49 protein-coding genes (1 of these 49 only partly in view) are annotated in these 57,671 nt (G+C 38.0%); 32 read left to right on the forward strand and 17 right to left on the reverse strand.

The features are described 5' to 3' along the window. From ACM40_RS10755 to ACM40_RS10775, 5 genes are all read right to left on the reverse strand, one after another. Window positions 1–92 carry the beginning of an ExbD/TolR family protein gene (locus tag ACM40_RS10755; RefSeq protein ID WP_040997546.1) on the reverse strand. The gene continues 481 nt to the left of window position 1, outside the view, so 92 of the gene's 573 nt are visible here — the first part of the coding sequence; its start codon is at window positions 90–92; the stop codon falls past the left edge of the window. A 15-nt stretch (window positions 93–107) separates the two neighbouring features. Then, window positions 108–710: an ExbD/TolR family protein gene (locus ACM40_RS10760; RefSeq protein ID WP_048502766.1), complete on the reverse strand. Its 603-nt coding sequence runs from the start codon at window positions 708–710 to the stop codon at window positions 108–110. A gap of 64 nt (window positions 711–774) precedes the next feature. Beyond that, a complete protein-coding gene (locus tag ACM40_RS10765) occupies window positions 775–1,638 on the reverse strand; it encodes a MotA/TolQ/ExbB proton channel family protein (RefSeq protein WP_048502767.1) in 864 nt (287 codons plus the stop codon). Window positions 1,639–1,879: 241 nt separating this feature from the next. Further along, on the reverse strand, window positions 1,880–4,693 hold the full coding sequence (leuS, locus tag ACM40_RS10770; protein WP_048502768.1) for a leucine--tRNA ligase: 2,814 nt from the start codon (window positions 4,691–4,693) through the stop codon (window positions 1,880–1,882). A 181-nt stretch (window positions 4,694–4,874) separates the two neighbouring features. Next, window positions 4,875–5,345: a lipocalin family protein gene (locus tag ACM40_RS10775; RefSeq protein WP_040997555.1), complete on the reverse strand. Its 471-nt coding sequence runs from the start codon at window positions 5,343–5,345 to the stop codon at window positions 4,875–4,877. 177 nt (window positions 5,346–5,522) lie between these two features. Between ACM40_RS10775 and ACM40_RS10780 the strand changes: the two genes are divergently transcribed. From ACM40_RS10780 to ACM40_RS10790, 3 genes are read left to right on the forward strand one after another with little or no spacing between them, the layout of a single operon-like run. Further along, the gene (locus ACM40_RS10780) at window positions 5,523–6,518 is read left to right on the forward strand and encodes an acyltransferase family protein (RefSeq protein WP_131705357.1); all 996 of its coding nucleotides are present in this window, start codon (window positions 5,523–5,525) and stop codon (window positions 6,516–6,518) included. A gap of 21 nt (window positions 6,519–6,539) precedes the next feature. Beyond that, complete coding sequence (locus ACM40_RS10785; RefSeq protein WP_048502770.1) at window positions 6,540–7,295, forward strand: glycosyltransferase family 2 protein; 756 nt, start codon at window positions 6,540–6,542, stop codon at window positions 7,293–7,295. After that, window positions 7,295–7,921: a hypothetical protein gene (locus tag ACM40_RS10790; RefSeq protein ID WP_048502771.1), complete on the forward strand. Its 627-nt coding sequence runs from the start codon at window positions 7,295–7,297 to the stop codon at window positions 7,919–7,921. The genes ACM40_RS10785 and ACM40_RS10790 overlap by 1 nt, the downstream gene beginning before the upstream one ends. Here ACM40_RS10790 and ACM40_RS10795 read toward each other — a convergent pair. The 6 genes from ACM40_RS10795 to ACM40_RS10825 form a co-directional block, all read right to left on the reverse strand. Next, a complete protein-coding gene (locus ACM40_RS10795; protein ID WP_048502772.1) occupies window positions 7,913–9,145 on the reverse strand; it encodes a 3-deoxy-D-manno-octulosonic acid transferase in 1,233 nt (410 codons plus the stop codon). The genes ACM40_RS10790 and ACM40_RS10795 overlap by 9 nt on opposite strands. A 5-nt stretch (window positions 9,146–9,150) precedes the next feature. Continuing rightward, window positions 9,151–9,495 carry a cupin domain-containing protein gene (locus ACM40_RS10800; protein ID WP_048502773.1) on the reverse strand — a complete coding sequence of 115 codons (345 nt, stop codon included), beginning with the start codon at window positions 9,493–9,495 and terminating at the stop codon, window positions 9,151–9,153. Beyond that, complete coding sequence (locus ACM40_RS10805; RefSeq protein WP_048502774.1) at window positions 9,492–9,959, reverse strand: DUF1648 domain-containing protein; 468 nt, start codon at window positions 9,957–9,959, stop codon at window positions 9,492–9,494. The genes ACM40_RS10800 and ACM40_RS10805 overlap by 4 nt, the downstream gene beginning before the upstream one ends. Before the next feature lie 16 nt (window positions 9,960–9,975). Next, entirely contained in the window at window positions 9,976–10,692 is a 717-nt protein-coding gene (locus tag ACM40_RS10810; protein ID WP_048502775.1) for a C40 family peptidase, read from the reverse strand. Between the two features lie 85 nt (window positions 10,693–10,777). After that, window positions 10,778–11,425 (reverse strand): O-methyltransferase, encoded by a 648-nt coding sequence (locus tag ACM40_RS10815; protein ID WP_048502776.1) that lies wholly within the window; start codon window positions 11,423–11,425, stop codon window positions 10,778–10,780. A gap of 401 nt (window positions 11,426–11,826) precedes the next feature. Then, window positions 11,827–12,660: an OmpA family protein gene (locus ACM40_RS10825; RefSeq protein WP_048502778.1), complete on the reverse strand. Its 834-nt coding sequence runs from the start codon at window positions 12,658–12,660 to the stop codon at window positions 11,827–11,829. A 90-nt stretch (window positions 12,661–12,750) separates the two neighbouring features. Between ACM40_RS10825 and tilS the strand changes: the two genes are divergently transcribed. The 5 genes from tilS to ACM40_RS10850 all read left to right on the forward strand — a co-directional run bounded on the left by tilS (window position 12,751) and on the right by ACM40_RS10850 (window position 18,664). Further along, window positions 12,751–14,070 (forward strand): tRNA lysidine(34) synthetase TilS, encoded by a 1,320-nt coding sequence (gene tilS / locus ACM40_RS10830; protein ID WP_048502779.1) that lies wholly within the window; start codon window positions 12,751–12,753, stop codon window positions 14,068–14,070. Continuing rightward, entirely contained in the window at window positions 14,067–16,133 is a 2,067-nt protein-coding gene (locus ACM40_RS10835) for a protein-disulfide reductase DsbD family protein (RefSeq protein WP_048502780.1), read from the forward strand. The genes tilS and ACM40_RS10835 overlap by 4 nt, the downstream gene beginning before the upstream one ends. 285 nt (window positions 16,134–16,418) lie before the next feature. Continuing rightward, window positions 16,419–16,946, forward strand: coding sequence for a biopolymer transporter ExbD (locus ACM40_RS10840; RefSeq protein WP_048502781.1), 528 nt, complete (start codon window positions 16,419–16,421; stop codon window positions 16,944–16,946). A 60-nt stretch (window positions 16,947–17,006) separates the two neighbouring features. Beyond that, on the forward strand, window positions 17,007–17,789 hold the full coding sequence (locus tag ACM40_RS10845) for an alpha/beta fold hydrolase (RefSeq protein WP_048502782.1): 783 nt from the start codon (window positions 17,007–17,009) through the stop codon (window positions 17,787–17,789). Window positions 17,790–17,860: 71 nt separating this feature from the next. Beyond that, entirely contained in the window at window positions 17,861–18,664 is an 804-nt protein-coding gene (locus ACM40_RS10850; protein WP_048502783.1) for a patatin-like phospholipase family protein, read from the forward strand. 66 nt (window positions 18,665–18,730) lie between these two features. On the opposite strand, the gene ACM40_RS10855 is transcribed toward ACM40_RS10850, so the two are convergent. Continuing rightward, window positions 18,731–19,735 (reverse strand): DHH family phosphoesterase, encoded by a 1,005-nt coding sequence (locus tag ACM40_RS10855; protein WP_048502784.1) that lies wholly within the window; start codon window positions 19,733–19,735, stop codon window positions 18,731–18,733. 234 nt (window positions 19,736–19,969) lie between these two features. Here ACM40_RS10855 and rpmH point away from each other — a divergent pair, with 234 nt between their 5' ends. Both rpmH and ACM40_RS10865 read left to right on the forward strand, forming a co-directional pair. Beyond that, window positions 19,970–20,128, forward strand: a complete 159-nt coding sequence (rpmH, locus tag ACM40_RS10860; RefSeq protein ID WP_040997588.1) for a 50S ribosomal protein L34 — start codon at window positions 19,970–19,972, stop codon at window positions 20,126–20,128. A 155-nt stretch (window positions 20,129–20,283) separates the two neighbouring features. Beyond that, window positions 20,284–20,994: a cell division ATP-binding protein FtsE gene (locus tag ACM40_RS10865; protein WP_048502785.1), complete on the forward strand. Its 711-nt coding sequence runs from the start codon at window positions 20,284–20,286 to the stop codon at window positions 20,992–20,994. Between the two features lie 39 nt (window positions 20,995–21,033). On the opposite strand, the gene ACM40_RS10870 is transcribed toward ACM40_RS10865, so the two are convergent. From ACM40_RS10870 to ACM40_RS10880, 3 genes are read right to left on the reverse strand one after another with little or no spacing between them, the layout of a single operon-like run. After that, the gene (locus tag ACM40_RS10870; RefSeq protein WP_048502786.1) at window positions 21,034–21,735 is read right to left on the reverse strand and encodes a tRNA1(Val) (adenine(37)-N6)-methyltransferase; all 702 of its coding nucleotides are present in this window, start codon (window positions 21,733–21,735) and stop codon (window positions 21,034–21,036) included. Beyond that, window positions 21,735–23,189, reverse strand: coding sequence for a sensor histidine kinase (locus tag ACM40_RS10875; RefSeq protein WP_048502787.1), 1,455 nt, complete (start codon window positions 23,187–23,189; stop codon window positions 21,735–21,737). The genes ACM40_RS10870 and ACM40_RS10875 overlap by 1 nt, the downstream gene beginning before the upstream one ends. Window position 23,190: 1 nt before the next feature. After that, a complete protein-coding gene (locus ACM40_RS10880) occupies window positions 23,191–23,775 on the reverse strand; it encodes a riboflavin synthase (RefSeq protein ID WP_048502788.1) in 585 nt (194 codons plus the stop codon). A gap of 48 nt (window positions 23,776–23,823) precedes the next feature. On the opposite strand from ACM40_RS10880, the gene pdxA reads away from it, so the two are divergent. The 9 genes from pdxA (at window position 23,824) to ACM40_RS10925 (ending at window position 31,866) form a co-directional block, all read left to right on the forward strand. After that, entirely contained in the window at window positions 23,824–24,915 is a 1,092-nt protein-coding gene (gene pdxA, locus ACM40_RS10885) for a 4-hydroxythreonine-4-phosphate dehydrogenase PdxA (protein ID WP_048502789.1), read from the forward strand. Window positions 24,916–24,999: 84 nt separating this feature from the next. Next, entirely contained in the window at window positions 25,000–25,530 is a 531-nt protein-coding gene (locus ACM40_RS10890) for a YceD family protein (protein WP_048502790.1), read from the forward strand. A gap of 66 nt (window positions 25,531–25,596) precedes the next feature. After that, the gene (gene rpmF, locus ACM40_RS10895) at window positions 25,597–25,800 is read left to right on the forward strand and encodes a 50S ribosomal protein L32 (RefSeq protein WP_007843326.1); all 204 of its coding nucleotides are present in this window, start codon (window positions 25,597–25,599) and stop codon (window positions 25,798–25,800) included. 127 nt (window positions 25,801–25,927) lie between these two features. Beyond that, on the forward strand, window positions 25,928–26,416 hold the full coding sequence (accB, locus tag ACM40_RS10900) for an acetyl-CoA carboxylase biotin carboxyl carrier protein (protein ID WP_048502791.1): 489 nt from the start codon (window positions 25,928–25,930) through the stop codon (window positions 26,414–26,416). Between the two features lie 99 nt (window positions 26,417–26,515). After that, on the forward strand, window positions 26,516–27,871 hold the full coding sequence (gene accC / locus ACM40_RS10905) for an acetyl-CoA carboxylase biotin carboxylase subunit (RefSeq protein WP_048502792.1): 1,356 nt from the start codon (window positions 26,516–26,518) through the stop codon (window positions 27,869–27,871). Window positions 27,872–28,170: 299 nt separating this feature from the next. Further along, complete coding sequence (tssD, locus tag ACM40_RS10910; protein WP_048502793.1) at window positions 28,171–28,578, forward strand: type VI secretion system tube protein TssD; 408 nt, start codon at window positions 28,171–28,173, stop codon at window positions 28,576–28,578. Between the two features lie 277 nt (window positions 28,579–28,855). Continuing rightward, window positions 28,856–30,103, forward strand: coding sequence for an ornithine--oxo-acid transaminase (gene rocD, locus ACM40_RS10915; RefSeq protein WP_048502794.1), 1,248 nt, complete (start codon window positions 28,856–28,858; stop codon window positions 30,101–30,103). Beyond that, window positions 30,103–30,858, forward strand: coding sequence for a glycosyltransferase family 2 protein (locus ACM40_RS10920; RefSeq protein ID WP_048502795.1), 756 nt, complete (start codon window positions 30,103–30,105; stop codon window positions 30,856–30,858). The genes rocD and ACM40_RS10920 overlap by 1 nt, the downstream gene beginning before the upstream one ends. Window positions 30,859–31,122: 264 nt before the next feature. Continuing rightward, window positions 31,123–31,866 (forward strand): polysaccharide deacetylase family protein, encoded by a 744-nt coding sequence (locus ACM40_RS10925; protein WP_083996833.1) that lies wholly within the window; start codon window positions 31,123–31,125, stop codon window positions 31,864–31,866. On the opposite strand, the gene ACM40_RS10930 is transcribed toward ACM40_RS10925, so the two are convergent. Further along, the gene (locus ACM40_RS10930; RefSeq protein ID WP_048502895.1) at window positions 31,863–32,942 is read right to left on the reverse strand and encodes a glycosyltransferase family 4 protein; all 1,080 of its coding nucleotides are present in this window, start codon (window positions 32,940–32,942) and stop codon (window positions 31,863–31,865) included. The genes ACM40_RS10925 and ACM40_RS10930 overlap by 4 nt on opposite strands. A 59-nt stretch (window positions 32,943–33,001) precedes the next feature. Here ACM40_RS10930 and ACM40_RS10935 point away from each other — a divergent pair, with 59 nt between their 5' ends. From ACM40_RS10935 to ACM40_RS10965, 7 genes are all read left to right on the forward strand, one after another. Continuing rightward, entirely contained in the window at window positions 33,002–33,976 is a 975-nt protein-coding gene (locus tag ACM40_RS10935; RefSeq protein ID WP_048502797.1) for a glycosyltransferase, read from the forward strand. Then, window positions 33,973–35,160 carry a glycosyltransferase family 4 protein gene (locus ACM40_RS10940; RefSeq protein WP_048502798.1) on the forward strand — a complete coding sequence of 396 codons (1,188 nt, stop codon included), beginning with the start codon at window positions 33,973–33,975 and terminating at the stop codon, window positions 35,158–35,160. The genes ACM40_RS10935 and ACM40_RS10940 overlap by 4 nt, the downstream gene beginning before the upstream one ends. A 63-nt stretch (window positions 35,161–35,223) precedes the next feature. Further along, the gene (locus tag ACM40_RS10945; RefSeq protein WP_048502799.1) at window positions 35,224–36,462 is read left to right on the forward strand and encodes a glycosyltransferase family 61 protein; all 1,239 of its coding nucleotides are present in this window, start codon (window positions 35,224–35,226) and stop codon (window positions 36,460–36,462) included. Window positions 36,463–36,481: 19 nt separating this feature from the next. Then, the gene (locus ACM40_RS10950) at window positions 36,482–37,996 is read left to right on the forward strand and encodes a hypothetical protein (protein WP_048502800.1); all 1,515 of its coding nucleotides are present in this window, start codon (window positions 36,482–36,484) and stop codon (window positions 37,994–37,996) included. Window positions 37,997–38,029: 33 nt separating this feature from the next. Continuing rightward, the gene (locus ACM40_RS10955; protein WP_048502801.1) at window positions 38,030–38,938 is read left to right on the forward strand and encodes a glycosyltransferase family 2 protein; all 909 of its coding nucleotides are present in this window, start codon (window positions 38,030–38,032) and stop codon (window positions 38,936–38,938) included. 131 nt (window positions 38,939–39,069) lie between these two features. Beyond that, window positions 39,070–40,797: a glutamate--tRNA ligase gene (gltX, locus tag ACM40_RS10960; protein ID WP_048502802.1), complete on the forward strand. Its 1,728-nt coding sequence runs from the start codon at window positions 39,070–39,072 to the stop codon at window positions 40,795–40,797. Between the two features lie 48 nt (window positions 40,798–40,845). Further along, window positions 40,846–41,802 (forward strand): acetyl-CoA carboxylase carboxyltransferase subunit alpha, encoded by a 957-nt coding sequence (locus tag ACM40_RS10965; RefSeq protein ID WP_048502803.1) that lies wholly within the window; start codon window positions 40,846–40,848, stop codon window positions 41,800–41,802. Window positions 41,803–41,864: 62 nt separating this feature from the next. On the opposite strand, the gene ACM40_RS10970 is transcribed toward ACM40_RS10965, so the two are convergent. Beyond that, entirely contained in the window at window positions 41,865–42,620 is a 756-nt protein-coding gene (locus ACM40_RS10970; RefSeq protein WP_048502804.1) for a DUF6759 domain-containing protein, read from the reverse strand. A 144-nt stretch (window positions 42,621–42,764) separates the two neighbouring features. On the opposite strand from ACM40_RS10970, the gene tsf reads away from it, so the two are divergent. The 6 genes from tsf (at window position 42,765) to ACM40_RS11000 (ending at window position 57,517) form a co-directional block, all read left to right on the forward strand. Further along, window positions 42,765–43,592 (forward strand): translation elongation factor Ts, encoded by an 828-nt coding sequence (tsf, locus tag ACM40_RS10975; RefSeq protein WP_048502805.1) that lies wholly within the window; start codon window positions 42,765–42,767, stop codon window positions 43,590–43,592. A gap of 185 nt (window positions 43,593–43,777) precedes the next feature. Then, window positions 43,778–47,134 (forward strand): T9SS C-terminal target domain-containing protein, encoded by a 3,357-nt coding sequence (locus ACM40_RS10980; protein ID WP_048502806.1) that lies wholly within the window; start codon window positions 43,778–43,780, stop codon window positions 47,132–47,134. A 77-nt stretch (window positions 47,135–47,211) separates the two neighbouring features. Continuing rightward, window positions 47,212–50,073 (forward strand): T9SS C-terminal target domain-containing protein, encoded by a 2,862-nt coding sequence (locus ACM40_RS10985; RefSeq protein WP_048502807.1) that lies wholly within the window; start codon window positions 47,212–47,214, stop codon window positions 50,071–50,073. 139 nt (window positions 50,074–50,212) lie between these two features. Next, window positions 50,213–53,056 (forward strand): T9SS type B sorting domain-containing protein, encoded by a 2,844-nt coding sequence (locus ACM40_RS10990; RefSeq protein ID WP_048502808.1) that lies wholly within the window; start codon window positions 50,213–50,215, stop codon window positions 53,054–53,056. 113 nt (window positions 53,057–53,169) lie between these two features. Beyond that, window positions 53,170–56,565 carry a T9SS type B sorting domain-containing protein gene (locus ACM40_RS10995; protein WP_048502809.1) on the forward strand — a complete coding sequence of 1,132 codons (3,396 nt, stop codon included), beginning with the start codon at window positions 53,170–53,172 and terminating at the stop codon, window positions 56,563–56,565. A 157-nt stretch (window positions 56,566–56,722) separates the two neighbouring features. Beyond that, window positions 56,723–57,517, forward strand: a complete 795-nt coding sequence (locus ACM40_RS11000; protein ID WP_083996834.1) for a hypothetical protein — start codon at window positions 56,723–56,725, stop codon at window positions 57,515–57,517. Window positions 57,518–57,671: the final 154 nt, after the last annotated feature.

Raw genomic sequence — 57,671 nt, forward strand, 5'->3', positions numbered from 1 at the left:
ACCATCGGAGTCATATCTACTCTGGTATTCTGCTTCTTGGAACGGACCTTGCCGCCCTTGCCGCCTTTTTCCTGTACTTGTACTTCTGCCATTTCTAAATGATATTATTATGGTTTACCTTCTTGTGATGTAATCAACCAGAATTTAAGAAAATCAATATCTCTTAAACCTTCAAATAGGCTTTTAACTTTTGGATACTGAGTAGTAACGTCTCCCTTGATTGCCAATTTGTAATCAGGATTTACGCTCAAACTCTGTTGTACCCAGTCTACTAACTGCTTATTTGTACTATCCATTGGAATCCCTGTAGGACTCTTGAAACTTTTCTGTTCCTCATCTGACATATCGAGATAGCCTTTCAGTTGGCTCATAGGAACCCCAATCGCTTGTACTTTCTGAAATGACGCTTTTTGCTGGTTGCTAAAAGTCATATTATACTTTTGCCCCATTTTGTCTAAAAGCTGTAATCTCTCTGATGCGTTGTCTACGGGCTGGAAATAGAATTTTCCGTCCGGAGTAGCGTTGATGGTCATCAAACTTGCATCAGGAAGTAACTTCTCTGATATTGAAGATGGCGGTTTAATCTGCTCCACGTCAGGTTTTTTAAACTGAGTGGTCAAGATAAAGAATGTAAGTAGCAGGAAGGCAACGTCGCACATTGCCGTCATATCCGTCACTACACCATGTCTTTTTGGTTTGACTCTCGCCATTGTTTTGAATTATTTAATATTAAACTTCTTTTTAATTGGAATGCAAATTCCTTGCTACAAATTCTTAGTTGAATTCAGCGAAAGACTGCTGGATGCTCATAGCGATCTCGTCGATCTTATAAGTTAACCCGTCAATTTTAGATGTAAAGAAGTTATAAAGGATAATCGCGATAGCTGAAGTACCAATACCTAATGCCGTGTTGATCAAGGCTTCGGAGATACCTGTAGAAAGTGCAGCAGCATCTGGAGTACCACCACCTGAACCTAATGCGAAGAATGCTTTGATCATCCCGATTACAGTTCCTAAAAGTGCGATAAGCGTTGCTACAGTACCTAAAGTAGAAAGAATCATCATGTTCTTTTCTAGCATTGGCATTTCAAGAGTTGTAGCTTCTTCGATCGCTTTGTTAAGAGCTACCATTTTCTGCTCTTTATTTAAAGTAGTATCATGAGAAAGTGCTTTGTAAGTAGTAAGACCTTCTTTCACTACGTTACCTACAGATCCTTGTTGTCTGTCACACTCTTCTAAAGCTTCATCAATTTTGTTTTGATTCAATAAGCTTCTTACCTGTACTACGAAGTTGTCTAGGTTTCCTTTTCCAGCAGCTTTACCAAGAACGAAATATCTTTCAAAAGAGAAAACGATTACAGTAATCATGAAAGTAATCAAGATTGGTACGATAACCCCTCCTTTGTAGATAATACCTAAAAACGATTCTGGGTGAATGTCTTTTCCTTCAACACTTGAGAAAGCTACAGATCCGCTACCTAGCTTTTCTGCGTCTTTAAAGTTTCCTGGGTTCCCAAGAACAAATAAATAAATACAAACTCCTATAACGAATAAAATAGGAATAATAACAGCCGGGTTTAAACCTCCTGCTTTTCTAGCAACTACTTGCTCATCATTTTTTGAAACATTCATTTCCATATTTAACTAAATTATATTGTTTTTAAAATTTTACAGGGTGTAAATTAAAGGCAAAATTAATTAAAATGCAAGAGTCTTAAATAAACATTTTGCATTTTTCTGATAAAGAAATTTTAATACGATTTCGATATAATAATTTTTTTTAATTATTTTATTTATTTTCCTCAAATTTAACATTTCACTTAGAAATTTAAAAAAATAAGACCCTCATTTTTTTTAATTTGCCAATGTTAACTTTTTTTTAAATTACGATATTCACAATACGGTGATGCACTACGATGATTTTTTTAGGTGTTTTACCTTCTAAAATAGGTTGCATCTTGGCATCTGAAATCACCAAATCTTCTACTTCCTTGGCCGATAACTGGGCGGAAAGTGAAATTTTGAACTTCATTTTTCCATTTACGCTTACCGGATATTCAATTTCATCTTCTACAAGATATTCCTCATTTAATACAGGGAATTTCTCAAACTCCACAGATTCCTTATTTCCTAATAAGCTCCAAAGTTCTTCACAGATGTGCGGTGCATATGGAGAGATGATAACGGCTAACGGTTCTAAAATATTGCGTTTGTTGCATTTTATTTTTTGCAGCTCGTTCACAGCGATCATAAATGAAGATACGGAAGTATTGAATGAGAAGTTCTCAATATCGTAAACCACCTTCTTTATTAAAGTATGCAAAACTTTATATTCTGATTTTGTAGGCTTCTCATCGGAGACTTCAAAAGTTTCACCGTTGAAATACAAGTTCCAGAATTTCTTAAGGAAACTGTAGACTCCACTTAACCCTTGTGTATTCCAAGGCTTGGACTGCTCCAAAGGACCTAAGAACATTTCATACAATCTTAAACCATCAGCACCGTATTCTTCACAGATGTCATCAGGGTTTACAACATTGTATTTTGACTTGGACATTTTTTCCACTTCCCGGTCTGTGATGTATTTTCCGTCTTCGAGGATAAATTCCGCATCGGCATAATCAGGTCTCCAGACTTTGAAGGCTTCAGTATCCAATTCATCAGAGGTTCCTTTTAATAAGGATACGTCAACGTGTATTTTCTGCGTTTGATAATTTCCTGCCAGATTTTTGGACACATATTGATTAGTGCCATCTATTCTGTAAACAAATGCGCTCATTCCCAAAATCATTCCCTGGTTGATCAGTTTCTGGAAAGGCTCATCGTTATTAATATATCCCCTGTCTTTTAAAAACATGTTCCAGAAACGGGAATACAGTAAGTGGCCGGTCGCATGCTCACTTCCTCCGATGTATAAATCTACCTGTCCCCAATAATCCGCCAGTTCTTTTTTAACAAAAACTTCCTGATCATTCGGATCCATATATCTAAGGAAATACCATGAGCTTCCTGCCCAACCCGGCATTGTGGATAATTCCAGCGGGAATACCGTTTGGTCATCAATAAGATCTGTAGAAACAACTTTTTGATTGGCTTCATCCCAGGCAAATACTTTTGCATTTCCTAATGGCGGATCACCGTCCTCTGTTGGTAAATATTTTTCAACTTCAGGAAGTTCCAGCGGTAGAGCAGAAACCGGAAGCGTGTAAGGCATTCCTTCCTTATAATATACAGGAACCGGCTCGCCCCAATAACGCTGTCTTGAGAAAATGGCGTCACGCTGTCTGTAGTTTGTGGTTCCGTGGCCAATTCCTTTGTTCTCGATTTCGGAAATTATTTTTGATTTCGCATCATTATAATGTAATCCGTTTAAGAAATCTGAATTCACACAAACTGAATCTTTAGAGTCGAAAGACTTTTCCTGAACATCTTCATCCGTCTCAACTACTTTTTTAATCGTAAGGTTGAATTTCTTTGCAAATCTGTGATCGCGCTCGTCATGTGCAGGAACGGCCATTACAGCACCTGTTCCGTAACCCATCAATACGTAATCTGAAATATAAACCGGCATCTTCTCGCCGCTGAAAGGATTGATGGCATAAGCTCCCGTAAAGGCACCGCTTACGTTTTTCACATCGGACATCCTGTCTCTTTCAGTTTTTTTGGAAGTTTCTTCTATATAAGTATCTACTTCTATTTTCTGAGCTGCTGTAGTAATAGTATCCACTAAAGGATTTTCAGGGGCCAATACCATAAATGTTGCTCCGAAAATAGTATCAGGTCTTGTTGTGAATACTTCAATGGTCTCGTCATGACCTTCTACCTGAAACTTTACCTGTGCACCTTGTGATTTTCCAATCCAGTATTCCTGGGCATCTTTAAGCGGCTGCGGCCAGTCAAGGGTATTCAATCCCTGCAACAGTCTTTCAGAATAAGCAGAAATTCTCATGCTCCACTGCATCATTTTCTTTTGAAATACAGGAAATCCTCCTCTTTCGGATTTTCCGTCTTTCACCTCATCATTGGCCAATACGGTTCCTAAGGCCGGGCACCAGTTTACGGTAGTCTCAGCTCTGTAAGCCAAACGGTAATTTAATAAGATATCTTCTTTATCAAGGTCAGAAGCATTTTTCCATTCTTCTGCCGTGAAGGTTAATTCGTCATTTTGATTCGCATTTAAACCTTCCGTCCCTTTTTCTTCAAAATGCTGAATTAGAGTCTGGACAGGCTCTGCCTTATCTGTATTTTTATTATACCAGGAATGATACAGCTCGATAAAGATCCACTGCGTCCATTTATAATAAGAAGCATCTGAAGTTCTCACTTCTCTGTTCCAGTCGAATGAAAACCCGATCTTTTTCAGCTGCTCTTCATATCTGTTGATATTTTCTTCGGTCGTGATAGCAGGATGCTGACCTGTCTGGATCGCATACTGTTCAGCAGGAAGTCCGAAGCTGTCATACCCTACAGGATGAAGAACATTAAAGCCCTGATGCCTTTTATATCTCGCATAAATATCTGATGCAATATATCCCAGCGGGTGCCCCACGTGAAGCCCTGCCCCGGATGGATACGGAAACATATCGAGAACATAAAATTTAGGTTTATCTGTGTTGTTGGAGGTTTTATAGGTTTGATTGTCCTCCCAGTATTTCTGCCACTTTTTTTCTATCTGCTGATGATCGTAAAACACTTTATTATAGATATTAGATGTTAGATATTAGATGTTAGATTTTTTCCAGCTCCCATTCTAATTTTCACAAAAATAATGATTTTAAAAGAAATGGAAATTTTAATTTTAATTAATTCGGGAATCCCTTACAATAAAAAATCCCATCCGGAGATGAGATCTGTATTTAGGTATGGAAGTATATTTACTGAGGAATTCTTCTCATGGTATACGTCCTTGTTTTATATACAGTCGGATCCTGCGTCTCTTCTCTTAGGGATAAGTTCAGGGTTGTATCATCGAGGGTAATTATTTTTCCGTTGGACGGTTCTACAATTCCCTGGAATTTGATCACTATTGTTTTCGCACTTCTATCATACGTATAAGTAAAATTCTGATCAGATAAAATAGTACACTGCGGGGTGGTACCGATCTCTCCATTCGTGGTTACTTTTCCTGTTGCTTCAGAATTGAATCTCCATCTGCCTTCTTTCTGGCAATCGGTATAGGTAATAAGATCTGAAACAGGGTCCTCACCGGTTTCTACGGTAGTAACCACCTCTTTCAGTGGCTGCCAAACCCCTACAAGAGGATACTCCATTTCCTTATCATCATCATTACACCCTGTAGCTACAAATAATGATAAACCTGCAAATAGTAATGCTAATTTCTTCATAGATAAAATTTTCAAGGGCTAAAATTATAATTTTTTTGATTTATATCACCATTTTTTATGAAAAATAATTTCAATAAAGTATATTTCTGAAAATTTTGGAAGGTTAACCTTTAAAACAGCCATTATTTAACAAATATTGAATTTCAGTTTCTCCTCTATCTACTAAAAAAACTATTTTTGCAGAAAGAAACAGAAATGCAGAGTATAACGAAAAATAATTTTGACTTCATCCGTGTTCTCCTTGCTTTCATTGTCTTTGTAGGACATTTGGGAGCTTTAAGCGACTCTAAACAGCTTGAATTCTTAACACACAGTCCCGTAGAAGTTGCCGTTTTTTCGTTTTTTATTGTCAGTGGATTCCTTATTGCCAGGAGCTACGAGAGGTCTTCCAGCCTGAAAAGCTACGCCAAAAAAAGATTCAACAGGATTGTTCCGGCCTATTTACTGGTTGTATTTCTCTGCACCACTCTTCTGAGCCTCGTAAGCACCCTGTCTTTTTCTGATTACTTCAGCAATATACAGGTCTATAAATATTTTTTCTGGAATTCTATTTTCATGAATTTCATGGCCCCTTCCCTTCCGGGAGTATTTGGTAACGAAGCTGTAAACGGTGCTCTTTGGACCCTTAAGATTGAAATGTGCTTTTACTTTGCAGTCCCGCTGATCTTCTTATTATTCGGAAAAAACAATAAATACAGGAATGTGAGTTTAATTGTACTGTACTTCCTTTCCCTGATATTCCTCAATTATTTTGAAATGACGGGCAGAGCAGCCATATCCAGACAATTGCCCGGATCACTTTGCTATTTCATTGGAGGAATGTTAATCTATTTTCATTTTGAGAAATTCATTCAACATAAAAATGTATTGTTCATTATTGCGATTGTTACGGTTTGGATAGATCTTATCCTTCATATCAAGCTGTTCTCCCCTATTATGATCAGTATAATTGTACTGTATATCGCTTATTCCCTGAAATTCCTGAACAACTTCGGGAAATACGGAGACTTCACCTACGGTATTTACATATTCCATTTCCCTACTATCAGGGTGTTTGCGACCCTTGGACTGTTTGCCAACTATAATCCTTTTTTTATGGGTTTTGTATGCATGTTGGTAGTGATCGGGATAGGAATTGCATCGTGGCACCTGTATGAGAAAAAATTTTTATAATTTTACCGCAGAAAAGCATAAATGAAAGACCTGGTTTCCATCATCACTCCCTGTTATAATTCCGCAGAATTCATCGAAGAGACGATACAGTCTGTTTTAAACCAAACCTATGAAAACTGGGAATGGCTGATTACCGATGATCTTTCCGGGGACAATACGGTCGAAATTATCCGAAAATACAATGATCCAAGGATAAAATTACAGGTCCTTGAGAAAAATGGCGGTGCAGGAAATGCAAGGAACAACAGCCTGGAAAGGGCTACAGGAAGGTATATTGCTTTTCTGGATTCCGATGATTTCTGGTATCCCGAATATCTGGAAACCATGACAGATTATATGGAAGAAAATAATGCCGAACTGGTCTACTGTAATTATTCGAGGTGTAATGAACAGCTGCAGCCTGTGTTAAAGGATTTCCTGGCTGACAAGGTTGTTACTTTTTCCAACCTTCTGAAAACCTGTAGACTTGCCCCGGTTTCTACCATGTACGATACCAAAAGAGTGGGAAAATTTCTGTTTCCTATAAAAAGTAAGCGTGAAGACCACGTAATGTGGCTGAATCTTTTAAAAGTGATTCCTGAAGGAATGCCTATTAACAAGACCCTGGCAAAGTACAGAATGAGGGAAAACAGTGTTTCGCGGAAGAAAAAAAACATCATCAAGGATCAGTATCTGGTATATAAAGACTTTATGGGCTTTTCTACCATTAAATCCTTTTATTATACTGCCAACTGGGCCCTTAACGGATTTCTGAAATATTCTAAGATTTTCAATTAGTGGAATACTCAAAAGAATTTAAAGCTGCATTAAGTGCTTTTTCCAGCATAGAAAAAGACCGTCTTATTTTCAGGCTCCTGAAAAAGGATAAGCTTTTGTCTAAAAAACTGTATTTCGAGCTGATCGATCAGGAAACAACCGATGACAAGAGGAATGCAATGGAAGAAAATGTTGCAGAAAAAATTCTCCTGGCCTCAAAGTACATAGGGAATGCCAAATACTTCATGAGCACCGTTCGGACTGTCAGTGCAGATATTACCGAACATGTCAAAATAACAACGGATAAGTTTGGGGAAGTTTCGCTGAATCTTTTGCTGGTGAACAGAATTCTGGATTCCAACAATGATCTAAGCAGGCAAAGGTTTGATAATGTTTATAAATTATACATTTATATCATTAATAAAATATTCAAAGCACTGGTATTAACGAGAAAGCTGGATGAAGATTACTGGATGGAAATTGATGAGCTTCTGAGAGAAACCCGGAATAAAATTTCTGAAAATCATTACCTGCAGAAACTCTGCATTAATAATGGACTGGACATCAACTGGCTTGAATCTGACAACATTCCGGAAAATATTGAACAAATTATAAAGGACATTAAAAGCCAGGGTTTTTTAAGATAAAATCTTCTGCAGGATAAGATGGGTGGCATCAGGCTTTTCTTTTATAAACTTTCTTGCATTTCCGGACATTTCCTGTAACTCTTCTTCATTATTAAGAAGGAACAATACAAAATCCGCTGCCGCATATTCTTCTGAAAAAGATTTTCCACCACCGGCTGCAATAAGATCGTCTGCCTCAGGATTCTTTTTGTAATGATCTCCAAAAATCACAGGAGTTCCGAATGTAGCTGCTTCCAGAATATTATGCAGACCGGCATCATGAAAACCTCCGCCTACCACTGCTACATCTGCATAAGAGTATAGCTTTGACAACAAACCGATGCTGTCGATGATTAAAATCTGATATTTGGGAACCGGAAGCGCCGAATTTCGTATCTCACTGTACAATAATGCTTCAGGGAAAAGATTCTTTAAATGGTCCACTCTTTTCAGGTCATGAGGAGCGATGATCAGCTTCAGATCAGCATTCATTCTGGAAACTGTGGCGGCAATTTTTTCTTCTGCATGCCATGAGCTCCCGAATACAACAGACTGATGTTTTCCTATAAAATCCGCAATGAATTCAACGTGATTATCTCTCGCCCGGAGCTGTTTTACCCTGTCGAACCTTGTATCTCCTGTTACCGAAGAATTAACCAGTCCAATACTTTTGGCTAATGCAAAAGAAAAGGTAGTCTGGTGGAAAAACCAGTCTACATCTTTTTTGAGCTGCTTTACAAACCATTTTCCATAAGATGTAAAGAAGGCTTGACTTTCATAAAACAAGGCAGAAATCACATAAATTTTAGCTCCATGCTCTTTAAGCTCTGCCAGAAGGTGATACCAGTAGTCATACTTGACCGTAAAAAATAATTGTGTATCAAATTGGGAAATGAACTCTTTTACCGTACTTTTTTTATCAAAAGGAAGATAGCAGACTACATCTGCAATATGTTTTCTTTTGACAACATTTTCATAGCCTGAAGGCGAAAAAAAAGTGATCAGAATTTTATGACCGGGAAAATTTTCTTTGAGCTTTTCCAAAACAGGAAGCCCCTGTTCATATTCGCCAAGGCTGGCTGCATGCATCCAGATTACTTTATCTGAGGGCGAAAATGCAGCTTTTACTTTGCTTAATGCCTGCTTTCTTCCCTCAACTCCTTTTTTAGCTTTATCGTTAAACAAAGAGAAAATTTTCATTCCGAAAATGAGAAGGCTGACAAATATGTTGTATAGAAAAGACATCTTAATTATTTTTCGATTTCAATACGGTCATTATAGGTAGATGGGCTGGAAATAACAAGAAACTCTATTTCATCTTCAGACTCATTGGAAATAAAATGTTTTGAACCGGGCTGAATGGAAATACTTTCCCCGGTCTTTACCTGAAATTTCTCGTTATTAATATATAGCATGGCTTCACCTTTTAAAATATAAAAGACCTGCTCTGCCCTTTCATGGAAATGAAGTTTTTCAGCAGTTCCTGCAGGCATTTTTTCCTGTTTTACGGATAAATTGCTGGAACCGTTCAGTACCCAGCTGTCACAGCCGTTTCCCCAGGTATAATGTTCCGAATTCTGTTTAGATTGTATCATTTGAATATTCCTACAAAAATTAAAGCAATGATTAAACTTCCTATTACTAATAAAATAGCCGTGGGTAATGGAACTTTCGGTTTCACATTTTCATCAAAGGCATATCTGAACGTATAATCCTGCCCATTCATGAAAATAAGCATAATCAGTGCGAACAACCACCTCAAAAATGTTTCCATAATCAGGAACTGGGCATCTTTATTGTGATCTGTGATTTCTACAGGAAAATTGGCTGTTTCTGGATGCCTTAATGTATAAGTAAACAGGAAATAGAAAAACATCCCCAGAAGCGGTGTAAAAAAAGAATAGGCTTTATGTCCAAAATTATCAGCTTTCCCGTCAAAATCAAAATGTACAGGAATCCTTTTGGGAAGAGCCTTATAATGTTTCAGGGTAAACCACCAGAAAAAAACCACTAATCCGAAATTAAAAATATCAAAAAACGTAAAAATAATATTCTCCATTCCGATAGTTTTAAAGCTAGAGTACGTTTTTAATCACTCTCAGTTTATGGGTGTGTTTATTCATTTCTTTATTAAAAATTCCGGTAGAATCAAGGGTATCTATTCTCACTTTTCCTGAAGCATGGATGATTTTTTGATTGTCCAGCATGATTCCCACATGAATAATTTTTCCTTCAGGATTTTCAAAAAAGGCTAGATCACCGGGCTGGCTTTCCTCTACAAAAGTCAAAGGTGTTCCCACTTCTGCCTGCTGATAAGTATCTCTGGGCAATTTAATATCATGAATTTTATAGATAAGCTGGGTAAAGCCAGAACAGTCTACTGCAAAAAAGCTTTTGCCACCCCATAAATAAGGCACATTAAGGAATTCTTTTGCCGCTAAAGCAATACTCTCACGAAGATCATGGCTCCTTCTTGAAGCGACTGCAGGAAATTCCACCTCAGATCCCATTGATAAGAGGGTTTTTCCATCATTCATCAGTACCGAAGAAAAATCTTCAGTCACTATGGTTACTTTTCTTTTGGCCAGCTCCTCGTCTGTTACGGGCTTCAATTGTTTGGTATCCATCCATCCTTCATAGCCGTCATAATGCATCTTTATTCTGGTCCAGTTTTTATTTACTTCCAGAATATCTGCGCTTTCCCCAAACAGTATTTCCGTAACAATTTCCGCTCTGTCAGAATTATCTGCACGAACCGGTGCTACAGTAACATTACAAATTCCTTTATTCATTTTATTAATTTAGAAATTAGGAAATTCAGAGATTTAAAAATTACATGATCTCTAAATTCCTTAATCTCTTTAATTATTTATTTAATTATTTTCTTCGCAGGAGGTTTACTCCGTCACGCAAAGGTAAAATAAGATTTTCAAAATCATCGTCTTTTGCGATCAAATCATTCAGCTCCCTGATGACCTGTGTAGATTTCTGCTTCGGATTTTCCTCCAGTACTTTTCCGTACCACAGAACGTTATCAAACAGCACTACAGAACCCGACTTTGTTCTGGGCTTGATCAGTCTGAAATATTCCGCATAGTTTTCTTTATCGGCATCGATAAAAACAAGGTCAAAAACCCCATCCGTTTCCCGTAAAAATTGTTTTGCATCCTGAAGCCTGAATTCAATCTGTTCTGCATATTCACTTTCCTCAAAATATTTTTTCGGCAGATAAGCAAGATCTTCATTCACGTCCAGCGTAGTAATCTTTCCATCTTTGGCCAGTCCTGCTGTCAGGCAAAGTGTTGCATATCCTGTAAAAGTCCCTATCTCCAGCACATTTTTAGGCTGCAGCATTTGGGAAATAATCGTTAAAAGCCTTCCCTGCTGATATCCTGATATCATGTGCGGCTGTGTGGTTTTCTGATAGGTTTCTCTTCTCAGTTTTTTCAGAATTTCAGGCTCTGAGGATGCATGGGTTTCCAGATACCTGTCCATTTCAGGATTTTTTTCTTCAAAAAAGCTCATACTGCAATTCTTTTATATGGTCCAAAAGTACTTAAATATAAAGAAAAAAATAATTACCAACCCTATTTTTCATAGTTTTCTCCGTAAAAACCCCATTTAAAATACCGTAAAAATACGGATACCTTCGTACGGAAGTTAGTGATACATTTGCAGAGAACAAAGGGTAAGAACACTAAGAAAAAAGTAATGAATGTAGGGGAAAAACTACTAATTAACACTGAGAATCAGAAGACCGCAGGGCCGAAAGGCAAGGCGGATTCTTCGTCTAAAAAAACTAAAACAGAAATATCCAATTCATTTTTTCATCGGATCATTTCATTATTGAAAAAAGAAGAGCTAATTTGATGAAAAAAATAAATCCCGAAATCATTCGGGATTTATTTTTGTATGTATATGTTCAATTACTTCTTAGGAGCAATATCCATTAATTTCATGAATTCATCCAGCTTCGGCATAATGATGATTTCTGTTCTTCTGTTCTCCGCTCTTCCCGAAACACTCATATTCGTTGCTTTAGGGTTATATTCGGAACGTCCTCCCGCTGTCATTCTTGCCGGGTCTACACCGAACTGTGTCTGAAGGACTTTAGCAATGGAAGTTCCTCTCAATGCAGAAAGATCCCAGTTGTCTCTTGGCAGATTCGGAGAGTTGAGAGGTGCATTATCCGTGTTACCTTCGATAAGCACAGAATATTTATCATAATCATTAATTACTTTAGCTACTTTTCCTAATACTTCCTGAGCAGCAGGCAGTACATTGTAGTCTCCTGTTTTGTAAAGCATTTTATCAGAAAGCGAGATCATTACCACTCCTTTCAGCACTTTTACCTGTACATCATCGTCCGCTACATTATCAAGAGATCTTTTAAGCTTGTTAGACAAAGCCAGATTCAAGCTGTCATTTTTAGCATTATTAGAGATCAGCTGCTTGATGTAAGAGTTGGAAGCATTGATTTCCCCAACCAGCTTATCAATATTGGCTGAACTTTTCCCTGTATTGGAAAGACATGCATCCAAAGACGATTTTAAAGCGTCATGCTGGCTTTTTAAAAGATTATTCTCCCCCGTCAATGCAGAGTTCTGAGATTTTAAATCCTGGATCTCTCTTTGTCTTTCCCCAATATTTTCAATACACTGCTTATAGTTTGAACTTAGTGCGTCATACTGCTTTTTACTGACACAAGAAGTTAGTCCCAACGCCATTGCAGAAATTCCTAAAATTTTAATAATCTTCATATGTAATCATTTTTAGACGAATCAAAGTTAACAAAATTGAATTGAATTTTATGGATTATCTTTGCATAAAAGAAATCTTCAACATAAGTCTTGGAAAAAATCAGTTTTAAAAATCAGCTTGAGAAGCTTGTAAAAAATCCGGAAAATCACAGCTATCTTTTGGCGGTAAGCGGAGGTGCCGATTCTATGGTTCTGGCCTCTCTTTTTCAGGGTTCAGGGCTTACTTACCAGGTTGCCCATATCAATTATAGGCTCCGGGGTGAAGATTCGGATCTGGACCAGAAAACAGTTCAGGATTTTTGTGAGAAAAATCATGTTCAGTTTCATTTGTATGAAGTTTCGGAGAAAGATAAAAAGCCGGAAAATTCCATCCAGCTTTGGGCCAGGGAAATCCGTTACCGCTTCTTCAGGGAAATCCGGGAGCAGGAAAACCTTGACTTTCTCGTTACCGCTCATCATCTGAACGATCAGCTGGAAACATTCATCATCAATCTGTCAAAAGCTTCCGGCATCAGTGGACTGAGTGGAATTCCGGCAGGCAGAAATAATATGATCCGCCCGCTTTTACCTTTTTCAAAAGAGGAAATCTATGAGTACGCTGAAAAAAATAAAATTGATTTCCGGGAAGATCTTTCGAATAAAAAAAGTGATTATCTAAGAAACAAGATCAGAAATGAAATCGTTCCCAGGCTTTTAGAAACGAATGAACATTTTCTGGAAAATTTCAAAAAAAGTTCTTCTTATTTAAACCAAACCAGGGATTTTGTAGAAAAGCAAATTGAAGAAATTGAAAATAGGCTTACTTTATTTAACCCGGAGCACAAAATTTTATCAAAGGAAAAGCTGAGCCTGGAAAGCGCTTTCGTACAATTTGAAATTTTAAAGAAATACGGATTTGACCAGGAGGAAGAAATTCCGAAAATTTTCACCGCAGAAAACGGAAGCTCTTTTTTTTCAAAAGATTATCACCTCATCATCAACCGAAATGAGTTAATTCTCGTAGATAAAAACAAGGAGCAGGAAACAAAAGATGAAATCCTCTTGATTGAAAGTTTTGATTCCCCGGAAAACCTGATGAGTCTCAGCCTTGAAAATACAATTGAGAATATTGAAGGAATCAATAACAATTTTGAATGGGATTTTGATGCCGCCAAACTTCAGTTCCCACTGCGGTTAAGGAAACATCAGGATGGTGACGAGTTCTATCCGTCCGGTTTTTCGGGCAGAAAGAAAGTTTCTAAGTTTTTTAGGGACGAAAAATTATCTATTTTAGCGAGGCCAAAAATTTGGATCCTGTGTGACAGCAAGAATTCTGTACTCGGAATTATTCCTCTCAGACAGGACAGACGATATGCAAAGGATGAGAAAACGAAAAGTGTTCTCAAAATTTTTAATGAAAAGAAAAAATGAAATTTAGAAACTGGTTTTTAGCGGTTCTGCTGTTCTTGGCGGCAGGAATTAATGCACAGATCAAAAATCCTGTAAAGTTTAAGTTCACCGTCAACGATTTGGGGAACAACCAATATGAAGCTGTTTTAGATGCTACTATGGAAAGCGGCTGGCATATTTATTCCAAAGATCTTCCTGAAGATACGGGCATTCCTACGGAATATAAAGTTTCGGGGAAAAACATCGAGCTGATCGGAAAATTTACTGAAGTCGGCAAAAAGCATGAGGAATTTTCAGAAGCTTTCGGGGGAACGATTGTTTTTTATTCCAATTCAGCCGGTTTCAAGCAGAAATTTAAATTAAAGGATCCCACAAAACCTGCGGACGTTACTTCTGAGATTACTTATCAGACCTGTGACGACAGGGTTTGTCTGGCTCCCAATACTTTAGAATTCAATCAGAAAGTAACCCCGAAAGGAGTTACCGAAGAAGTAGCAGAAGAAAAAACAGAAGCTCCGAAAGATTCGGTAAAAGCTGTAGAAACTGTTGTTGCAGACCCTGTAAAGGGAGAAGTACCAGTAGCAGAAACTTCAAAACTGGATCCGAAACAGCTAAAAATAGCCACTATTGACTTCCAGAAGCCTTTGACCGATTGCGGAACTGCTGTGGAAAAAGTAGGAGAAAATTACTGGACGTATTTATTTTTAGGATTCGTAGGTGGCTTAATTGCGCTACTGACCCCATGTGTATTCCCGATGATTCCGCTTACGGTTTCATTCTTTACCAAAGGAAATAAAAATAAGGCAAAAGGTAAGAGAGATGCATTGATCTATGGATTTTTCATTCTTCTGATCTTTGTACTTTTAAGCCTTCCTTTCCATCTGATTGACGGAATTGCCGGAAACATCTTCAATGAAATATCCACGAGTGTGTGGCTGAATATTGCCTTCTTTATCATATTCATCTTTTTCGCGGGAAGTTTCTTCGGATATTATGATATCACATTACCAAGTTCTATTGCCAATAAATCTTCCAAAGCGGAAGAAGCAGGAGGAATTATCGGTATTTTCTTCATGGCATTAACTCTTGTCATTGTATCTTTCTCATGTACGGGACCTATCCTGGGAAGTTTACTGGGAAGTGCAGTAACAGGATCTACCAACGTTCCTATGCTGCTTACCTTTGCACTGGCAGGATTCGGGCTGGCATGGGCTATCGTTTTTGGTTTGCTGGCTTTATTCCCACAGGCTTTACAGAGCCTTCCAAAATCGGGAGGATGGATGAATACCGTGAAAGTGGTGCTTGGTTTTGTAGAATTAGCTTTAGCTTTAAAATTCTTATCCAAAGCCGATTTGGTTTCGAAAACATTCCTGTTAAAAAGAGAACTGTTTATTGCCATCTGGATCATCATTGCCTTAGGACTGGCACTTTATTTATTCGGGTTGATAAGATTTCCTCATGATGACAAAAAGCCGAAAATTTCTGTTACCAGAAAAATACTGGGAGCTTTAGGAATAGGTTTTGTGATTTACCTGATCCAGGGATTAATTCCTGCTGAACGTCCGAAACTACAGTTATTAAGCGGAATCCTGCCTCCATTGAATGTAAGTTATTTTCATGATGAAAAAGACGGAATTCTGGGGATGCATCCTGAACACGATTTCTTTAAAGCTATTGAACTTGCCAAAAAGGAAAACAAACCCATTTTGATCGACTTCACAGGTTATGGTTGTGAAAACTGCCGTAAAATGGAGGAATTCGTATGGAGCGAGCCGGATATTCTTCCGATTTTACAAAATGATGTGGTATTAGCTTCTCTATATGTAGATGATAAGGAAGAGCTTCCTGAAGATCAGAAAACTAAAATCGATCTTGGAGACGGACAGGTGAAAAAGGTAAAAACGATCGGTGACCGATGGAGTTTATTCCAGCAGGTGAATTTTAATAATAATTCCCAGCCGCACTACGTTTTGATCACTCCGGATGGAAAAGTAATCAATACACCGGTATCCGGATATATGCCGAAAGAGGATTTTAAAAAGTTCCTGGAATGCGGCGTTAATTATTACAAAACCACAAAGTAATATTTAATCTAAACATAATAAAAGCCTTATCAATTTTTTTGATAAGGCTTTTTTGTGTACAATATTAAAAATCACCCGTAAGCAAATAGTAATCATCATCTTAAAAAATCATAAAGCCTTACGAATATAAAAGACTACAAGACTTTTCAGTATCAAATAATTTATAAATTTGAATTTTTATTGATATTTATTAATTTTAGGTATAAACTTTGTATAGCTTTCTTCAAATAAGTATCAACACTTTACTTTTTCACCAAAACCGTTTAACATTTAAAAATATGAATTATGGCTGAAGTAATCGCACAAGAAAAACAGGGCGGAAGCAAACAAAGAAAAAAATTAATCCGGGTGGATATGACCCCGATGGTAGACTTAGGATTTCTATTGATCACTTTCTTTATGTTCACCACCAATTTTACAAAACCCAATGTAATGGATCTGGGACTTCCGGCGAAGAATCCCAATCCACATCCAATAAACATTCCTCATATTGGAGATAAAAACCAGGTTACCTTTATCCTCGGGAAAGATAACAGGGTATTTTATCACCAAAGCAATGAGAAGGACCTGAATACATCAAACCTGAAAGAAACAGATTTCAGCGGGGTAAAAATTTCCAAGATCATTTCTGAAGCTTATCAAAATGCACCGGTACCTGAAAATTTCACCGTCATTGTAAAGCCTACCGATGATGCCAATTATAAAAATTTTGTGGACATCCTAGACAATATCGCGATCTCTAAAAAAGAAAGATATGGCATTACCGATATAAAACCATGGGAAAAGAAAATTTATACCGAATTAACCCAATAGAATCGAAGAGCATTTTTACAATGCTCTTTTTTATTTAAATTTGAAGAAACAACTAAGATTATGCTGAACTTCGAAAGAAAAGGAAACGGAAAAGAGACTTTAGTGCTTCTTCATGGCTTTATGGAAAACATTTCCATCTGGAGCGATATGGAACCTCATCTTTCTGACGATTTCTCACTCCTGAAAATAGATCTTCCCGGTCACGGACAATCTGATATCCTGGCCGAGGTCCATACTATGGAATTGATGGCTGATGAAGTGAAAAAAGTTTTGGATCATGAGAAACTGAGCAAAGTGCATCTTCTGGGACATTCCATGGGAGGATATACTTCACTGGCCTTTGCAGAGAAGTGCCCTGAAGTTCTTAAAAGCCTGACTTTATTCTTTTCAACCTATTTCCCTGATGATGAAGAGAAAAAGCAGCAGCGTATCAAGAGCTACAGGATCATTAAAGATGCGTTTGCCCATTACGTCAGGGCCGGAATTCCCAATCTTTTTAATCCCAATGAAAGAGATATCCTGGAAGGAAAAATTGAAACTGCCCTTGAAACTGCCCTTTCTACCAATAATATAGGAGCCCTTGCCTGTGTAAAGGGCATGGTGGAAAGAACGGACAAAAAGCATATCATGGAAAATCTGGAAGCTAAAATTTTAGTCCTGGCCGGAAAACATGATAATGCTGTAAAAACCGATACGACGATCAAGCATCTTCCGGACAGAACCAATATAAAATCTTACATTTTGGACTGCGGGCACAACGGACATTGGGAAAAACCTGGTATCTGTGCCGAGATTATCAATACCGAGCTTCTTCACAATCTACCCAAAAAATTAGTTCTGTAACAGACCGGAGTACCGGCCTAAGTCAGTGTGTATCAAAAATTCTTGTATCTTAGTAGGGATTAATTATTTCAATGGGTTTATTCTCGTTCAAAAAAAAGAAACCGCCGGTCATAGGCCTTACACTTTCCGGTGGGGGCATGCGTGGGATTGCTCATATCGCAGTACTGAAGGCATTGGAAGAGTACAATCTGAAACCGCATATTATTTCAGGGACCAGCGCCGGCTCTATTGTGGGGGCATTTTATTCTTTCGGAAAATCACCGGATGAGATGATGGATATTGTAAAGTATACCACCTTCTTTTCAAGATCCTATCTTAAGCTTTCCAAAAACGGTATTTTCAGCTCCAATTTCATCTTGAAACTGTTCACTGATCATTTCCCTGAAAATGATTTCAGAATCTTAAAAATTCCTGTTTACGTAACTGCCACGGAAATGACCCACGGAATTGTGGATTTCTTTTCGGAAGGAGAACTTTTCAGCCCTCTTTTAGCCTCCTCAAGCGTTCCGTTCATTTTACCGCCTGTAAGGATAGGTGAAAAAATATATGTGGACGGAGGCGTTTTAGACAACCTCCCTATAGAACCGATTATTGATAAATGTGATTTTCTGATCGCTTCTCACGTCAACTCCATAAGCTATGATGAATTAAAAAAGATGAGCCTTATGAAAGAATTCGACCGGATTCTCCACTTGGCTATTGCAAAATCGGTTTATTCCAAGGCTAAATCATGTGATATCTTTCTGGATCCTCCTAAAATGACGAAATTCAGTTTATTCAGCAAGAAAAACCTGGATGTCATGTTCCAGGAAGTTTACGAGTATACGTGTGAAGAACTCGAGAGTAAAGGCTATACCAAAGGTTTGAGTGTATAAGTGTTTTAGAGTCTGAGTGGACCAGAAATTATAAATTACCTGTTTACAATTTTGTCCTTTTGCCTTTTACAACTCTTCCTGTTCAAGTTTTTTCTTAAATGTCTCAATAGTATCTGCCAGAGATTCATTAGATTTCCCTCCCGCTGCGTTGATGTGGCCGCCACCGTTAAAATATTTTCTGGAAAACTGGTTCACATCCACATCGTCCTTGCTCCTGAAAGAAATTTTAATAAAATCTTCATACAGATCTTCCATAAAGAAAGCCGCCATTTTTACCCCGCCAATACTTAGCCCGTAATTCACAAAACCTTCCGTATCCCCCTTCTGGAACCCAAATTCCTTCAATTCGTTTCTGGTAAGAGACAGAACAGCCACCTTGCCATCATTCACAACCTCTATTCTTCCCAATACAAGGGCAAGAAGATGAAGGCGGGAAACCGTATTGGTATCCCATGTATTGGAAGTGATAACAGAAGGATCAGCCCCGTTCTCGATTAAATGGGCAATAATCCTGTGGGTAGTTGCGCTTGTGGAGCGGAAACGGAAACCGCCTGTATCCGTCATAATCCCAGTGTAAAGACATTCTGCAATGTTCTGATTGACCAGCTTTTCGTCTTCCATCGCTTCTATAAAATGGTAAATCATCTGTGAAGTGGCAGGAATTACAGTATCAGAATAAACAAAATCGAAATTTTCAGGCTGCTGATGGTGGTCGATAAGAATTTTTTTAGCCTTCGATTTTGTCAGCCATTCACCCAACAATCCTATTCTTGAAGGAGAATTAAAATCAAGACAGAAGATCACATCTGCTCCGCTGATCAGGTCAAATGCATATTTTCTTTTATATTCACCGATGATCACCTTTTTAGATTCCGGCATCCATTTCAGGAATTTCGGAAAATCGTTGGGTACAATTACTTCCGCAGGAATACCTTTTGCAGCCAAATAATGTTTCAACCCCAGGCTGGAACCTATAGCATCCCCGTCCGGATTGTAGTGAGTGAGGATAACGATCTTGTTTTCAGGTGTAAGTAATGTATTGATATCTAAAAGTTCTGCTGGTGTAAACATCGTGTGTTTATTTTTCTTTAAATTTGAGTTTTCAAAGATAGAGCTTTTAAATAAATGAGCTACATATTATTTATTTACACCGGATTTCGTTTCTAGATATAGCTTATAAAACAGGAATGAAAAACATTTCAAATAATTTCTAAAAAAAGATACGTAAAGTTTGTAACTTTTAAAAATTTCTATATCTTTGCAACCTGAAAATTAATAGATTAATTACGATTTAAATATATAGTAATGAGTAAAAGAACATTCCAGCCATCAGAAAGAAAGAAAAGAAACAAACACGGTTTCAGAGAAAGAATGTCTACGCCAAATGGAAGAAGAGTTTTGGCAGCAAGAAGAGCTAAAGGCAGAAAGAGTTTAACTGTTAGTGCATCCCGCGCTAAGAGATAATATCTCAAATTATCATATACAAATTATGCTTGAAAAGTAGTTTTTCAGGCATTTTTTGTTGTTAAAATTTCCCAAAGTTTAAGGTTTTTAAGCTTCTTTTTTCTATTTTTAAGATCTGAAAAAATAGGCTAGAAATAGCACCATAAAATTGAATTATGCCGCATACAAATATCTCCGGAGATAATATTATAAGCTTACAGCACGCAAAAATTGCGCAAAAAAACTTCACTGTTCTTTCTGATGTTAACCTTAACATTAAAAAAGGCAGGTTCTGCTACCTTATCGGAAAAACAGGTTCCGGAAAAAGTTCTCTTCTGAAGACTCTTTACGGACACATTCCTTTAGCATCAGGACACGGATCTGTAGTAGGTTTTGAACTGGCGAAGCTTAAACCTTCCGATATTCCTAACCTGAGAAGAAAACTAGGCATTGTATTCCAGGACTTCCAGCTTCTTTCTGACAGAACGGTTGAGAAAAACCTAAAATTTGTTCTTGAGGCAACCGGCTGGAGCGATAAAGTGAAAATGGAAGACCGCATCAATGAAGTACTGGGAAGCGTAAACATGAAAAGCAAAAAGCATAAGATGCCGCATGAGCTTTCCGGAGGTGAACAGCAGCGTATCGCTATTGCAAGAGCTTTATTGAACCACCCGGATCTTATCCTTGCCGATGAACCTACTGGAAATCTGGATCCTGAGACTTCCAACGAGATCATGACCCTTCTGAAGCAGGTAGCTCTTGAAAATGGAGCCGCCGTAGTAATGGCAACCCATGACTACCACATGATTCAGAACTTCCCTGGTGAAGCAATCAGATGTGAGGATGGAAAAGTATCTGTACTGGATACTGCTGAATTATTTGAATAAAAAATTAAAAGATTAAAGGATTAAAAAATCCGGAGTCTTTTAATGCTGATTTTTAAAGATATGAAACTCTTTGGTGAGTTCAAGATATGGGTCCGAGTATTGTCTCGGACTTTTTTCTATCACGAAATCAGACTCTTTAATCACTGCTTCGGTAAAGGAAAATTCAAGAACTAATCTTTTCGTTTTTGAGCCGTCTATTCCTTTAATATTGATTTTCCTTTTTAAAAACAACCGGTATTTCAAAGCCGTTTCAATAAATCCACTCCCCGCTTCTGCAGGAATAATAACCGACAAAACACCCTGTTCTGACATTAAGCTTGCAGACGCTTTGATAAGCTGCTTAAAATTCAGTTCAACAGTTTGACGGGCCAGTTTATCTTTATCAGAAGAAGATTCTTCAAAATAAGGCGGGTTTGAAACAATAAGATCAAATTTTGTTTTTGTTTCAAAAGTTTTAAGGTCCTGATGAATATTTTTCAGCCTTGAATGAAAAGGGGAATTCTCAAAGTTTGCTTTGGTAAGTAAAACCGCCTCTTCATTGATGTCAATTCCAAAAAAATGTGCGTCTGGATTTCTCTGGGCAAGCATTAACGAAATCAGGCCGGTACCGGTTCCTATTTCCAAAACTTCCGAGGCATTTTCTGCATCAGCCAGAATACCCAGTAATACTCCATCTGTTCCCACACGGAAAACATCTTTTGACTGCTGAATTTCAAAATGTTTAAATCTAAAAGGCTTCACTATAAATTGGTAGGTAGCGTGATAGTAAATGTAGATCCTTTCCCCACTTCAGATCTTACGGTGATCTCTCCTTTGTAATCTTCGATCATCTTCCTTACCATGGAAAGCCCAAGCCCCATCCCGCTGTTTTTAGAGGTAAAATTAGGCTCGAATATTCTTTCATACATATTTTCAGGAATTCCGATTCCGTTATCCTGCACAGAAATCATTACTCTTCTCTGATGCTGTTCCACATCTACATTGATGATCAGCTTACGCTCGTCACTCTGTGCCTGTTTTGCATTGGTCACAAGATTGGTAATGATCCTGGAAAGGTAAATCCTGTCCATATTGATCATAATATTCGCCTTATTGGAGTGCATAAAAATACTGTCGTCGTTGAAAACACGGAGAATATCTTCTACTTCTGTGTTCAGATTGATGACTTCATTATTTTTTTCAGGAAGCTTGGCAAATTCCGAGAAAGCAGAAGCAACAGTGGCAATCAGATCGATCTGGTCTACCATCGTTTTGCTCATCAGTTTTACCCTTTCCCTGATATTTGGATCTTCAGGATCAAATTTTCTTTCAAAGTTCTGAATGGTCAGCTTCATCGGAGTCAGAGGGTTTTTAACCTCATGAGCAACCTGTTTTGCCATTTCCCTCCAGGCTTCTTCAGATGCTTTGAAACGGAGTCTCTCCTTCTGGTCCTGGATCTGGAGAATCATTCTATTGTAGGCTCTTGCCAATGCATTAAGCTCATCGTTCTTGTAATATCTGATAGGACGCATTTCGTTTTCAAATAAAGTAATGCGGGTAATCATATCAGAAAATTTGGTGATATTTTTTGCTAAACTGTTAGACGTTACCCAGCTAATCCAGATACTGAATAATATGAGAAAAATATCTACCAGGAGAATATATTTTACATACTGGTGAAGAACATCTAGATAGGCAGATTCATTATGATATAAGGGAATATATACAATACCTATAGGTTCAAGCTCGTTGTTTTTCAAAAGAAGATAAGAAGAAGTACGCTCTGCATCTTTGGACCTGTCATATCCTTTAATATCTACCCTGGAATCAGTAGCCAGAATCTTATTGACGATATTGAGCGGAATGGTTTTCTGTTCGATAAGACTTTCATCCTTATTAGAGAGCAGGTAATTTCCCTTCAGGTTGTAGATCACAATATCATGCTTGTTGATATCCGCTATCTCAAAAATACTATTGCCCAATACCTGTGGAAGATCTTTGGTCTCCACAAGAGTTCGGCTCACTGCATAGTTAAGATAGGTCATCACAGCATTAGTCTTCTCCTGCATATCAATATTACTTTGCTGCAGGGAATTATTCCTTAGAACGAAATAGGGAACCAGCGATGTAGCGACAACACTTAAAAAACATACGAGCAGAAAACCGAAAAACACCCGGTTTCTTAAACTGTACCCTTTATATTTACTTATTGGCATCCTACTTTTTAATTAACCTAGCAATATACTTACCAATAATGTCAAATTCTAAATTAACTTTATCTCCGATTTTAAGATGTTGCATATTGGTAAACTCCCAAGTGTAAGGAATAATAGCTACAGAAAACTGTGTATCCTCGCTTTTTGCCACAGTAAGACTTATCCCGTTCACTGTAATAGAGCCTTGAGGAACCGTTACGAAACTGCCGGCATCTTCATATTTAATAGTAATAAAATAGCTTCCGTCCTTATTTTCAATTCCTGCCACTTCACCTGTTTTATCAACATGTCCCTGCACGATATGTCCGTCCAGTCTTCCATCCATCTTCATGCATCGCTCAAGATTTACCACAGTACCCACTTCCCATTTACCAAGATTGGTTTTTTCCAGCGTTTCATTGATGGCCGTTACCACATATTGGTTTTCCCTGATCTCAACAACTGTAAGACAGCATCCGTTATGGGCAAGACTTTGATCTATTTTCAGCTCGTTCGTAAAAGGGCATGTTAATGTAAAATCTATGTTGCTTCCTTTTTCTTCAATCTTTTCAATAACGCCAACTGCTTCAATAATTCCTGTGAACATATTATTTTTTGCTAAATTTGTAAATTATAATCTTCAAAGATAATCAAAATGAGCCCAAAAAACCATAAAGTACGAGTAGGAATTTCAATCGGTGATTTTAACGGCATCGGTCCGGAGATCATCATGAAATCCCTGAGTGACAAAACCATTACGGATTTTTTCACTCCGGTGATTTTTGGCTCGGGAAAGTTATTCACCTTCCAGAAAAATATTTTCAAGCTGAACCTGAACTTCAACTACATCAATGAAGCTTCGCAGGCGCAGGCAGGAAAACTCAATATGGTGAATCTCACCAAGGACAATGTGAACGTAGAACTGGGAGTTCCAACGGAAGAATCCACCAAAATGGCCATTGCTTCTCTGGAATTGGCTACAGAAGCTTTAATGAAGGGGGACATTGATGTTCTGGTTACCGCACCTATCAATAAGGATGAAATGGTAAAAATAGGCTTTAAACACGCCGGACATACAGGGTATTTCGAAGAAAAATTCAGTAAGAAAGGACTTATGTTCCTGGTTACGGATGAACTTAAAGTAGCTGTTTCTACCCACCATATTCCAATTGCGAGCGTAGCAGAAAATATTTCCAAGGAAAAAATTAAGAAGCAGATCAGAGCCCTGAATCAGACTTTGATTGAGGATTTCTGTGTACAGAAACCGAAAATCGCCGTATTGGGACTGAATCCTCATGCAGGTGACGGAGGTGTAATTGGAAAAGAAGAAATAGAAATTATAGAACCGGCAATAAAGGAGCTATCTGACAATGGAATACTGGCTTTCGGCCCTTATCCTGCGGACAGTTTTTTCCAGCCCAGCAAATATAAAAGCTTCGATGCTGTTTTAGCCATGTACCATGATCAGGGACTTGCACCGTTCAAAACCCTGGCCTATGAAGAAGGTGTGAATTACACAGCCGGGCTTCCGTTTATCAGAACTTCTCCAGACCACGGAGTGGCCTATGATATTGCAGGAAAAAACATTGCCGATGAGCAGAGTTTTACCGAAGCCATCTTCACAGCTATTAAAATTTTCAGAAACAGAAGTGAATATAACGACCTGATGAACAACCGGATGCAGCCAAGAAAGATGGCCGTTGACAACGGAGTGGATGAAGATCTGCCGGACGAAAATGAAGGATAACCGTTTAAAACAAATTTTAAATTAATTTGTTATGGATTTTATTTGTTATTATAAAAAAATTGCATATTTTTGCACACTCATTTTATGGACAAGTTAAGAAACTATGACGTAAGCTTTTCCGGACTTAAAAACGGGAAGCACGTGTTCAAATTTGAGATAGATAAAACGTTCTTTCAATTATTTGACACTGAACAGGAATTTACAAATCCTAAGATAACTGCAGATGTTTTTCTCGAAAAACATACAACATTTTTAGAATTTGAGATCAAAGTACATGGGACGGTAGTTCTTGTTTGTGATATCACAAATGACGAGTTCGACTATCCTATTGAAAACGAGATCAAAATTTTGGTGAATTTTGGTGAAGAATATGACGACAGCAATGAAGACGTCATTACAATACCGGCTTCAGATCATGCATTTAATGTAGCTCAGCTGATTTACGAAAATGTTCAGCTTTCTATTCCGATGAAAAAAATTTCACCGAATGTAAGCGATGAAGATCTGGAAATTCTTAGCAGGTTCAGTCCGAAAGACATTGAAGAATCCGAGGAGGAAGAACACGACAGCGATCCCCGATGGGACGCGTTGAGAAAATTAAAAGACAATAATTAAATAAAATAATTTAAATATGATGAGATGATGAATCTCATCGCTCATCAATTAAAAAAGTTATTCAAAATGGCACATCCTAAGAGAAGACAGTCGTCCACAAGAAGAGATAAGAGAAGAACTCATTATAAAGCAGTAGTTCCTCAATTAGCGAAAGATGCAACAACTGGTGAACTTCACCTTTATCACAGAGCTCACTGGCATGAAGGAAAACTTTACTACAGAGGTAAAGTAGTATTGGAAAAAGAAGTAGCAACTACAGAAGAAAACTAAGAGTCGCTTTTCGCTGAAAAAGCCTCATTTTAATACAAAAACCGCCCAATTTTGATAAAATTAGGCGGTTTTTTGTTGTTTTTTATGTTTTTTTGGTATCTTTGGAACAAAATCAAATATCAATTTTATGGACATTAAAGACATACAAAATCTTATTAAGTTTGTATCTAAAGCTGAAGTTTCAGAAGTAAAATACAAAACTAAAGATTTCGAAATCACCATTAAAACTCCATTAGCCGGAAGCGATGCAGTTTATGCGCAGCCAGCAGTGTACCACACAGCTCCTCAGGCTGCGGCAGCTCCAGCCCCTGCTCAGGCAGCATCTCCGGCAGCGGTTTCTGTTGAAAAAACGGAAGCAGCATCAGATGACAGCAAATATGTGGCGATCAAATCTCCAATGATCGGTACTTTCTACAGAAAACCATCTCCGGATAAAGACGTATTCGTGAATGTAGGTGACGAAATTTCTGCAGGAAAAGTAGTTTGCGTAATCGAAGCAATGAAATTATTCAACCAGATCGATTCTGAAATCAGCGGAAAAATCGTGAAGATTTTAGTAGACGATGCTACACCGGTAGAATACGATCAGCCTTTATTCTTAGTAGATCCATCTTAATTTAGAAGTTAGATGTTAGACATTAGATGTTAGACTTAATTCTGCATTCAAAATAACATTATCTAATTTTCAAATTATCTAATTTTCAAATTGAAGAAGATGTTCAAAAAAATATTAATAGCCAACCGTGGCGAAATTGCAATGCGTATTTTACGTACCTGCAAAGAAATGGGGATCAAAACTGTTGCCGTATACTCTACCGCAGACAAAGACAGTCTCCATGTAAGATTTGCTGATGAGGCAGTTTGTATAGGACCTGCTATGAGCAAAGATTCCTATCTTAAAATCCCTAATATTATAGCAGCAGCGGAAATTACCAATGCTGACGCTATTCATCCTGGTTATGGATTTTTATCTGAAAATGCCAACTTCTCAAGAATCTGTCAGAAAAATAACATCAAGTTCATTGGTGCTTCTCCTGAACAGATCGAAAGAATGGGTGATAAAGCAAATGCCAAAGCGACGATGAAGGCTGCAGGAGTACCATGTGTACCAGGTTCCGACGGATTGATCGAATCTTACGAGCATGCTGTAAAAGTAGCTGAAGAAACAGGATATCCTGTTATGATCAAAGCTACTGCTGGTGGTGGTGGAAAAGGGATGAGAGCCGTATGGAAAGCCGAAGACCTTAAAGATCACTGGGAATCTGCCATTCAGGAAGCTGTAGCAGCTTTTGGAAACGGAGGGATGTATATGGAAAAACTGATTGAAGAGCCCAGACACATTGAAATCCAGGTAGCCGGAGACCAGTACGGAAAGGCATGTCATCTTTCTGAAAGAGACTGTTCTGTACAGAGAAGAAACCAGAAACTGACTGAAGAAACTCCTTCTCCTTTCATGACTGACGAACTTCGTGAGAAAATGGGTGAAGCTGCTGTAAAAGCTGCTGAATTCATTGGATATGAAGGGGTGGGAACTATTGAATTCCTTGTAGACAAGCACAGAAATTTCTATTTCATGGAAATGAATACAAGAATCCAGGTAGAGCACCCTATTACCGAACAGGTAATTGATTATGACCTGATCAGAGAACAGATTCTTCTTGCGGCAGGAACTCCTATTTCCGGAATCAACTATTACCCGAAATTACACTCAATCGAGTGCAGAATCAACGCTGAAGATCCTTATGCTGATTTCAGACCGTCTCCGGGAAAAATCACAGGATTAAATATTCCTGGTGGACACGGAGTAAGAGTGGATACTCACGTTTATTCAGGATATACCATTCCTTCCAATTATGACTCTATGATCGCTAAGCTTATCACTACCGCTCAAACCCGTGAGGAAGCTATCGCTAAAATGAGACGTGCACTGGAAGAATTCTACATTGAAGGTGTAAAAACAACGATTCCTTTCCACAGACAATTGATGGATAATGAAGATTATCTGTCAGGAAACTATACAACAAAATTCATGGAGGATTTTGTAATGGACAAAAAATATGATAATCATTAAGATTATTTACAGATACATTTTAAACTGCCTCATTCCGGGGCAGTTTTTTTATTTCAAAATCCGGTTCAGCTTCTATAAAAACGTTGAATCTCCCTGCTTATCGGAAGTAATCATTTCTTAATATTAAATTCTATAATCCATTGATTACCAACCAATAATTTGCCTAACAATTGTTAGTCGAAGAATTACTACATTTTTTAAAATTTTTCCAAAAACTTTTTTCTGATAACATAATTACTTCTATTTTTGGTGATATAAACAACAAATCACAAAATATTAACAATTAAAATTTACTAATCATGGCAGAAAGAAATTCAAGAGGAATTTTAAAATTCAACGGCGGTGAGGGGCAAAAGTTATTAAAGCTTAACTACAGTGTATCCCGTTCTACAGATGTATCAGGAAGAGTAGCATCAGATCCTTCCAATGCACTCATCAAAATCACAGTGGAAGCTACAGAAAAATCAGATATTCTGGAAAGCCTTCTTAACGGAAAATACAAGCCTACAACCGGAGAAGTTACCTTCAATAAGTCTCACGAAGAAGGAACACTGACTACTTTGAAATGGGAAAACGGATATGTAATCCAGCATGAAGTAGACTTCGACGCAGTAGATGATAACAGCATGTACATCACTTTTGTTGTGAGTGCAGAACAAATTGATCTTGGTAATTCTTCATACAGAGGAGAATGGCCTTCATCTTAAGATCGTAATTTCTATTCAAAAAATAACAACAGGCAGAATGGTAACCCGCATTGAAGGATACTGTTCTGCTTTTTTGCTGTAATAACTATATTTATTATCTCATACAAAGGCTAACCTGAAAGATATAAAACCTATTCTACCTTATCAGGAAAAGAAATATTTTCTAAAACGTTTCAATCCGTCCCTAAAATACACTTTAAATACTTCCCCGTACCCTATTATGTTTTTGTTCATGCATCTCATTAATAATGCTTAAATTTGTCAAAAACCAAAACATATGTCAACAGCAGCAACAGCAAAAAATTCACAGTATTTTATTGACCTTGAAGACCAGTACGGAGCGCACAACTATCATCCTCTTCCAGTAGTTCTGGACCGTGGAGAAGGTGTTTTTGTATGGGATGTGGAAGGCAAAAAATATTATGATTTCCTTTCCGCTTACTCTGCTGTGAACCAGGGGCATTCTCACCCCAAAATTGTGTCAGCGTTGGTAGAACAGGCTCAGAAACTGGCCCTTACTTCACGGGCATTTTACAATTCGAAACTGGGAGAATATGAGCAGAAAATCACTACTCTTTTCGGATTTGATAAGGTACTCCCTATGAATTCCGGAGCCGAAGCCGTAGAAACTGCCGTAAAATTAGCCAGAAAATGGAGCTATGAAGTGAAAGGAATTTCAGAAAACGCAGCCAAAATTATCGTTTGCGAAAACAATTTCCACGGAAGAACCACCACTATTGTTTCTTTCTCAAATGATCCTGATGCCAATCAGAATTACGGACCTTTCACACCGGGATTTATAAAAATTCCTTACAATGATATCCAGGCACTGGAAGATGTGCTGAACAGTGAGGCAGGAAACATTGCAGCATTCCTGGTAGAACCTATTCAGGGTGAAGCCGGTGTTTATGTTCCGGACGAAGGTTTCCTTAAAAATGCATCTGAACTATGCAGAAAACATAACGTACTGTTTATTGCAGATGAAGTTCAGACCGGTATTGCGAGAACAGGACAACTGATCGCCTGCCATCATGAGAACGTGCAGCCAGATATCCTGATCTTAGGAAAAGCGCTTTCAGGAGGAATGTATCCCGTATCCGCAGTATTGGCCAATGACAACATCATGAATGTGATCAAGCCGGGACAACACGGCTCTACATTCGGAGGAAATCCTATTGCCTGTGCAGTGGCAATGGCTGCCCTGGATGTAGTTGAAGACGAAAAACTATCCGAAAGAGCAGAAGAGCTGGGTAAGCTTTTCAGAGCCGAAATTGAAAAAATCATTGACAAAAGCAATCTAATTACCAAAGTGAGAGGAAAAGGTCTTTTAAATGCTATCTTAATTAATGATACTCCGGACAGCTCTACGGCATGGGACTTATGCTTAAAGTTGAAAGAAAATGGTCTTCTTGCCAAGCCTACCCATGGAAATATCATCAGATTGGCACCTCCTTTGGTGATTACAGAAGAGCAGCTGTTAGACTGCGTCAAAATCATTGAAAAAACTATTACAGAATTTCATTAATGAAGTTATCAGTCTGTTATATTGTTTTAAATGGGGAAAGAATCATTGAGAAAAGTATCAGGAGCATCAATGAGATAGCCGATGAGATTATTGTCGTTGATTCTTTTTCCACAGACAAAACCGAAGAGATCTGTACCGGGTTTCCAAAGGTAAAATTTATTCAAAAAAAATTTCTCGGCTTCGGCTGTCAGAAAAACTATACCCTGTCTGAAGCTTCGGGAGAATGGATTCTGTTCCTGGATTCCGATGAAGTTCCGGATCTGAAGGCAGTAGATGCCATTAAGGAAATATTGAACAATCCGAGCCCTCCTTATAACGTTTATGAAATCCACTTCAACAATATCCTGTTGAAAAAAACCATCAAATATGGCGGATGGGGAGACGTATGGAGAGAAAGGTTTTTTAAAAAAGGACATGGAAAATACACTGACGACCTGGTACATGAATGCTTTATAACACAAGATAAAAAGGGAAAACTGCCCGGAAATATAGATCATTATACTTATAAAAGTATTGCCCATCATATTGAAAAAATCAACAGCTATACACAGCTGATGGCTGAGAAAAAAGTTTCCAATGGCAAGTCTGTATCTATTTTAAAGATTATTTTTTCGCCATTTTATGATTTTATGAAAACTTATTTTTTCAAGTTTGGCTTTCTTGATGGCGTTGCAGGATTCTATATTTCTATTACCGGAGCATTTTACACTTTCCTGAAATACATAAAGATCAACGAGATTCTCAAACTCAAATAATTTTTATATTGAAATACAATAGCCGGGCTGCACGCTTCCGGCTTTATTTTTATTTGCAACACAGATATATTCAGAGGCTTAAACATTATTTTAATCTTTTTTTAAGCTCAGGCATCTGATATTTAATTATTTTTGAAGGTTGTAACAGATCTCTTTTTTTGTAGACTTATCAACATAAATCAGCTATTCAATTTTAAAAACATTGGAATTATTATAAACCGTAAGATCATTATAGAACATACGTTTTATAAAATTCAGATAACCATGCTTAGATTCATTAAAAGGACGCTAGGATTTTCAAAAACAGAAAGTGTCCGTATTCTCATGTATCATAAAGTACTGCCGGAGAAAGAAATTCCGGACAGAGATCTTCTTACTGTGTCAGCAGAAAAGCTTGAGAGCCAGTTTAAATACATTAAAAGCAATTACAATACTTTATTTTTTAATGATCTGAATACCAGCAGCCAGCTGATGCATAAACTCATCCTGACATTTGATGACGGTTATCTCAATAACCTCCAATACCTGATTCCCTTACTGGAAAAGTATAAGCTGAAAGCCACGATTTTCGTTCCAACTGAGCTTATCGAGAAAAGTGAAACTGAAGAAAACCGCCAGTTGATGACCTTTGACGAGATTAAATCCCTTAATCCCGAACTGGTGGAAATAGCCCTGCACAGCCACGCCCACAAGAATTATTCGCAAATCTCTTTACAGGAAGCGGCAGACGATCTGCATAAAAACATCCGTACCCTGGAAGAAAAAGCGATACCTTTTACAAAGGTACTCGCCTATCCTTACGGTAAATTTCCCAAAAAGGGTAAGGAGAAAAAAGAATTTTTCTCTATCCTTGAAAATGCAGGAATTACTTCTGCAGTACGTATCGGTAACAATATTGCCTATTATCCGTGGAAAAATAAATTTGAAATCAAAAGGATTGATATCAAAGGAGGTGACAGTTTCAATGTATTTAAGTGGAAACTGAAGCTCGGAAAAATTAAACTTTAATTCAGCAGCTCGCTGTAAAGTTTTTCATAAGCAGCGGCCATTTCAAGATATCCGAATTTTATTGCTCTTTCTTTTAACTTTAAGGCATATTCTTCTTTTCCGGAGCCATAAAGCTGCATCCCCGATGCATAAACCTGCTGCATATCCTCTGCCGAAAAATTATCAAAATAGAAAGCCAGATCTCCTCCAATTTCAGGGAGACTCGTTAGATTACTCAGAAAAACAGGCTTTCCAAAATACATTGCTTCTACAGGAGGAATTCCAAAACCCTCTGCCAGTGAAGGATGACAGTAGGACTCACAATGCTCCAGAAGAAAGTACTTTTCATTATTATCTACATTTTCCAAAATATGCACTCTCCCCTCCAGCCCGAGTGTTCTGATTTTTTCTAAAAACTGTTCTTTATAGGCAGATTTTACAGATGAAGTGATCAATACAAGATCTCTGTCGTTTTTTGAGATAAGATCCAGGAGCACTTCCTGATTCTTTTTTGGGAAAAGGACCCCGATATTCAGAATGTATTTCTTGCCGATGAAATTATAAGGGCTGCAGGAACTGAATCCTGTAGTGTCAGGAAAGATGAGTCCGTTATAGATCACTTCAATTTTAACATTGTTTTTCAGCTTGAAAAGTCCCTTGTTTTTAAGAAAATCATCTTTCACAAACTCTGATATGCAGACTATTGCATCCGCGTTCCCGATATTCTTCTGAACGAGCTTTTTACTTTTATTCACTTTTTGTTCCGAACTGTTATCGTGTAAGAAATTAAGATCGTGAAGCGTTACCACTTTTTTCTGTTCTTTTCTTACAGTATGAAAATATTCGGAAAGCTGATGAGTGGTATGAATGAGTGAAAAAGGGCTGGTATTGATCGGAAATTTCTTTTGCCAGAACTTCCAGCCGATAATATTAAATTTTTTTTTTGTCCGTGGAATATTTTTTTTCGGACCATAAAAAGTGTAGTCAAAACCAGAGGCTTTTTCGTCCAGACCCTTTATTAATGAAACACATACGTTGGCAATTCCCGACTTCGGGTACTTTAATCTTTCGGCATCAATAAGAATTTTCTTTTGCATTCCACTCAGGGTTTTCATCAAAAATATAAATTTAATTATGAAATTTTTATTTTTGCAGTATGAAAATTTGTTTAATCAGCTTCGATTTCTGGCATTATGATGAACACATAGTGGAAAAACTGAGTGATAAAGGCATTGAGGCATGCCATATCAACATCGGAGCCTTTACCCATAAAAACACTGGTGAGCGTATAAAAAACACTTTCAGCAAAATTTTTCTGGGCAAAAACCCGAAACATCACAAAAGACAAAGTTTCATACTGGAATCTCTGGAAAAAATCGGAAAACAGGATCAGATCCTGGTCATCAATCCTGAAGCTATTGAGGAAAACATCCATCAGAAGATCAGAGAATATGCAGACCGGAATATTGCCTATCTTTATGACAGCATGGCCAGAAACCCCGCCACGCACCTTCATTATTTTGATACCATATTCTCCTTTGATGATAATGATGTGAAAAATTTCGGTTTCGAAAAGATCACCAACTACAACTACCTCGATCATATTCCTGCCGAAAAGCAGCATCCCAAGCTTGATCTGTTCTACATTACATCCTATGATAAAAAAAGACTCTCTGCTTTAAATACGTTAATCAACAGATTGCTTCCTCTTAAAATAAAATTTGAGGTATATATGGTAGGCAAAAAAGGCTGGAAAAACAAACTGAACCAGATCATTGATCCCAAAAATATCGATATTTTAAAGTTCGGAAGAAAAAAAATACCTCATCATGCATTGCCTGACTATTATAAGAATACCAAAGTCATTCTTGACCTGATGCGTGCGAACCAGACCGGGCTCAGTTTCAGGATATTTGAAGCTATGGCGCTGGAAAAGAAAATCATCACAGACAATTCTACGATCAAAACGTATGATTTTTACAATCCTAATAATATTCTGGTTCTGGATAAAAATTTCCGTAATGTAAACAAAGATTTTTTCAATACACCATACGAAAAACTGCCTGAAGAAGTTTATAATAAGTATACACTTGATCATTGGGTGAACACGGTATTTAAACTGAATTCATGAAAGAAATAAAAAATGTACTTATTGTAACCCGGGAATACCAGTCTTCCCGTACTCCCAAAGTAGGCGGTACAGGTGTTTTTTATAAGAATTTGTGTGCAGAGCTTGTAAAGAGAGGCATCTCGGTGCATGTTTTCCTGATCTCAAAGCACGCATTTGATGTAGAGGAGAATGGTATAAAGATCCATTCAGTAAAAGATATTTTTAAAGCCAATCCTCTTCTTGAGCTGCTAAGATCTGCTACCGGAAAAGTAAAAGCTCTGGAAAAAATTCATTTTAAAACCTATCTGTCGGAGAAAAAAATAATTTCGGACAAAATAAGTGCCTGGATCAGGAAAAATAATCTTCATTTTGACATCGCGGAGACCCATGATTTTGACGGTCTGGCACTCTCTATTCCCAAAGAAATTCCTTATGTGATCAGATGCCACGGTTCCTGGTCCGTCCTGGAAAAGTATTTTGGATATAAAAAAGTTCATAAAGGAAGAATCTTCTGTGAAAAGGAAGCCTTTAAAAGCTCTAAAAACGTCATTGTGATATCAAAGTACAATGAGTCCATCAATGAAAGCCTTTTCGGCATTAAAAACCCCAAACTCATCTACAACGGTATCGATGAAAAGTTTTACAAACCTTCCGGAAATACGGAAGTCATTCGCCAATCTGTTTTCTATTTAGGAAATGTATCTTACGAAAAGGGAGCGGAAACCCTGATTAATGCTTTTATTGAGCTTAAAAAAATATATCCCGCAGCATCGCTACATTTTATAGGAAAGCCCAACCACTACCCCGATTATATAGCCGAAAATATTCAGGACCCGGAAACCAGGGATTCGATTCATTTTTATGGAAACAAACTAGGTGTGGAAATTGTGGAACTCATTGGCAAAGCAGAGGTGGTCTGCTTTCCCTCCAAAGGTGAAAATTTTAGCTTATCTTTGCTTGAGGTAATGGCTATGCAGAAACCTGTGGTATGCTCTGCAATAGATTCCTTTAAAGAAATTATAGAGGAACCTGTAAATGGTCTGATTGCCGGAGAGGATCACTTCCCCGAAAAGATAAGTCTTACTTTTGAAGACGATGAGCTGAGAAACAGGATTTCAGTAAATGCCCGGAAATTAATAGAATCAAAATTCGGGATTGACAAGATGGTAGATGAAACCCTGAATTATTATAACGGCATATTATAAAAAACGATTTGTACTTGCCGGAAATAATGACCGTTTTTCTTAGTTTATCCTAAGTTTTAGAATATGAATGCGAAGGAACAAATTGAACATTTAGAAAAGGAGCTTAAAGCACTTAGAAAAAAATATTATATCAAGTCTTTCTTCAGGAAAGCCAAAAGACTTGTAACAGATTTTTTACCGCTGGATTCCATCCCTTCTGAATACTGTACGGAGAGAATTATGATCAGCAACAAAGAGGAGTCGGAATTGTTTCTGCCTAAAACATTTGATACTATTACTCAGGCTTCTATAAAAGCTCCCAAAAACCCCATAGAAATATTTGCTCTTCAGAATGTTCTATGTATCCCCAATTCCACCTATTTTTTAGATCTTAAAAAAGAGAAGATCTACTATGAAAGATGGCATGACGACGACAGGATCACGTATGTCTATAATACCAACAATCTTCTACAACATTCAATTACTCTGGCTAAGGTGAAGAACTATAAAGAGATTTATTATGATGAGGAAGCTATTTTCATGGGTGGAACGTTTACTTTCAATTATTATCATTTCCTGGTAGATATCCTGTCGAAAGTTGAGTATTTCAAATATATTCCTGATGCAAAGAATAAGCTGATCATTATAGATGAAGATGTGCAGAAGGTTGAAAACCTGAAGGACCTGCTCATGTTCTTTTTGAAAGATTATAAAATTGCATTCCTCAGCCACGAAAAAAATTATTACCGCTTTAAAAAGCTATGGCACATCACCAGCAACAATTATGCAGTCCCGAATATTATGCCGGGAATGACTTATGAAGCCGGGTTTACCAAGCTGTCGAAATCATCGCTTCAATATCTACGAAAAACAGCCTTTGATAACCTGGATCTAGCCAAAGTCCGCATTCAGCCTGTTAAAAGAATATTTATCTCCAGAAGATCTCAGTATAGAAAATATAATGAAGAAGAAATTCTGGCATTGGTACAAAAGCATGGGTTTGAAGAGGTCTTTTTTGAAGATCTGAATATTCATGAGCAAATCTATCTCGTTAATAATGCCGAGTATATTATTGGCCCTAGTGGTGCAGCCTGGACAAATGTATTATTTGCCAATGCAGGAAGTAAAGGCCTGAGCTGGTTCAGTTCCGTATGGGGAGATTTTGCAATTTTTTCTACCTTAGCTCAGCAAGTAGGGTTCGATCTTTACTTTTATATTTATCCACAGGATTATGAAGGGTTCCACGAGGATTACAGATTGGATCCGGAAGTTTTCAGTCAATACCTGGATCAACTAATCAATATACCAAAAGAAGCAGATTAAACACACGATAATACAAAATATGAATTCAGTACCAGCTTATAATAAAAAACAGATTTTCTCCTACGGAATCTTATTTTTATCAGGTTTGTATTTTGCTTTCATAAGTGTTTATTCCATTAACCAGGTTGATCTAGGCTTTCAGCTGTCTGCAGTAGGAAGATTAAAGGCCGGACAGGTTATTTACAAGGATTTCGATTTTATCCGCCCTTTTTTTGGAGTTATCTTATGGGATTACCTTCTAAAGTTTATTCCACTACAGTTCGATTATTCAATTCTCATTTCTAGGATTCTTGTTATTATAGAAAGCTTTATCATCTGCCATGTTATACAGAAGCTAATTTTTGAAAGGAAGGACCTGCAAACTACTGTATTTCTGGTATTATGTTTTCTCCATACTTTTCCTATTATGCCATGGCATACCATAGATGGAATTTTCTTTTCTGTACTTGCCTTACTGTTTTATAAAAAAAAATGGTATCTCAGCTCTCTCCTCTTTATTGTATTTGCCTTACTTACCAAACAGTCATTTATTATTTTCGGGTTGGGAGCATCTGCCATTATTCTGATTGATCTATTTAAAAAATTAGTGATTACAAAAAAGGATTTATATATTTTTATTCCTTCTTTTTTATTTTTAGTTGCCATACTATTTCAGTACCGGATTATTGAAAACTTCAACTTATTTGTGGAACAGGTTTTGCATTCTGCATCACCAACTTATCTTTATCAAGGCTGTATAGCTCCCTACTTTTCTTTTGAAAACAATTTTCACACTATAGTCTATATTCTTTCACTGATCCTGATTTATTTTATAAAAATTAATAAAAGTATATTTGAGATAGTATTGCTGGTTGTATTGCCCGTTTTCATCATATATCCTTTTTTTAATGACGGACATTTCAAAGGAGCTTATGTTTTATATGTTCTCTTATTCATCCTGTTTCTAAAGTATGAAAGGCAGAATAAATTTATATTTTTACTCCTGTTTCTCGGATGGTGTTCTTCTATTTCCTGGGGATATAATACACCGGCTTTTTTTATTTTGATTCTTCTTTATAAATTCATAGAAAAGCAAAACAGGTTTTTCTTCCTTTTATGGGGAATCGTATTAACCATTTTTTCACTCTACAGAAGTAAGTATCCCTACTCTTCAGAAAGCCTTTCATCTAAACACATCTTTATTAAAAATGTGCCAGCAGTTTCAGGATTGCTGGTTTCGGAAAAAGAATATTCTTATATCCTGGAGGCACAACAGATTCATAGTATACACAAAGATATTATTTTCCTGCCTGCATCCCCTCTTCTGGATATTATTAATTCAAGTTTTTTAAACCGTGCATCATGGGAAATTGATGTTGAATACCCAAGCTGGAAATCTGATCTTCAAAAATTAAAGACGAATACAATCGCTGTAGATAATGGACTTCTGCCCTATTATAAAGAAGGTTTCTTTGTCAGTTCAGTTACTCTTGAACTTATGAAACAGAAAAAAATAATTAAGAAGACAAAATACTTTACTATTTACAGTAATTAAATTCATCCTAACTAAAATCAGTATCTTTAAACAATGAACAATCCGCCGCTTGTAAGCCTCATCATTATTACCATGAACCATGAAAAGTTCATTGAGCAGGCATGCTTGTCAGCCATTTCGCAGTCCTATCCCAATTATGAAATTATTCTTTTGGATAACGCTTCCAAAGACAAGACATTTGAAAATGCAGAAAAAGCCCTTTCGAAGTTTGGCAGGCAGTATAAGATGATCCGGAATTCTGAAAGTTTTGGCGTCGCAAAAAATATTAATATTGCCGTTTCACATGCTTCAGGAGAATATGTTTCTCTTCTTTCGGGGGACGATTGGTTGACGGAAGATCATCTCACAGAGAAAGTTTCATACATTCAGAAAAATCCGGTAGATTTTATCCTTTCAGACGGTTATAAATATTATCAGTCTGAAGATCAAATGACAGATGCCTATACCCCAAAAGAAAAAAAACAGATTATAGACACCCTTGACCGTTTTTTCCATGAAAATGTTTCGGAAAACAAAACGGCCAATGTAGGGACATTTATAAAAAAAGAGCTTCTGGTGAAATATCCGTTTGATGAAAATATCAATACCGAAGACTGGGACATGAATCTGAGACTTACCTCCAAAGGATACAAGATAGGATTTATCGATAAAAAACTATTCTATTACAGGATTCTCTCCACAAGTCTTTCAAGAAACTGGAAGCTGATGAAAGATTCTTATGAAAAAGTGACTCATAAATACATCGATTATATAAAAGCCGATCAGGAACTTTATAAAAAATACAGGCTTAAGCTTATCCACTTCAAATACGAGATTCTTCTCTCTGAAACAGATTCAGAAACTGAAAAAAAACGTTTGCAGACAGAATGGAAAAAAGAAAAATACAGGGTCAAGTATAAAAATCCGGTCTTATTCTTTAAACTGCTGATGCTTAAAAAATAATCACAAAAGGATGGAGGAATTTTTATCTTCATCCTTTTTTAATACCCAAAATAAAAAAAGCTAACAACAGAAGGGTAAATAATCCTTAAAACATATAATTTTAAGTAAATTTGCACAAAATTTTTATTGAAATGGAGAAAGTAAGAGTCCGTTTTGCTCCAAGTCCAACAGGACCTTTGCATTTGGGAGGCGTAAGAACCGCATTATATGATTATCTTTTTGCCAAAAACCAGGGTGGTGAATTTGTACTTCGTATTGAAGATACAGATACGGCAAGATATGTAGAAGGAGCTGAAGAATACATTGAAGAAGCTCTAGAATGGTGCGGAATCATTCCTGATGAAAGTCCGAAGAAAGGAGGGAAATTTGCCCCTTACAGACAGTCTGAAAGAAGAGACATCTACGACAGATACACAGAGCAGATCCTGAAAACAGACTACGCTTACATCGCTTTCGATACTCCGGAAGAGCTGGATGCCATCCGTGCTGAATTTGAAGCCAACGGCGAAGTTTTCTCCTATGATAATAAAACCAGAAACCGTCTCAGAAACAGTGTCGCACTTTCCGAAGAGGAAGTTCAGAAATTACTGGATGAAAAAATACCTTATGTGGTAAGATTCAAAATGCCGGTAGACAGAACCCTGAATCTTGAAGACATTATCCGCGGACATTCTTCCGTGAATACCAATACACTGGACGACAAAGTTCTTGTAAAGAACGACGGAATGCCTACTTACCATTTTGCTAACATCATTGATGACCATGAAATGGAAATTTCCCACGTGATCCGTGGTGAAGAATGGCTGCCGTCTTTAGGACTTCACACTTTATTATATGAAGCTATGGGCTGGGAAGCTCCGCAGTTCGCGCACCTGTCCCTGATCCTGAAGCCAGATGTATCAACTTTAATCAATAAAGACAATATCGACGGTATTACAAAATCTTTTGCAGAAGAATTTGTTTTGAAAAACAGTCAGTTTTCTTTTGATGAATCGGCAGAGCTTATTAAATCTTTCTTTTCGGAAGTAAAAAGCCCGAGATTTAAATCCATGCTGGGCGAAAACGATAAAGATAACCCATTAACCGCTTCCGTAAAGCAGTTTTTAAAGAAAGGACTTTCCGGGAAATTAAGCAAAAGAGACGGTGACAAATTCGGGTTCCCGGTATTTCCGCTGGATTTTAAAGATCCTGCAACAGAAACTGTTTCAAAAGGATACAGAGAAAACGGATACCTTCCTGACGCATTTATCAATATGGTAGCCTTACTGGGCTGGTCTCCTGCTGATGACAAAGAAATCCTGTCTCTGGAAGAAATGGCAAAAGAATTTGATCTTCATAAAGTGCATAAAGCAGGTGCAAGGTTCAGCAAAGAGAAATCGGAATGGTTCAATCATCAGTATATTCAGATGAAATCGGATGACGAACTTCTTCAGCTGTTAAAAAATGCGGGCATTAGCCTTTCCGGTGTTTCCGATGAAAAACTAGTAAAGATCATCGGCCTGATGAAAGAAAGAGCCACTTTCCCTGTAGACATTTACGAAAACGGGAAATTTTTCTTTGAAGCTCCGGTTTCTTATGACGAAAAAGCATCGAAAAAAGCCTGGAACGAAGAAACATCTGCTGTTTTAGGTGAATTGGCAGAAAATCTTAACGCTACTGAATTTACTTCAGAAATCCTGAAGCAGGCAGTCCACGATTTCACCGAAAACAAAGGCCTGGGCATGGGAAAAGTAATGATGCCGCTGCGTTTATCTTTAGTGGGAGAGCTGAAAGGCCCGGACGTTCCGGATATCATGGAACTGATTGGAAAAGAGGAAACTATCTCCCGAATAAACAATGCTATCAATAATTTTAAATAGTTTTTCATAATTTTTCATAAATTTGAAAGATTTAATTTACTTCAAGAAATGGAATATTTAAGTTTCGAACTTCCTATAAAAGATCTGATGGATCAACTTCAGACTTGTTCTTTAGTAGGAGAAGAAAGTGGTGTTGATGTAAAATTAGCATGCAGCCAGATTGAGGATAAGATTTTGGAAAAGAAAAAAGAAATCTACGGAAACCTTACCCCTTGGCAGAGAGTACAACTATCCCGTCACCCGGATCGTCCCTATACAATTGACTATATCAATGGAATGGTAGACAAAGGAAGTTTCCTAGAACTTCACGGAGACAGAAATTTCGCAGACGACCCTGCAATGATTGGTGGTTTAGCTACATTGGATGGTCAGAAAGTAATGATCATAGGAACCCAGAAAGGGAGAACAACCAAAGAAAGACAGTACAGAAGATTCGGAATGCCGAATCCTGAAGGATACAGAAAAGCTTTAAGACTGATGAAGCTTGCTGAAAAATTCAACATTCCTGTGGTAACTTTAGTAGACACACCGGGAGCTTATCCTGGACTGGAAGCTGAAGAAAGAGGCCAGGGAGAGGCGATTGCCAGAAATATCTTCGAAATGGTTCAGCTTAAAACGCCTATTTTCACTTATATCATCGGTGAAGGAGCAAGTGGCGGAGCATTGGGAATAGGTGTGGGAAACAAAGTATACATGCTTGAAAACACATGGTACACCGTAATTGCACCGGAAAGCTGCTCTTCTATTTTATGGAGAAACTGGGATCACAAGGAAGATGCAGCCAATGCATTAAACCTTACCCCACAAGATGCTTTAAGAGAAAAATTCATTGATGGTATTATTGAAGAACCTCTTGGAGGCGCTCAATATGATCCTGAAGTAGCTTATCTGAATCTTAAGCATTCTATTTTACAGAATATTAAAGCTTTTTCAAAGTTCTCAGGACAGGAACTTGAAACCCAAAGGCAGGAGAAATTCATTGCAATGGGACAGTTTAAAGGATAAAAATAAAAAACGGTTAAGAAATTTCTTAACCGTTTTTACTTATAGTTTAGTTTTAATTGATCTTAATCAGCTACGTTGAGTGCAATCTCAATATCCTGGGTCACTTTCTTTATTGAAGAATATTTTGCATCACATACCATCGTGGTCAATACATATTCCCCTTTATCGATCAGAATAAAATTCTGCCCTTTTGCAGGAACAGTTAAATTATAATATTTTTTTCCGCTGATCTTCACCACCAGGTTACAACTGGACCTGTTCTTGATATTGACATAAGCCTCATTCTTATTCATATCATTATTGAAAAGATGGGTAAGCATTGCTGCCGTTCTTTTATTGGCTTCACTGGGTTCAGATTTGGCAACCCCGGCAGTTTTGGCCGAACTTACTGAACCAACGCTTGCCAGCCTCTCTTCTTTCAAAGCATTGATAGCATCATTTACTTTATCCGTGTTCTTATTTTCAGCAGATGTTTTATTGGCCGCTATTACTTTACCGCTGTTCAGCTCATTATTCTGAACAATTTTTTCTATTTTCTCTTTACTGATCGGTTTAATGGTAGGTTTGGCTTCAGGAGAATTATCCGCCATAATCATTTCAATAAGTTTTCTTTTAAAATAATCGGTTTTGGCATGTCCGGGATTCTGCTTCAGGAAACCAGCGATCACTCTGGCCTCTTTGGAAGCTTCAGCATCCTGCTCCGTGTAGATGATTACCGTTTCTTTTTCTACGACTGCCTTGGTTTTCGATTTTTTCTTTTTTTGGGAGAAACCTAAGGCAAAAATGCATAGAAATATAAGTAGAAAGTTTTTTTTCATTAATCAAGTCTTTAAAATAGTATTAAATATATCAATAACGTGAAAAGTCATTTTTTAGTTTATCATTAAAATCATTATCTTTGCACTGCTTTAAAATTAAGCTAAAAATTAATACTAATCTTAAATAAAAAAATAATACATATTATGTCTTATACACCAGCTGCTGCAGACGTAGCAAAATTAAGAAACCAAACAGGTGCAGGTATGATGGACTGCAAGAAAGCTTTAGTTGAAGCAGAAGGAGACTTCGAAAAAGCAGTAGATATCCTTAGAAAAAAAGGACAGAAAGTTGCTGCAAACAGAGCTGACAGAGAATCTTCTGAAGGTGCAGTAATCGCAAGAGTAAACGAGGACAACACTCTAGGAGTGATTATCTCTCTAAACTGTGAAACTGACTTCGTTGCTAAAAACGAAGATTTCATCGAGCTTGCTTACGAATTAGCTGAAATGGCTATTTTCGCAGCTACTAAAGAAGAACTTTTAGCTACAGACTTCCACGGACTTACTGTTGCTGATAAATTAATCGAGCAGACAGGAGTTATCGGTGAGAAAATCGAGATCGGGGCATTCGAAAGAATCGAAGGACCTTACCTGGGTGCTTACATCCACGCTGGAAACAAAATCGCTGCTATCACTGCACTTTCTGCTAAGGTAGACGGAGCTGACGAAGTGGCTAAATCTGTTTCTATGCAGGCTGCTGCAATGAACCCAATCGCTCTTGACGAAACCAGAGTTTCTCAGGAAACGATCGACAAAGAATTGGAAATCGAAAGACATAAACTTACTGAAGAAGGTAAGCCTGCAAACATTATCGATAACATCCTTAAAGGTAAAATGCAGAGATTCTACAAAGACAACACTTTGGTACACCAGGATTTCATCAAAGACAGCTCTATTTCTGTAGCTGACTATGTAAAATCTGTAAATGCAGACCTTAAAGTAACAGGATTTATAAGAGTAAGCTTAGCTTAATTATCTTTTAAATAAGAATACTGATCCCGGTGAAATTCACCGGGATTTTTATTTATCAATATCAAGTTTCAGACAACATAAAATATTAAATATTCAACAATAGTGAACATTATAGAAACTCATCATTAAATTTTATGTAAAATATTGATTTTTAATACTTACATTTGCATCCCTTATTGAGAAAAATGAAAAAAATTCTACTAACTATCTGTACTTTTCTTTGTTTATTATTCAATGCACAGCTTGATACCGATCATTGGTTTGCACCGATGGCATCAAAATCTGGAATGGTAGGGCTTCAGGGATATTTATATCTTTCAACGAACGAGACAACTCCGTTTAATGTTCAAATATTTAACAATAATGTACTTTATACAACGGTTCAGGTTAGTAAAGGAAATCCGGCTCAGGTCAGTATTCCCAATAATTTTTTAATTACAAATAATCAATCAGATCTTTTTACCCCAAATTCGATGGGTTTAAATGTAAAGGGGCCTAAAAAATTCTTTGCTAATTACAGATTCTCTGTACCCAACCACGCTGAAATTATTACTTCAAAAGGTTTAGCGGGACTTGGAAAAACATTTTACGTAGGATTGGCTCCATTAACAGGTACAGCAACTTATGTAAACTCCACAATAGGAATTACCGCAACCGTAGATAATACTACCGTAGTTGTTTCCGGCTACAATCCAAATGTAATTTTTTCAGACGGAACTTCAAGCCCTACCAGGACTTTTACATTAAATAAAGGACAATCTTATATTATGGATGCCCTAAGTACAGATTCCATGGATAATCTTGATGGGTTGATTGGCGCAAAAATTCAGGCATCACAGCCTGTGTCTGTCACAAATGGAAACTTTAACGGAATTTATACCAGCTTAAATTTTACCAACAATGATATTCTGATGGACCAGGCAGTCCCTATTGAGAGATTAGGAAAAGAGTTTGTTGTCGTAAAAGGAAACGGAACAATCCTTTCTGAAATGGAAACCGCCTTAGTTGTTGCCACACAAAACGGCACTAACATTACCGTCAATGGAATTCCTACAGGCATTACATTAAACGAAGGACAATATTACATGGTTCCTAGCATAAATTATGTACAGCATGGAGCGGGTGACAATTATAATATGAGCATTTCGGCTAATAACAATATTTATGTATATCAATTATTGGCAGGAGTTTCCAGCACAACAGGAGGCAATGAATATGCGACAGGCGGAATGAACTTTATTCCACCTTTAAGCTGCTTTATGCCAAATAAAGTGGATGAAATTGGTTTTATCAATCAGATTGGAAGTCAGAATTTTAATGCCAGATTAAATATTATTACTCAAACCGGAGCAACAGTTACCTTAAATGGGAATCCTGTTGCCATAGCAAACGGACCTTATCCTGTGAATGGAAATCCAAACTGGGTAACCTATACAGTTCCCAACATTACAGGTACTGTAACTGTAAATTCAACCAAGTCTGTAACTGCAGGAATTGCAGCAGGAAGTGGCGCAGTAGGTTATGGAGGATATTTTGCAGGATTCTCATCAGTTCCAGTAATTTCAAAAACAGGAGATTGTTATACAGGAGTTTTATTACAGGTGGATAACTCTTATGATTCTTATCAGTGGTATCTTGACGGAAATCTTATTCCAGGAGCTACATCTTATTCTATAGACCCTGAATTGTACGGAACAGGAAATTATACTTGCTCTGTTGCGAAAAGCGGTTGCGGGTCACTACTTACAGACAATTATTATCATACTAAATGCCCGCCAATTACAACAACGATTTATAATATTGGATCATGTAACACAAAAGTAATCACTCCTGCATTTACAAGTTCAACACAAACGATTGTTCCTGTCAATACAAGCATTGTTTCTGCCCCTTCTTCAGGAACAGCAACAGTATCCCCCGCAACAGGGCAAATTACTTATACTCCGAATACCGGGCTTACAACAGACACAACAGATTCTTTTGTTTATTATATTAATGGAAATGGCAGTCCGGCCGATTTTGAATACTTCAAAGTGGAGGTGAATATTGATGTTCTTCAAACCCAGAATGCAGCTATGTCTTCATGCTCAGACATCAACGGGAACGGAACTTTTAACCTTACCTCTGCAGTTTTAAGTCCTGATACAGGTACAACAGTAATCTATTATACGAACTCCAATTTAACAGGCTCAATCACAAACCCAGCCGCCTATTCAGGACCTGCAGGAACAGTTTACGCTAATGTGACCTCAGCATTCGGATGTTCCAGGACAGCCCAGATTACATTAACACTGAACCCTTCCCCTAATATAAATACCGGAAACTTCAATGCAAACCTTTGTGATAATGATTTTGACGGGATTATCAATGTAAACTTTGCTTCTGTAACACCACAGATTGTAACCAATCCTGCCAATTTCACGGTAAGATACTATCTTGTTCAGGCAGACGCAACCGCAGGGAACAACAATACCCTTCCTGCAAACTGGAGCTATACCGCCAACACTACTGTTTATGTAAGGGTTTCAGCCAACGTTGGCGACTGTCCTCCGGTTTTTGGACAGATTAATTTTAAAATCGGAAACAAAATCACTTTAATAACAAACTCTGTTGCTGCAGATGTCTGCGACAATGATCTCAGCGGATCTGAATCGGCCAATCTTAACGATTACAAGAATTTATTTACCACAGATCCTACAGTAACCCTTTCATTTTATACTTCACTGGCTGATGCGCAGGCAGGAGTAAATCCTATTTCTTCCACGCAAAATATTACTTCTGTTCATACCTATTACGTAAGATTTCAGAACAGTTCAGACTGTCCAAACACAGGAGTTCTTAAGCTTACTTTAAAAAATCCTAAAAAGTCCGGCATCCTTCACAACCAGGTAGTGTGTCCGGGGGAAAAAGTGCTTCTGGATGCAGGTCCCGGATTCTCTTCTTATCTATGGAGTACCAGTGCCACAACACCTGCTATCACAGCAGGTGCCGGAACTTATTATGTAGACCTTGGATTCAACGGATGTGTGTACCGCCAGAGTGTAAGTGTAACTACTGCTGAAGCTCCCACAATCACCAAAATTGAGACATCAGGTTCTACAGCAACAGTTTACGTAACCGGAGGAACACCTCCTTACCAATATTCCCTGGATGGAATTGATTACCAGACTGCCAATGTTTTCATCGGGCTGTCAAGAGGAATACATAAGGTGTTTGTACTGGGTTCAGACGGATGCCTTCCGGTCACCAAGGAATTTCTGATCCTGAATCTCGTTAATGCCATCACACCCAATGGTGACGGGCTGAATGATGTTCTTAATTATTCTGATTTAAGAATCAAGCAAAATGTGAAAATAGAAGTAGCAGACCGTTATGGATTATCTGTTTACAAATCATCCGACAAGAACTACATCTGGGACGGAAAAGTAAACGGAAGAAACCTTCCTACGGGAACATATTGGTATGTCATCACATGGACAGAGCCTGACACGAAATTACCAGTTTCATATTCCGGATGGCTTTTGATTAAAAATCGTGATTAATTTTTAACTTTTGTTATATTTATTTAACACTATTTCAAATATTATTTTAAATTTGTAGAAATCCTAATTCCACACACATGAAAAGATTTCTACTCAGCTTAGTATTATTTCTTTTATCAATTAATCCGCTCTTTGCACAAAGGGATACGGAACATTGGTTTGCTCCTATGGCGGCAAAACCTGCTGCTCTGTCAGTTCCAAAACAGGCTTTATACTTTTCTACAGATTCAACCACACCTTTCCCTGTAGAGATATATAGTAACGGAGCATTGCTTGGAACAGTAACCATTATGAAGGGGGACCCTAAAACATACGAAATTGCAACAGATAAAATGATCACTACTTCTTTGTCTGAATTGTTCACTCCCGTTGGTAAAGGACTTTATACCAAAGGGACAAAGCCATACTATGTAAATTTCAGGTTTAGTGTTACCAGCCACGGAGAAATATTAACTTCAAAGGGGAAAGCAGGTATTGGGAAAAAATTCTATGTTGCCGCTTCTCCAATGACCGGGCAGTCCATTACTTATTTAAATTTTACAGCCGGAGTTTTAGCTACGGAGGACAATACTACAGTTACCGTTTCCGGATATAGCCCGGGATTACAATTTACCAACGGTACTACAGGAACAACCAATCCAACAATGACATTCACCCTTAATAAAGGGCAGGCATATATCATCGAGGGCAGAGACAATGTAGGAACCAATGCCACAGGCTTTATCGGTGCCAAGATAGTATCCGACAAACCAGTATCTGTGACTAACGGTAACTTTAACGGTCAGTTTGCTCTTCCCCCAAGTGCAGGATCTGCCGGTTCAGATATTGTCATGGACCAATCTGTACCAACAGATAGACTCGGAAACGAGTTTGCCCTTGTAAAAGGAAACGGAGACAGTGATGATGGAGATGAAGATGCATTAATCGTAGCAACTGAAGATAACACAGAAGTATTCCTTAATGGCTCTACCACTCCGATTCAAACCCTGAACGAGGGCCAGTGGGTGAGAGTTGGGCAAGGGCCTAACAATACTTATGTATTCCCATATATTGATCAGGGAAGCTCTCATTTTAATATGCATATCAAAACTTCTAAAAATGCATATGTATATCAGCTTCTTGCAGGACTCCCAAATAGTGCAGCAACGGAAGGATTCAATTATATCCCACCTTTGAACTGCTTCCTGCCTAGAAAAATTGACGAGATAGGATTGATCAATGAACTTCCTGAAACCAATTCCAGTGGTACAAAAAATATTAAACTAAATATGATTACTGAAGCTGGAGCAATAGTTAACGTTACTGTAAATGGAGCTCCTGCTGCAACGGTGCAAGGACCTTTCACTATAACAGGAACTACAGCATGGGTATCTTATACTGTTCCCAATGTAATAGGCAATGTTACTGTTACATCTTCAAAAGCAATTACAGCAGGGATCTCTGCAGGAAGTGGAGCTGTAGGATACGGAGGCTATTTCGCAGGTTTCTCATCAATTCCTGTTATTGCAAAAAAATCAGGTGAGTGTGCACCAGGCATTGTATTAGAAGTGGATGACGGTTATGAAAGTTATCAATGGCTTTTAAACGGGACTGCTATCCCGGGAGCAACAGCCAATACGTTCTCACCTACAACCTCAGGAAACTATACTGTGAAAGTAACAATGGGTACATGTCCTCCTGTAACAACCCCTGTCTATAAGGTATACACCTGTTTAAAACTGACTACACAAACTTTGAGTGCATGTTCCACAAAGGTAATTACGCCGGCCTTCACTTCTTCAACACAAACGCCGGTACCAGGTACACTGGTTATTATTACTGCGCCAACACATGGTACAGCTGTAGTCAACTCAAACGGAACCATTACGTACACTCCTACAGCCAACTATTATGGTCCGGATCAGATCGTATATAAATTCTGTGGTAATGCTACTGAGTTTATCGATTGTGAGCAGGTTACTTTAAATCTTACCGTAGTACCTTTCGTAGTGAGAGATGCAATACTTAAGGCATGCCAGTATGATGTAGATCCTTATGCTTATTTCGATCTTACTAAAGCAAGCATTACTGACTACAATGGTGTTATAAAAAAATACTATCCTACATTGGCTGACCTTACTGCAGGTACCAACGAAATTACTACTCCTACAAATTATCCGTCTGCCGGAGGATATGTTTATGTAAAAGTTACCACCAACGAAGGATGTGTAGCAACTGCAAAAATTCAGTTGATTGCTCTTCCGATAAAAAAATCACTGGTTCTTGTTGACCAGTATATCTGTGCAGACGGCCTTACAAATCTGGATGCAGGTCCTGGATACGATTCGTATCTATGGAACACCGGAGCTACGACTTCTTCCATCCAAAATGTAGGTATTGGAGAGTACACCGTCATTCTGGGCAAAAACGGATGTTTACTTCCACAAATTGTAAGAGTAAAAAAAGCTGAAGATCCGGTAATTACCAAGATTGAAATATCCAACACAACAGCAACAGTAATTGTAGACGGTGGAAAACCTCCATACAAATATGCTGTAGATACACCAACCAATTGGCAGGATTCCAATGTATTCACAGGACTTACAAGAGGCCAGCATATTTTCTACGTAAAAGATGCTTACAACTGTGATCCTACTACAGTGGAAGTAACGGTTCCTAATCTGGTCAATGCTATTACTCCTAACGGTGACAATAAAAATGACTTTATTGATTACAGCGAGCTGGCCTATAAAGAAAACCTTTCTTTTGTAATTTATGACCGATATGGAAATATGATTTTCACTGGAAATAAATTCAATAATTACAAATGGGACGGAAAACATTTTGACAAAAAACTCGTAACCGGGACCTATTGGTATCATATCAACTGGAATGAATCCAATAAAGAAAAAACCCCTGTATATTACACAGGATGGATTTTAGTTAAAAACATTGAATAACCAACTTTAAGCAATAAATAGTTAACCGCGATTTGAAATCGCGGTTTTTTTTTGAGAAAAAATCGGTATTTTTTACACATTTTACAATATCACTTGGAAATATTCTCCTATTTTTGCGCCAATCCTAATTCCCATATATATGAAAACATTTTTATTAGCTTTTCTTTTGCTGTTTACAGCAGCTAATCCGCTTTTTGCGCAAAGAGATACGGAACATTGGTTTGCTCCGATGGCGGCAAGAAGCACCAACATTCTCAGCCCTCAACAGGCATTGTATTTTTCTACCGATTCCACTACTCCGTTTCCTGTAGAAATTTACAGCAACAACATTCTGCTGGGAACCGTGACGGTAGCTAAAGGTGCTCCCCAAACATTTCCCATTCCCTTAGGAAATATCATTATCAGCAATACTTCCGAAATGTTTGCTCCGGTAAATAAAGGATTGTACACAAAAGGAACAAAACCTTATTTTGCCACATTCAGGTTTTCTGTAAGCAGCCACGGTGAGATCCTGACCTCCAAAGGAAAAGCAGGAATCGGTAAAAAGTTTTACGCAGTAGTTTCACCTATAGAAAATCCTGTAACTGCACTGAATTTCACTACCGGTATAATGGCCACCGAAGACAATACTATAGTTACCGTATCGGACTATTCTGCCAATGTGGAGTTCAGCAATGGATGGACCGGTGTAACCAATCCGTCTCTTACATTCACCCTCAATAAAGGCCAGTCCTATATCATTGAAGGAGTTGGTGATAAAGCAGGAAACAAAGAAGGTTTTATCGGTGCCAAAATAGAGGCTGATAAACCTATTTCTGTGACCAACGGAAATTTTAACGGGCAGTTTGCCATCATTCCGCCAGGTTCTTTTTTTGACGGGGCAGATATCGTTATGGACCAGTCCGTACCTACTGACAGATTGGGAAATGAATTCGTTCTTGTAAAAGGAAACGGAGATATTAGTGAAAGAATGGAAGATGCCCTGATTGTTGCCACAGAAGGAGGCACGCAGGTATTCATCAACAATGGAGCAACACCGGCAATAACCTTAAACGAAGGAGAAAGCTACCGGGTGAACAAACTCAACAACAATAATTACATCAATCAAGGTAATAATCACTACAACATGTACATTAAAACAACCAAAAACGTTTATGTGTACCAGCTGCTGGCAGGTGTTGCCAACAGTAATGCTACAGTGGGGTTCAATTACATTCCTCCATTGAACTGCTACCTTCCCCGAAAAATTGATGAAATAGGTAACATTAATATCCTGCCTCCTACTACCAATAATATTAAGTTAAATATTCTCACAGAAACCGGGGCAGCAGTTACTGTAAACGGCGGTACGCCCCCTGCAGCCCAAGGACCTTATCCCGTATTAGGAACCTCATCATGGGTGTCTTATTCTGTACCGAATGTTACAGGAAATGTAACGATTACCTCTTCAAAAGCTGTAACTGCCGGAATCTCCGGCGGAAGCGGTGTGGTAGGCTATGGCGGATATTTCGCCGGATTCTCCTCCATTCCTGTGATTGCCAAACAAACCGGCGACTGTATTCCCGGAATTGTACTGGAAGTAGATGACAGTTTTGATTCTTATCAATGGTACAGGGACAGCACTCCTATCACCGGAGCTGTAACCAATTCTTATATCCCTACACAATCGGGTAATTATACTGTAAAAATAACGGTCGGTTCTTGCCCTCCAATAACCACTCCGGTGTACAAGGTATTCACATGTCTTACGGAAACTACCTTAAATCAAACGGTTTGTGATGGTGTTAAGCTGATTGTTCCAACATTTACCAATTCCACCCAGTCTGTAGTACCGGGAAGTGTAATCATTGTTACACCACCAGTTAACGGTAATGCAGTTGTTGATCCTGTTACAGGAGTTATCAGCTATGCTCCTGCCTATAATTATGTGGGACCTGACTCTTTTGTTTACAAGTTCTGTGGAAATAACCCTGACTTTACAGACTGTGAAGAAGTAACATTAAATTTAACGGTTTCCGAAAGCCCGATCGTTACCAATGCTTCTTTAAGAGCATGTTATCTGGAAGCCAATCCTGCGACCGGTTTATTTAACCTTACCAACGCTTCAGTAACGACACAGATAGGAGTTACCAAGAAATATTATCCTTCTCCTACGGATGCAGATAACAGTACAAATGAAATTTTAAATCCTGCCAATTATATAGCCCCTACCGGAGTTGCTTATGTAAAAGTAATCAACGCGAATGGATGCTACAGAATTGCGGAAGTTTCCCTTACTGTTCTTCCTCCGGTTAAATCTGCTGTTCTTGTTGATAAGATTATTTGTGTGGAAGATAAAACAACGCTTGACGCCGGGCCGGGATTCAACGGTTATGAATGGAGTACCGGAGCCACTACACAGGCAATCAGTAATGTTGGCGTCGGAACCTATTGGGTAAAGCTGAAAACCGGCGACTGTACTACCCTGCAAACCGTAAAAGTATATGCATCCGAACAGCCTGTAGTTTCCAGCATTGATGTTTCAAATACCACAGTTACAGTATATGCAATAGGAGGAAATCCTCCATACCAGTACTCATTGGATAATATTCAGTGGCAGGATTCCAACATTTTTACTGATGTGGCAAGAGGCACACCTGCAGTATATGTAAAAGACAGCTATAACTGCGATCCTGTTAAAGTGGAAATTACTATTCCTAACCTGATCAATGCTATTACTCCTAACGATGACGGGGTAAATGATGTCCTGGACTATTCTTTACTGGCAGGTAAGAAGAATTTAGAGTTTACCATTTTTGACAGATATGGAAGCAAAATATTCCAGGGAGATCAATCAAACGGCTATAAATGGAATGGAACTTTAGGCGGAAGCAAAAGGGTTCCTACCGGAAACTACTGGTTTGAAATTCATTGGAATGAGCCTTCCGGAAAACAAACCGCAGTAAAATATACAGGCTGGATTCTTGTAAAAAGCAGAGAGTAATTCCTGAAAAACTGACCATTTAAACCGCGATTTCACCATCGCGGTTTTTTTATTATTTTTTGAAGGTATAAATCCATTTTATTATTAAATTTGTGTTAAACTCCCTCAGCTGAATGAAAAAAATTTTATCTTTTTTATTTATACTTTCTTTTTTCACCTTTGCCTTCGGTCAATTGGACAGAGAACACTGGTTTGCTCCCATGGTGGACAGAAGTGGAAGCCCCAGTCCCTATCAGAAATTATATTTATCTACCAACAGAACAACTCCCTTCCCTGTCAATATTTACAATAACAACCTTTTGATCGGTACGGTAACCATCAGTAAAAACAATCCCCAGAAATTTGATGTCCTCAGAAAATATATCATAACAACTCTTCAGGCAGATCTGTTTACTCCCACTACAAAAGGGCTCTATCTGCAAGCAGATTTTCCTTTTTATGCAAATCTCAGGTTTTCCGTATTCAATCATGCAGAGATTATCACTTCTAAAGGAATACCTTCCACAGGAAAGAATTTTTATGCCGCCAATGCTCCCATAACGGTCGTTAACCCCATCTTAAACTTTATGGCCAGTGTTCTTGCCACTGAGGACAACACAACAGTTACGATAAGCGGATATAAGCCAACAGTACAGTTTTCCAACGGAACCACCGGCGCTACAAACCCTACAATGACATTTACCCTTAATAAAGGGCAATCTTATATTATAGATGGTTCAGGTTCCACAAATACAGATGGTTTTATTGGCGCTAAAATCACTGCTAATAAACCGGTAAATGTGACCAATGGAAATTTCAACGGGCAGTATTCCGGAAATTTCCCTTCAAGTTCGGATATCCTTATGGATCAGTCTGTCCCTGTTGAAAGACTTGGAAGCGAGTTTGCCTTGGTCAAAGGAAACGGAAGTGTAGGATCCAATATGGAGGGAGCCATTGTTATTGCAACGGAAGACAATACCCAAATCTTTGTCAATGATGAAATTCCTCCCCTTACTACTTTAAATGCAGGACAATATTATATCGTTCCGAACTCAAAATATAAACTGCAGGGAGCAGGGCATTATAATCTTTATCTTAAAACTTCCAAAAACGCTTACGTTTATCAGGTTCTGGCAGGGGATTCCGTGTCAGGAAGTGAAGTGGCAACCGGAGGATTTAACTTTATTCCGGCCCTGAACTGCTATCTTCCCAAACAGATCAATGAATTAGGGCTTATTGATGAAAACTTTGTGCATTCCACAGCTAACCCATTGGGAATCCTTAATATTCCTACAAAGCTGAATCTTATTACGGAAAAAGGTGCCAATGTTACGGTCAACGGAGCGGTTCCGCCTGCAACTACAGGTCCTTTCAACATGACAGGTACTAATAACTGGGTGACCTATGGCATTCCTAATGTAACCGGAACGATTACCGTCATTTCGGACAAGGCTGTTACTGCAGGAATTACCGCAGGAAGTAATGCTGTAGGATATGGAGGTTTTTTTGCAGGTTTTCCTACACAGCCCGTTATTTTAAGATCAGGAGGAAACTGTGTTCCGGGAATTGTACTTACGGTAGACCCGGTAATTTATGATACCTATCAGTGGTATGTGAACGGAAACCTTATCCCCGGAGCTACAGGAGCTTCCATTACTCCCACGCAGTCCGGATATTATACATGCTCGGTAACCATGGGAAGATGTGCTCCTTTGGTAACGGAACAGTTTAAAGTACTGAACTGTACAAAACTGACCACATCAAACTATAATGTCTGTAACACAAAAACCATTACCCCTACATTCAGCAGCTCTGCACAGACACCTGTTCCTTCCACTGTTGCTATTGTGAATGCCCCTACATTGGGGACGGCAGTCATAGATCCTGTGACCGGCATTATTACTTATTCCGTCAATACACCTGGGACTACCGGAACAGATACTTTCACCTATACTTTCTGCGGGGATGATCCTGTTTTTACAGACTGTGAAACCGTAACCGTCACCATCAATATTATACCTCTTATTGTCACGAATGCTACATTGCATGCTTGTAATATCAACGGGCAGGGAACTTTCAATCTCACTTCCGCCAATGTAACCAACAACTCACCGGTCACTATTACCTACTATCCTACCCTGGCAGATGCACAGACAGAAAACCCCGGAGCACTTATCACCTCCGCCAATGCTTATACTGCGCCAGACGGAACCATTGTCTATGCGGTGGTAAAAAACAATCTTGGCTGCAAAAGTATCGCCCAGATCACCCTTTCTTTATATAACCTGGCTATTATAACAAACAATTATAACGGAACATTCTGTGATGATAATATGGACGGAACGGTCACCGTGAACCTGTCCAGTATAACAAATATTGTACTGAATAACCCTACCTATTTTACCAACGTAAGATATTATGCTTCTCTTGCTGATGCCAATGCAGGAAATAACAATACACTTCCCAATAACTGGAGCTATACGGCTACCACCACTATTTACATCAGGGTGGAGTCTCCGGACGGCTGCGCCGTTGTTGTGAAACCTTTACAGTTCAGCATCGGAGCCCGTGTTAGTCTATTAACATCAGCAGTGGCTACAAGTATTTGTGACGATGATCTTGATGGGACAAAAGCAGTCAACCTTGCCCAGTTTATCCCTCAGTTTACAACAGATCCGACTGTAACTTATACTTTCTATGTAAGTCTGGGTAATGCTCAGAATAATATCAATCCTTTATCAGGTACAGTTAACGTTACAGGTACACAGACCTACTATATCAGATTTGAGAAAAGCGGGGTTTGTCCTGAGGTAGGATCTGTTAAAATCACTATCAAAACTCCTAAGAAATCTGACCTTTTAAAAGATCAGGTTATCTGTGCAAAAGCAACGACTAAACTGGATGCCGGTCCCGGTTTTGAAAAATACCTGTGGAGCACGGGCGCTACTTCTCCTTCTATTTCCAATGTCCCTGTTGGAAGTTACTGGGTAGAGCTTACCTTCAATGGATGTGTTTACAAACAATATGTGAATGTTACAGAAGCTCCTCTTCCTACAATCGCTTCTATTGAAATTAACGGTTCTACCGTAACAGTCGGAGTGATTGGCGGTACACCTCCTTATGAATATTCCCTGGATGAGGTGAACTGGCAAAGCATCAATGTTTTCTACAATGTACCAAGAGGAAGCCATACCGTATTTGTGAGAGACTCCAGATTATGCGGTGAAGTAGATAAAGAGTTTGCCATTATCAATCTGATTAACACCATCACCCCTAATAGTGACGGCCACAATGATGAAATCGATTATTCTGCTTTAATGAGCAATCCGAATCTGGAATTCAGAATTTTCGACCGTTATGGTGCCGAAGTTTTCAGGGGAACCCCAAGCAACCGATACATCTGGGACGGAAGAATGGGCGGAAGACCTGTTCCTACAGCAACATACTGGTATTTTATTACCTGGACGGAATATGGCACTTCCACTTCCGTAAAATATACGAGCTGGCTCCTGGTAAAAAATAAAGAATAGAACTATTTTACTCTAAATTTCATCATATCTTTTTATTAATGAAACATTTATAACATTCATTAACAGTTTAATGTTAAAGTTTAATATAACTTTAACCTGTAATCACTATCTAAATAGGTATAAATTGATCTATTTCTACGTAATTTTGCCCCAATATATGAAGAAGCTAATTACCCTATTGCTGCTGATTTTTCTGGCAAAAATCAATGCACAGACCTATTCCGGAGAGGTATTTTTAAGAGACAACTCAATCTTGTACCTCAACCAGGTTTACGTAACCAATCTGAACACTCAGAAAACCGTACTTACCGACTATAACGGTACTTATAATATTCCTGCAGCTCCCGGCGATGTGATCCGTTTTACTTCCATTGTCACAGAAAGGAAAGATGTAAAGCTTACTCCACAAATGATGCAGCAGAAAAACCTCATTGAATTAAAAATTGCCTATTACGAAATTCAGGAGATTGTACTCAACAGGTTCAAGCCTACAGGAAATCTCAGGTATGACGTAAATTCTATAAGAAAAGAAGATAAAGGTCTCGCCATCAAAAAAGTGATTGGACTTCCGGAACCTAAAGGTGACGGAACTTCTCCGGAGCTTCCGGTTGCCGGATTAAGGGACGGAGGGCTTACTTTCAGCTTGGAAAGCATCTATGATATCCTTTCGGGCGACCGAAAGAAAAAACAGCGGTATATGGCTTATGAAAGGATGAATAATTCTGTAACGCAGATCAAAAATTATTTGGGTAAGGATTATTTTGCCAAGTTTAAAATTCCTGATAACCTTATTGACAACTTCCTTCAGTTTGTTTATACTTCAGAAAACATTGAAGCTTATGTGCTTTCCGGTAATTTTGAGGCGATAAAAGTTCCTATTGAAAAATATCTTCCGATCTATCAGAAAAGGCTTAAAACCTCGAATCTTCAGGAAGTTATTAACAAACCTTAATAAAGATATTTTAAGAAATGTATATTATCTGATAATTTATAATGTACATTTCTTTTTTATTTAAAATTATGTTTAAATTTATCTGACTATTAAGTATAAAAAAATAAAAACAATAGTATTCCGTTATTACCATAAACTAATTGCCTCAAAACAC

This window comes from Chryseobacterium sp. BLS98 (assembly GCF_001045445.1).
Taxonomy (GTDB): Bacteria; Bacteroidota; Bacteroidia; order Flavobacteriales; family Weeksellaceae; genus Chryseobacterium.

Bases quoted from the DNA above. Each gene is read 5' to 3' on its own strand.
- ACM40_RS10825 (WP_048502778.1), bottom strand. From the start codon at position 12,660: ATGAAGATTATTAAAATTTTAGGAATTTCTGCAATGGCGTTGGGACTA.
- rocD (WP_048502794.1), top strand. From the start codon at position 28,856: ATGTCAACAGCAGCAACAGCAAAAAATTCACAGTATTTTATTGACCTT.
- ACM40_RS10775 (WP_040997555.1), bottom strand. From the start codon at position 5,345: ATGAAGAAATTAGCATTACTATTTGCAGGTTTATCATTATTTGTAGCT.
- accC (WP_048502792.1), top strand. From the start codon at position 26,516: ATGTTCAAAAAAATATTAATAGCCAACCGTGGCGAAATTGCAATGCGT.
- ACM40_RS10945 (WP_048502799.1), top strand. From the start codon at position 35,224: ATGAATGCGAAGGAACAAATTGAACATTTAGAAAAGGAGCTTAAAGCA.
- pdxA (WP_048502789.1), top strand. From the start codon at position 23,824: ATGAGCCCAAAAAACCATAAAGTACGAGTAGGAATTTCAATCGGTGAT.
- ACM40_RS10980 (WP_048502806.1), top strand. From the start codon at position 43,778: ATGAAAAAAATTCTACTAACTATCTGTACTTTTCTTTGTTTATTATTC.
- tssD (WP_048502793.1), top strand. From the start codon at position 28,171: ATGGCAGAAAGAAATTCAAGAGGAATTTTAAAATTCAACGGCGGTGAG.
- ACM40_RS10760 (WP_048502766.1), bottom strand. From the start codon at position 710: ATGGCGAGAGTCAAACCAAAAAGACATGGTGTAGTGACGGATATGACG.
- rpmF (WP_007843326.1), top strand. From the start codon at position 25,597: ATGGCACATCCTAAGAGAAGACAGTCGTCCACAAGAAGAGATAAGAGA.
- rpmH (WP_040997588.1), top strand. From the start codon at position 19,970: ATGAGTAAAAGAACATTCCAGCCATCAGAAAGAAAGAAAAGAAACAAA.
- ACM40_RS10850 (WP_048502783.1), top strand. From the start codon at position 17,861: ATGGGTTTATTCTCGTTCAAAAAAAAGAAACCGCCGGTCATAGGCCTT.
- gltX (WP_048502802.1), top strand. From the start codon at position 39,070: ATGGAGAAAGTAAGAGTCCGTTTTGCTCCAAGTCCAACAGGACCTTTG.
- ACM40_RS10795 (WP_048502772.1), bottom strand. From the start codon at position 9,145: ATGTCTTTTCTATACAACATATTTGTCAGCCTTCTCATTTTCGGAATG.
- ACM40_RS10965 (WP_048502803.1), top strand. From the start codon at position 40,846: ATGGAATATTTAAGTTTCGAACTTCCTATAAAAGATCTGATGGATCAA.
- ACM40_RS10765 (WP_048502767.1), bottom strand. From the start codon at position 1,638: ATGGAAATGAATGTTTCAAAAAATGATGAGCAAGTAGTTGCTAGAAAA.
- ACM40_RS10810 (WP_048502775.1), bottom strand. From the start codon at position 10,692: ATGAATAAAGGAATTTGTAATGTTACTGTAGCACCGGTTCGTGCAGAT.
- ACM40_RS10805 (WP_048502774.1), bottom strand. From the start codon at position 9,959: ATGGAGAATATTATTTTTACGTTTTTTGATATTTTTAATTTCGGATTA.
- ACM40_RS10855 (WP_048502784.1), bottom strand. From the start codon at position 19,735: ATGTTTACACCAGCAGAACTTTTAGATATCAATACATTACTTACACCT.
- ACM40_RS10930 (WP_048502895.1), bottom strand. From the start codon at position 32,942: ATGCAAAAGAAAATTCTTATTGATGCCGAAAGATTAAAGTACCCGAAG.
- ACM40_RS10970 (WP_048502804.1), bottom strand. From the start codon at position 42,620: ATGAAAAAAAACTTTCTACTTATATTTCTATGCATTTTTGCCTTAGGT.
- ACM40_RS10865 (WP_048502785.1), top strand. From the start codon at position 20,284: ATGCCGCATACAAATATCTCCGGAGATAATATTATAAGCTTACAGCAC.
- ACM40_RS10880 (WP_048502788.1), bottom strand. From the start codon at position 23,775: ATGTTCACAGGAATTATTGAAGCAGTTGGCGTTATTGAAAAGATTGAA.
- ACM40_RS10940 (WP_048502798.1), top strand. From the start codon at position 33,973: ATGAAAGAAATAAAAAATGTACTTATTGTAACCCGGGAATACCAGTCT.
- ACM40_RS10845 (WP_048502782.1), top strand. From the start codon at position 17,007: ATGCTGAACTTCGAAAGAAAAGGAAACGGAAAAGAGACTTTAGTGCTT.
- accB (WP_048502791.1), top strand. From the start codon at position 25,928: ATGGACATTAAAGACATACAAAATCTTATTAAGTTTGTATCTAAAGCT.
- ACM40_RS10890 (WP_048502790.1), top strand. From the start codon at position 25,000: ATGGACAAGTTAAGAAACTATGACGTAAGCTTTTCCGGACTTAAAAAC.
- tsf (WP_048502805.1), top strand. From the start codon at position 42,765: ATGTCTTATACACCAGCTGCTGCAGACGTAGCAAAATTAAGAAACCAA.
- ACM40_RS10815 (WP_048502776.1), bottom strand. From the start codon at position 11,425: ATGAGCTTTTTTGAAGAAAAAAATCCTGAAATGGACAGGTATCTGGAA.
- ACM40_RS10995 (WP_048502809.1), top strand. From the start codon at position 53,170: ATGAAAAAAATTTTATCTTTTTTATTTATACTTTCTTTTTTCACCTTT.
- ACM40_RS10985 (WP_048502807.1), top strand. From the start codon at position 47,212: ATGAAAAGATTTCTACTCAGCTTAGTATTATTTCTTTTATCAATTAAT.
- ACM40_RS10925 (WP_083996833.1), top strand. From the start codon at position 31,123: ATGCTTAGATTCATTAAAAGGACGCTAGGATTTTCAAAAACAGAAAGT.
- ACM40_RS10875 (WP_048502787.1), bottom strand. From the start codon at position 23,189: ATGCCAATAAGTAAATATAAAGGGTACAGTTTAAGAAACCGGGTGTTT.
- ACM40_RS10920 (WP_048502795.1), top strand. From the start codon at position 30,103: ATGAAGTTATCAGTCTGTTATATTGTTTTAAATGGGGAAAGAATCATT.
- ACM40_RS11000 (WP_083996834.1), top strand. From the start codon at position 56,723: ATGAAGAAGCTAATTACCCTATTGCTGCTGATTTTTCTGGCAAAAATC.
- ACM40_RS10835 (WP_048502780.1), top strand. From the start codon at position 14,067: ATGAAATTTAGAAACTGGTTTTTAGCGGTTCTGCTGTTCTTGGCGGCA.
- ACM40_RS10935 (WP_048502797.1), top strand. From the start codon at position 33,002: ATGAAAATTTGTTTAATCAGCTTCGATTTCTGGCATTATGATGAACAC.
- ACM40_RS10950 (WP_048502800.1), top strand. From the start codon at position 36,482: ATGAATTCAGTACCAGCTTATAATAAAAAACAGATTTTCTCCTACGGA.
- ACM40_RS10840 (WP_048502781.1), top strand. From the start codon at position 16,419: ATGGCTGAAGTAATCGCACAAGAAAAACAGGGCGGAAGCAAACAAAGA.
- ACM40_RS10800 (WP_048502773.1), bottom strand. From the start codon at position 9,495: ATGATACAATCTAAACAGAATTCGGAACATTATACCTGGGGAAACGGC.
- ACM40_RS10785 (WP_048502770.1), top strand. From the start codon at position 6,540: ATGAAAGACCTGGTTTCCATCATCACTCCCTGTTATAATTCCGCAGAA.
- ACM40_RS10955 (WP_048502801.1), top strand. From the start codon at position 38,030: ATGAACAATCCGCCGCTTGTAAGCCTCATCATTATTACCATGAACCAT.
- ACM40_RS10990 (WP_048502808.1), top strand. From the start codon at position 50,213: ATGAAAACATTTTTATTAGCTTTTCTTTTGCTGTTTACAGCAGCTAAT.